Here is a 57,671-nt window from a genome sequence, read left to right as displayed (position 1 = left end):
TAATAATGTTAATGCTACAGACGCGGAAGGAAATTTTCTTTCACGTACAAATAAAGAGGGCTTAGGCATCGCTAAATGCACTCTTGCATCATCCACACTACTAATAATTGAAATGGTTCTTGACAGTTCACCTTCTAATGCGCGTTGATAATTAATCTGTTCATTAAATTGACTCATACCAAAGCTGTCTTTGTCGAGTAATTCAAAACCAACAGCACCACCTTTAGGTAAGCCTTGCTGGGCAATACGTAAGCGCGTGTCATAAACTTTATCAGCAGGAATTAAGATAGTCGATCCTGAAGATGAAAACTGATAAGGAATATTCATCTTATCGAGTTGGCTAATAATTTCGCCGCCATCTTTATCGCTCAACTGGCTAAACAAAACCCCATAATTATCGTCTTTTAGCCATAAATAGGCGATACTACTAATAGCAAGCACAACCACGCCAGCAACAAGCAGCAGCATTTTACGATTTTGTTTAAATTGATTGATAAATGGTAACTTGCTCAATATTGATTCGCCTTTGTTACCGACAGTTTGGCTATCCATAAAAACCCTAATGCTAAACTAATTAGATTTGTTCTAGAGTTTATTATCAATCCATTTAAAAAAATCAATAGCTAAAAAAGCAAATGCTTTACCCCTTACTTGTGGCATTTAGATTTAAGGTTGTATGTTAAATTCAATCACATATTGAGCAAGTTAAGAAGAGATGACTTTTAACGCCATGAACACGCTAAATACAATTAATAACACCTTTCTAGTTGATTTTAATCAAACCAACGCCACAATAAACAACCAAGCAAAGAGCGCACAATCTGATTTTACTGCGGCATTAAAAATGGCACTCGATCACATTAGCCAAACACAAATTCAGGCCCATAATCAAGCACAAGCTTTTGAACAAGGAAAGCCCAACATCACGTTAAATGAAGTGATGGTTAATATGCAAAAATCTTCGGTTTCACTTCAATTTGGTATTCAAGTACGTAATAAACTCGTTGCTGCCTATCAAGAAATCATGAACATGAATGTTTAAATACTGTTATTGTCTATGCTATCTTCAATTTGCAGGTTTAGCATTACTCACAGCTTGTCATATTGCTATAAACGGTTGTAAGCAGTGCTAAACAAGATTCAAACATCTGATAAGTGATTGCGATACCACTTATCATAACCAAAAATCACTAGCCAACAATATAACTATTTTGCTCAACATAGTTATATTTAACCGTATTTTATTAATAAAACTAAAGCTAATAAGACAAATTAGATTAAACTTGCAATTTTTTGATAGCTATCAAGCTTTGTTTGATAATCGACTTGTTCGCCAATTAACTCTTTTAATTGAGCATGACGATAAATAATTAATTGGCTAATTTGCTGTTGATAGCTATGAATATTTTTAATATACATACTAAATATATCTTGCTGTTTTAAAGGTATTTTATCAACAGCAGTGAGATCATCGACTTGCATAATCGCTTTCGTTAATTGGTGATATTTAGCTTGCCAAGTTAACAATAAATCCCAATTTTCATCACGCGCATTGATAAGCATTTGTTCAGTGACATAATTAAGTTGTTCATATTGTTCTAATAAAGATGTTTTCACATTCCATTCCTTTTTATCTCGCAATTTCGCGCCAAGATTCAGCAATATTATTAAGCAAATCAAAGCAAGTTTGTAATTTTTGCCTATCATTATGTAAATTTGCTAGCACCAATTGTTGAGTCATATAGTGATATAAACGATCTAAATTTTCAGCAATTTCGCCACCTTGTTCTAGGTCTAAACAACTTTTCAACCCATTATCAATTATATTAATGGCTTTTGAAATTGCTGCGCCTTTACCCGCAATATTGCCTCGTTCAATGTGTAAACTGGCCAAGCGAATAGCATTAAGTGCACCATCAAACAGTAATACAATCAATTGATGTGGGGACGCCTGGCTAACTTTTGTTTCTAAACTAACTTGCTGATAAGCATCAGAACCAACTTTATACATCGGGTATTCCTATTTTTTTAAATTGGCCATCATGTCAAATTGAGTAGATAAATAGTTACTCATGCTATCTAACGAGCTGATTAAAACATCCAACTTAGTAAATTGCACTCGATAGCGTTCAACAGTTTGTTCAATTGAGTTATTCACTTGTTCATAACGCTTATCTAATGATTTTAATGTCGAATTTAAACCATTCGTTGCTGAATCAATCATACCGTCATTATCAATAAATCCACTAATCTTAGCGAAAACCTCATTAGCGATACCGCTATTTTGACCATCACCAATAAACAACTCAGCAACAGCTTCACTATTCTCACTCAGTACTTTTTGTAATTGATTTTGGTTAATCGTTAATGAACCATTATTATCCATATTCACACCAATTTGTGCTAAAACCGAAAACTCCCCAGCCTGCCCTTTTGCAAAAATTGAACGAATACTTTGATCGATATTACGTAAAGTAGAATCACCAATAAGCGGTCCATTATTACTATCTAACTCTTCGGAATTGGCCTCTTTTGCGGTAAATTTAGTCAAGCTCGATATAGTTGATTGTAATTGGTTAAATGCTTCAACCCACTGTTTAATAGCTTCTTCAGCTTTTTCGTTATCAGCCGTTATGGTTAAATTTTCGCTAGTTGTAGTCGTTGCCTTTAACGTAATATCAATACCCGCAACCACATCTTTAACGGTATTTGAAGCACTGGTAATGGCAATACCATTAAAAGTAAACTTAGCATCTTGCGCTTGACAAACTTCAGTCATATTAGCATTATCTTTTTGATTATAGTCAAAGCCAATTATGTTATTTAACTGCTCATCATCTGACGAAATGGACGTAATAGTCTGTTGTTCACCGGTCTCTTTAGCGGTGATAACTAACTGATAACTTCCTGTACCTGAACGAACAACGGCTGCATTCATCGTCGATTCACTCGTGCTACCATCAGCATTCGTTACTTTGGCGTGATTAATTGCATTAGCAATTGACTCAAGCGAGGTTTCATCTTTAGATAACACAATATTGAGTTCACTACCATTAGCTTGCTTAATGGTCATTGTGCGGCTTTCACTATCACTTCCTAGACTCATATTTTTATCATTAATTGACGTTGTTGCAACGCTATGCGAAGTCGCTAATTGCTCAACGCTCACAGCATAATTACCCGATTGTGCCTGACTATTTACTTTAGCTGTAAAATAACTATCATTGCCAGTTGCGAGTTTGCTTTGAAATAAATCTTTTTTCTGCAATTTTTCGGTGGCTGAATTAAATGCCGTTAACGCACTTTTTAACTTACCAAATCCACTAATTTTGGCATTAACCGCTTTTTGTTGTGATTTAATTGGAGTTAAACGTGTTTTTTCAACAGACTCTAATTGATTTAAAACTTCATTAAGATCGATTCCTGAACCGATACCTAACACACTCATTGCCATTATCTGATCAACCTATAACAATTATTCGATAAGTTTTATATCGGCTAACTTACTAAAAAGTTTAATCAGGTTTGAAATTTTATCGCGACATAATAAAAACGGTGCGTTTTTATAAAACATAAAAAATAATTTAATTAAATGATTTATATCAATTTACCTAACAAAAATCGCCATTAAAACTGAGTAAAATCACCCATAATGTAGAAAAAAATTAAAGTTTCTTTTTTTACTACCGATACATTATCTGTCAGCAAGAATATTGAATTAATAATCAGTATCACGTTGATTTTACTAATAATATTAAAGGAGATAAAAATGGCACAAGTAATTAATACTAATACGATGTCTTTAATGGCAAAAAATAACCTTAACAATTCACAAAGTGTGCTTGGCACAGCTATTGAACGTCTTTCATCTGGTATGCGTATTAACAGCGCTAAAGATGACGCAGCAGGTCAAGCTATCGCTAACCGTTTTTCTTCAAACATTAAAGGTTTAACTCAAGCTGCACGTAATGCAAATGATGGTATCTCACTTGCGCAAACAACTGAAGGTGCATTAAACGAAATTAATAACAACGTACAACGTATTCGTGAATTAACCGTTCAAGCAGCAAACGGCACTAACTCTCAAAGCGATTTAGAGTCAATCCAAAACGAAATCGATCAACGTTTAGAAGAGATCGACCGTGTATCTAAACAAACTGATTTCAATGGTTCTAAAGTATTGTCAGCAGATAAATCACTAAAAATCCAAGTTGGCGCAAATGACGGCGAAACCATTGAAATCAATTTGAAAAAAATTGATAGTACAGAATTAGGTCTAGCCGCTTTCAATGTATCAAACACACCAACAGCAGATCCATTAAAAACACTTGATGCAGCATTATCAAAAATTGATGCATTACGTGGTGAGCTTGGTGCGGTACAAAACCGTTTTGAATCAACTGTAAATAACATCAATAACACAGTAAATAACTTAAGTTCTGCACGTAGCCGAATTGAAGATGCTGATTATGCAACCGAAGTATCTAATATGACGCGCGGTCAAATTTTACAACAAGCAGGTACATCTGTATTAGCACAAGCTAACCAAGTACCACAATCAGTACTATCTTTATTACAATAAGTTTTTTATCTAAATTTTTCTGGTTACTCTAATTTTGAACTTAGCAATAACGGTTTAATTTCCGTTATTGCTAATAATGCCAAATACCTATTATTTATTACGCTATTCTCGCCATTAAATTAACCGATTATCACCATAATACCATCAGGCATTTTTTACATTGGTTCATAAAATGAATGATAAGCTTTATAACTCACAAGGTGTAATGAATGAAGCTGATTGGCAAAAATATACTCATTTGGTTCGTAATGAAGCACTAAAATTAGCAGTACGTTTACCTACAACAGTAGAGCTTGATGATTTATTACAAGTTGGTTATATCGGTTTATTAGACACAATAAAACGTTATGATGCATCACAAGGTAATACGTTTACAACCTTCGCCATCCCGCGAATCAAAGGCGCCATGTTAGATGAGTTACGTAGTCGAGATTGGCTACCTAGACAAACACGCAAAAAAATTAAAGATGTCACTCAGGCAATTCATCAACTTGAACAGCAGTTAGGTGTTGCACCAACTGATCAACAAATTGCCAATTACTTACAATTATCTCTAAGCGAATATCGAAAAATATTATTAGATTCCAATTATAGCCAACTATATTCTTACGACGAAATACAAAAAAAACTTGGTGACAGTTTGGATGCGATGATTGATTATCAAGATGATAACACGCCTTTTTCCAACATCATTAACGATGAAATGCGTAATATCATTATTGAACAAATAGAAAAACTGCCAGAAAAAGAAAAAATGGTGTTGGCGCTTTACTATCAGGAAGAGCTCAATTTAAAAGAGATTGGTAAAATTATGGATATTAGTGAGTCACGAGTCAGCCAATTACACAGCCAAGCAATAAAAAGAATACAAAGTAAAATTAGCTTATAAAAAAGAGCTAAATAAAATTTAATTAATCGAAAATAAATTGAAATTATTTTTTTATTGATTTTTTTCGTTTAAAAATGTAATTTTAAGCATAAAAAAATATTTCTAATAAAAATTTATTTATTTCGCACTTTTTAATGCGAATTTTACTGAATAGGGATTGGTGATTAAATTGGGTAATATATTAGATGACGATATTCTTAAATGCATACATCATTTGAATCTTTCAACATTACTACTAAGTCAACGCATGCTTGAAAAAGATAAAGTAATGGCGATGTATCGACTAGGTATTGATGAAGAAACAGCAGACATGCTTAGTAATCTCAGTGCTTCTCAAATGTTAGTGTTGTCTGAAACCAACCAATTAACATTTAAATTACGTTTTGAAAATTCAGAAATGATGAAAAAACTAACCGAAGAATCTCGTGTGAGTGACATTAAGCAGATGCATACGGGAATTCTTTTATCTAGTTTACTATTAGATTCAATCAATAAGTAATAGGAAATTAGGATGAGATGCACAAGTATTATTCAAAAATATAAGGAAGTTCAACTGGCCATTCGACTAATTTCGTTAGGTGCTAGAATTCAAATGCTGGAAAGCGAAACCAACTTAAGTCGTGGTAAATTAATCAAATTATATAAAGAGATCCAAGGTTGTCCACCACCTAAAGGATTATTACCCTTTTCGACCACCTGGTTTATGACATGGGAACCCAATATTCACTCTAGTATTTTTTATAATGCTTATCACTTTTTGGTGAAACATGGTACCAAACCCGGCATTCAATCAATTCTAAAAGCCTACCAACTGTATTTAGAGCAATGTCCGTCTTATAATGAAGAGCCAGTTTTAGGACTTACCAGAGCGTGGATCTTAGTCAAATTTGTTGAAAGCAATGTAATGCAACAATCATGCTGCAAAGCATGTAAAGGGCGATTTATTACCCATGCTTATCAACCGCATAATAGTTTTATTTGTAGTTTATGCCAACCACCGTCAAGGGCAGAAAAAAATAACAAAACACAGAAAGAAAACCATGCAAAATGCTTACAAGTATTATCAATACCCAATGGTTTTAATTCGATTATTGCAAAACAAATGACAGCTTAAATCAACATTATAAAAAAATAAGCATAGTTAATCACGATCAGTTTATGGAGAAAAAGGAAAGCCAATGCTCATCATTGTAGGATATATCGTTGTTATCGCTTCTGCCCTAGTTGGGTATGTACTTAGTGGAGGGTATTTAGCCGTACTTTTTCAACCGTTAGAATTTCTAATTATCGGCGGAACCGCTATCGGCGCGTTTATTGTCAGTAACGAAAAAAAAATCATTATCGCTACACTTAAATCGTTAGGTCAATTATTTAAGACATCAAAATATAATAAAACATTGTACTTAACTCTGATTAATTTAATGTACACCATTTTAACTAAAGTTCGCCAAAATGGCGGATTATCTATTGAGGCTGATATTGATAACCCGAAAGAAAGTGAACTATTTAAAGCTTATCCACTTATTTTAGCAAATCCTCAAATCTGTGATTTTATAACAGATTATTTGCGATTAATGATTAGTGGCAACATGGAAGTATACGAAATTGAAGCATTAATGAATGAAGAAATTGAAACCAAGTTACATGAATTAGAAAAACCAGTCGATGCCATTTCAAGTGTAGGCGATGGCTTACCCGCATTTGGTATCGTTGCAGCCGTTATGGGGGTTATTAATACGTTAGCACAAGCTGACAGACCGGCAAGCGAATTAGGAGAATTAATTGCTCACGCGATGGTAGGAACGTTTTTAGGTATATTACTCGCCTACGGTTTTGTTTCACCTTTAGCTGCACTTTTAAGACAAAAAAACGCCGACAGTGTAAAAATCTTGGAATGTGTCAAAGTGATATTAATTGCAAGTATGCATGACTATGCCCCTCAAATTTGTATTGAATTTGGACGTAAAACCATATTTTCTCATGAAAGACCTTCTTTCTTTGAATTAGAAAAATACCTACAAGAAATCAAAGAAAAAAATACTCAGCAAACAGAAAACAGTGAACAATGAAAAACAACTCAGTAAAAATAATTATCTCTAAAAAAAAATCTGGGCATAGTGGTGGGCATCATGGTGGTTCTTGGAAAATCGCCTATGCCGACTTTATGACCGCTATGATGGCACTATTTTTAGTCATGTGGTTAATTGCTAAAGCTAGCCCTCAAGAATTACAAGGCATTGCTGAATATTTTAGAACCCCTTTAATACTGGGGCAAAATGGCGGAAAAAACCTCAGTGATAGTGAAAGTCCAATACCTGGCGGTGGCGATGATTTTCACAAAAAAATAGGGGAAGAAAACAATACCACCTTGCATCAAGACCTGACTGATTCTGAGAAAAAACAGGTTGAAAAATTACAGTTAATCGAAACCGCACGCAAAATTAATGAAGTATTTGAACTCGATCCACGACTTAAAAAATTAGCGGCAAATTTAATTATAGAATTGACTGAAATGGGGTTACGAATCCAAATTTTGGCTAGCGATGATAAGCCCATGTTTGATGTCGGCAGTGCTGTGATTCACCCTAATATGCAAGAAATTTTAAATGCATTAGCACCAATCATTAATTCACTACCTAACAAAATTACGCTATCGGGTCATACCGATGAACGCCAGTATATCACAGGTGATCGGGGTTATAGTAATTGGGAGTTATCAGCTGACAGAGCAAACTCATCAAGAAGAGAACTGATTGCTGGTGGCTTAGATTCAAACAAAATTATTCGTATTATTGGATTGGCTGATACCGTAAGCTTAAATAAACCCAATTACAGTAATGATGCCAATCGTCGTATCAGTATTTTAATCTTAAATAAATCAGCACAACAATATATTGAAGATGAAAATAATATGACTGGCATTGATTTTTTAAAACAATCACAAAAAATTCAATCCGAATAATGCAGCATAAAAAGTTTTACCAAAAATCAGCGTTGTTTAATTTTGCAAAAAATAATTAAAGTTTTTAGCAATTAATCCGATATAGACAATATTCGTTTAGTTAATTATTGCGTGACTAACTAACACTATATTTGGGAGTTTTTATGTCAAATTCATTGATGAATACTGGTATTAGTGGATTAAATGCAGCACAAAATATGCTTAATGTTATAAGCAATAATATCAGTAATGCACATACTACGGGTTATAATCGTCAACAACAAATTTTAAGCCAAGCAAATAGTACTAAATATGGTTTTGGTTTTGTTGGTAATGGTGTGTGCGTCAGTGCTGTTAATCGAGCCTTTAATGGATTTGTTGTTGGACAATTACGCCAAGCACAGTCACAAAATGGTTCAATAAAAGCGTATTACAATGAATTATCTAAAGTGGATAATTTATTAGCTGAAAATGAAAATAGTATTGCATCACAACTCAATAATTTATTTTCTAGCTTAAATAAACTTTCATCAAATGCCGCTGACGCTGCAACTAAGCAAACGGTGATTAGCGATCTCACTTCACTAGTAAATCAATTTAATAAAACCGAATTAAATTTAAAAAATCAAATTGCCAATATTAATACTGAACTAAGCAATAACGTTAATCAAATCAACGCTTATACCAAACAAATTGCAGAACTAAATCAAAAAATTTCAAAACTACAGGCTGTGGGTGAAGCAAACCAACCTAATACGCTGCTTGATGAACGCGATCAGCTAGTCAATGAATTAAGTGAAATTATCGGCATCACTGTCACCGAACAAAATGGTCAATATAATATTTCGCTTAGTAATGGCTTAAATTTAGTACAAGGTGCATCAGTTAATCAACTATCAGTACAACCTTCAACAGATGACCCTTCTTTAAATACAATTATTTACACTCATCCTTCTGGTGCGACTCAAGAACTCACAAGTCAACATATCACATCAGGCCGATTAAATGGATTATTAACTTCTCGTGATGGACCACTCCTAGAAGCACGTAATCAATTAGGTTTAATTGCATTAAATTTGGCTGAAAGATTTAATCAAGTCCATATGTCAGGTGTTGATATCAATGGTAATGCTGGCGAAAAATTATTTGATTACAATGCGCCTAGCAGTATCGCCAATATTAAAAATCAAGGAAATGCCGCGGTAACCATTGATTATCAATCAGTTAAGGATATTAAAGCGTCTGATTATAAAATCGAATTTAATGGTAGTGATTGGATAGTAACGCGATTATCTGACAATCAGCAAATCACGCCTCAAGTTGAGAATGGTGCATTAAACTTTGATGGTTTATCAATAAAAATCACAGGTACACCAGTTAATGGCGATTCGTTTATGCTTAAACCAGTTGCTAATATTGCTTCGTCATTACAATTGTTGGTAAAAGATGTTAATCAACTTGCTACTGGGCTTGCCGATGACGAAAACGGTACTGGTGACAATCGTAATGTGGCAAAATTTTTAGAGATACAAAATGAAAAATTAATTAATGGCACCAAAACATTAAACAGTGCTTACAACACCTTAGTAAGTTATATTGGCAGTGAAACGCATACCGCCAAAATTTCTCTGCAATCCAACCAAAATATTACAGATCAGATTTATGAGCAAAATCAATCTATATCAGGGGTTAATATTGAAGAAGAGTATATTTCGATGCAGGTTTATATGCAGTATTATCAAGCTAATGCAAAAGTAATTGATGCTGCAACAACACTATTCGATACCATCTTAGGTTTGGCTAATTGATAAAAGGGTTTAATAATGCGAATTAGTACTAATTCAATGTATCAAAAAAATTTAAATAGTATCTTAAATACTAACAATAAATGGCAAAAATCTGGATTACATTTAGCAACAGGTAAGAAAATTTTAACACCTTCAGATGATCCGATGGGGGCATCACAAGCACTGATCCTTAAACAAGCACAGTCGAAGAACGATCAATTCCAAGCAGCACGCGAAAGTGTTGATAAATCATTAAGCCGACAAGATACGATTTTAAAAGAAGTTAATACCGTCATTCAAACTATTCAAGAAACGTTAGTTTATGCCGGAAACGAAACATTAAATGACGAAAACCGCCAAGATCTTGCCAATAAATTACAAGGTTTAAAAGATCAACTTATTTCATTAGCCAATGCTAAAGATACCAATGGTAATTATTTATTTGCCGGTAACAAAAACGACACACCACCATTTGTTGTTGATGAAGCAGGTAAAGTCAATTATGTGGGTGGAACATCACAAATTAACGTTTTGATTGATGACACGCGCGAAGTTTCACTTAGTTTTACCGGTGCACAAACCTTTATGAGTGGCGCCAATCCAAACCAACCTGATGCACCAAGCGACATCTTTGCCAGCCTAGATTATGCGCTTGATGCGTTAAATATGAAATTAGACAATAACGATGAAGATGCCATTAAGCAATTTCGAGCAGGATTAACTCAAGCAAGTTTAGGGATTGATAATGCTTTTGATAACATATCAACTTTAAGAGCGGCTGGCGGAACAGTATTAGCAGAAGTAGAAAGATTATCGGCTTTAGGTGACAGCTTAGATATTGAATTTGAAACCCAAATCAGTCAAATTGAAGATGTCGACTGGTATGAAGCAATTTCAGATTATGTAATGTTACAGGCAAATTTACAAGCTGCGCAATATACTTTTATGAATATGCAAAGTATGTCTTTATTTCAAATGAAGTAATTAACTATTTTTAATAGTTGTACTTTTGTTGCAATCATCATCAGTAAGACATCTCTAAAAATTAAAGGCGGGTTTACCCGCCTTTTTGATTATAGCAACTCGCGCCAACAACCAAAGTGCGCTTAGTTAAAAGCAATTTGTTTAAAACCACGGGTGGATATTGATGGTATTGTTGCTGCAATTTGCTCAATACGACCAATAATTTGAATTAGTTTATTGCGATGATACTTATTGCAATCATCATCAGTAAGATCTATCTCAAAAAATTAAAGGCGGGTTTACCCGCCTTTTTGATTATAGCAACTCGCGTCAATAACTAAGGTGCGCTTAGTTAAAAGCAATTTGTTTAAAACCACGGGTGGATATTGATGGTATTGTTGCTGCAATTTGCTCAATACGACTAATGATTTGAATTAGTTTATCGCGATGATACTTATTGCAATCATCATCAGTAAGATCTATCTCAAAAATTAAAGGCGGGTTTATCCGCCTTTTTGATTATAGCAACTCGCGTCAATAACCAAAGTGCGCTTAGTTAAAAGCAATTTGTTTAAAACCACGGGTGGATATCGATGGTATTGTTGCTGCAATTTGCTCAATACGACCAATAATTTGAATTAGTTTATCACTATAGTTTGGATCGGTAGCATAATTTGCCGCTTGTAATGCTTTGGCAGCCGAGCGAGCATCAGGCGCATTAACCACAGCACGATAACGAGGACTTTTGGTTAATAAATTGAGATAATCAGTCAATGCATGTTGTTTACTGTTATAAACTTTAAATTCATCCTGAATTTTTATCATCCGATTATTCACAAATTCTTGAGTGGTTAAGCGCGTTGAACTACCTTTCCAGGCAGGCGTCGCTTTAATCCCAAAGTAATTGTGACTGGTGAGATTATCTGCTGTTTTAATTTCCTTTTGCCCCCAGCCCGTTTCTAATGCTGCTTGTGCAATTATAACTTCATAAGGAATACCAGAAATCCCCGATGCTTGCTTAGCGGGTTTAAGCCACTGTTGCACGAAGGTTGTAACATGATCAGCATCAAGATCTTGGCGCGTAGTGTCAAAAGCTAACTCATTTGACTTAAGTTGTGATGCATTGTCTGCCTTATGTTGATGATACAGCATTTGCCCTAATGCTTGAGGTGAAAGATGCGAAGTATTTTTAGAAAATAAAGATTGAGCCAATTTTAAATTAGGATGTTTATTATTGCTATTAGACTGCATGTTAATCTTGGCTGCATCAGGTGAAGACTTGGTTAATTGTTGAGTGAGCATATTGGCTAATCCCAATCCTTTACCTGCAGATTGTTGTGCTATTTGCTGATCAAACATCGAGGTAAACAGCTGAGTGGCTGCACTAGTAAATAATCCCCCTTCTGGTACAGCCTTACGCATTGATTGCATCATCATATTAATAAAAAGTGTTTCAAATTGTTCGGCAACTTGTTTGATACTATCATTTGCACCGGTTGTCACATTTCGTTTTAAATGATGCAAACTCGATAAATCATAAGCAAAACGGTTAAAACTCTGGCCAATTTTATTATTCATCTTCAATTTTCAAATTTAAATTGTTTCTAATGCTGCATGCAAACAGCCTGCGGTTTTTAATGCTTCAAGTATTGACATCAATTCGGTTGGGGTGGCGCCTAATACATTTAGCGAATTAATCACATGTTTCAAATCTGTACCTGAAGCGAGATTATGTAGTGCCCCACCATCTTGCGTTATACTGACTTGATCATCAGGGATAATAGCAGTTGCACCGCCTGCTAATGGCGTGTTGGGTTGACTGACTTTTAGTTTATTATTGACCACAACAGATAAGTTACCATGTGCGACTGCACAATTATCTAATTTTACTTTTTGATTCATCACCACAACACCGGTTCGCGTATTTATCACCACTTTAGCTGAGATTGGCGTCACACCAATTTCTAAATTTTGAATTTGTGATAAAAATTTCACCCTTGCTTGGCTGTCTTTGGGCATAGATAGGCTAACAGTAGTCCCATCTAAAGCGACTGCTGTATTTTTTTGTAACTTATTAATCGCATCAGCAATTTTCAACGCTTGGGTAAAATCAAAATGGTTTAGATGCAAATACATTGTATTTTGTTCATCTAATCGCGTTGCCAATTCGCGTTCAATTGTCGCACCATTTGGAATGGTTGCGCCTGACATTTGATTAATACTCACACTGCTATTTTTACTGTTTGCGCCCATGCCGCCAACAAAAAGATTGCCCTGTGCAATGGCATAAACTTGATTATCTGCCCCTTTTAACGGCGTCATAATCAATGTTCCGCCTCGTAAGCTTTTAGCATTACCCAGTGAGGACACCACCACATCAATTTGCTGTCCCACTCGGGCGTAAGAAGGCAATTTTGCTGTTACCATCACCGCAGCCACATTTTTAAGCTGCATGTTGCTGCCCGATGGCACCGTAATACCGAGTTGAGAAAGCATGTTAGTGATACTTTGAATAGTAAATGGAGTTTGCGATGTTTGGTCGCCAGTACCATCAAGCCCCACAACCAAACCATAACCCACTAAAGCATTTTCTCTGACACCTTGAATAGAGACTAAATCACGTATACGCTCAGCATGACTCAGTGGCATACCTGCGATCATTGTCAAACTAAAACAGAGAATAAAACGCAAATTTTTCAGCATAACACTACTCATTAAAATGGAGAAAAATTAAAAAATAGACGCTGCAACCAACCCATGGTTTGTGCCTCGTCAATGTAACCATTACCGACATACTCAATACGCGCATCAGCAACTTGTGTTGAAATAACCGTATTGTTGCCACTAATAGTTCTTGGATTAACCACACCTGAAAATCGAATAAACTCGGTGCCTTGATTTATAGCTATTTGTTTTTCACCAATGACTTTTAAATTACCATTGACCATGACATCTTGAACCGTCACTGTAATCGTGCCGCTAAAGGTGTTTTTTGCATTCGCGCCACCAGACCCTTTAAAATCATTTGCACCAGAAATATCAGTATCAACTTTGCCACGTCCAATTAGACCATCAAGAAATTGCGGCACAGCTTTGACACTTAAATCAGTTGAACCGTTTCGTCCCGCATTGATTGATGAACTTTTACTGGCGCTTACATTTTCTTGTAACACTATAGTTAACACATCACCAATGTTACGAGGACGACGATCTTCAAACATCGGTTGATAACCAAAACTAGTGGGTTGTGAAGACTGATAAATCGAACCGGTTGAATTACCTATTACGGGCAGCATTGGTTCAATGCTTGTTTCGCCTTCAACTAAAGGTTTTTTAGGTAATTGGGCACAACCCAACAAAAGAAATACGGTTAAAATACCAAGATATCGCATTATGTTCATCGCATGATTACTGTTTAGAGTTGATTTAATCGTTGTAGCATTTGGTCCGAAGCCGAAATAGCTTTACTATTAATTTCATAAGCTCGTTGTACTTGAATCATGTTAACTAATTCTTCAGCAACGTTGACATTCGATGTTTCTATATAACCTTGATATAACAAACCTACGCCATTTAACCCTGGTGTGTTTTCAGTTGGTGCACCAGAACTTTCGGTTTCGAGGTAAAGGTTTTCACCAACACTTTCAAGCCCAGTATCATTAATAAAAGTATGTAATGTTAACTGCCCGACTTGTACTTGTGTTGATTGATTAGCTAACGTGACATTGACAACGCCATCACGACCTACGGTCATTTTAATTGCGTTTGATGGAATATTAATTGTTGGCTGAATTTCATAACCGGCTGCGGTCACTAGCTGCCCATTTTGATTGACTTGAAAAGCACCACTGCGCGTATAAGCTTGCGTGCCATCGGGCATTAAAACTTGAAAGAAACCTTGCCCATTAATAGCAATATCACTGCTATTGTCAGTTAATTCTAAATTACCTTGACTATGAATACGTTCAGTTGCAACCGGTCTTACTCCTGTACCAATTTGTAATCCAGAAGGTAAGGTGGTTTGCTCTGAAGATTGTGCACCTGGCTGGCGAATAGTTTGATAAAGCAAATCTTCAAAAACAGCCCGTTGCCGTTTGAATCCACCGGTACTAACGTTAGCCAAATTATTAGAAATAATATCCATATTCATTTGCTGGGCAGTTAAGCCTGTTTTGGCTATCCATAATGATTTAATCATGGTTGTTTTTCCTATTCCATTTAAGTTAATGATAAAATTTGATTGGCTTTTTGTGCATTTTCGTCAGCAGTCATAATCTCTTTCATCTGCATTTCAAATTGACGCGAGTGGCTAATTAAATTAACCATAGCAGCAACCGGATTAACATTACTGCCCTCTAAAACCCCTAACATCAATTTAGTATTAGGGTTATCTTGCATAACCGCGCCTCGGGTATCGCGTGTTGCTTGTGTTAATTGGAACAAGCCATTATCACCCCGTACAATTTCATTACGTTCAAGCTGTACTTTTTTTATTTTACCCACTTGCGCAATTGTCGTTGGCTGGTCACCCGCCCCCAAAGCCGATAAGGTTCCATCAGAACTAATAGTAACTTGTGAACCTTGGGGCACAGTTAATACATCATTATCACCGAGTAATGGATAACCTTGCACATTAAGCGTGCCATTTTCATCAATCTCGATAGCGCCATTGCGCGTGTATGCTTCGCTACCATCAGGTAGTTGCACGGCCAACCAATGATCTTTTGCCAATGCAACATCTAAATCACGTCCGGTATAATTAAATGTACCCATTTGCGAATCAAAGGTTGGTGTTGTCGCGGTAACCATAGTCCTTGTTGGTCTATCATTGCCAATGATAGGAACAGCTTTCATCGCTGTTAGCTGCGCTCGAAATCCTACTGTCGATACATTAGCAAGATTATTGGCAGTAATAGACTGCTGATGAAGTGTCTGACTCGCTGCTGACATAGCAGTATAAATAACGCGATCCATAAATAACCTTTATATCAACGAAGATTCACTAGTGTATTTAAGATCTGATCTTGAGTCTTAATTGTTTGTGAATTAGATTGGTAGTTACGTTGAGCAACAATCATATTGACCAATTCTTGACTCATATCGACATTCGATGACTCAACAGCGCCACTGGTTAATGCACCTAAAGTCCCCGAATTTGCAATACCGAGCACTTCAGCACCAGAATTAATGGTTGAGCGCCAGTTATTGTTGCCGGCTGATTCCAATCCATTGACATTGGCAAAATCAGCCATCGCAATTTGACCCAGTAACATCGTTTGTTGATTAGAATAGATACCATAAATCGAACCATCATCACTAATACTGTAACCGACTAAATCCCCCGGTGCATAACCATCGACCACAGGTGTTTTGATGCTGCCAACTTCCTTACCCATATTTTGTTGCGAGCTATTGGCTAATGATAAAGTAAAGGTATTATCAGCCGATCCGTTAAGTCCTTTAATATTAATCGTCATTTCAGGATTGCTAATGAGTTTTCCCGAGGAATCAAACTCCATCTGCCCAATTTTTTGTAAATTACTGCTCGGATCACTACCATCGATATAATGCACATCCCATTGATTGTCGGCAGTTTTGACATAAAAAAGCTGAACATTACGTTGATTACCCAATGAATCATAAGTAGTAACAGTTGTGGAATAATTGAACGTATCAGCATCAAGCGCATTGACAGGTTGTTTTTCAGGTATTTTGCTGTTTGAATTTAAATTGGTTTGTAACGATGCCTTGGTTGTCGCTGATGCATTTAACATTTCTTGCGAAATTTTAAGAGGTCCAGGCGCACTACCTTGTTGTACTTTGGGCGGTGTACCTGATGCCAGATAACCCGTTAATTGCAAACCATCAGCAGAAATAATATTGCGCTCAGCATCTAATTGAAATTGCCCATTACGGGTATAGTAAACTTGACCACTACTATCCACTAAACGAAAAAAACCATTCCCCGAGATAGCAACATCTAAACTATTATTGGTTGAAGTTGCGGTGCCATCATTAAAATTTTGCATAACAGCCGCCACTTTCACGCCCATACCGACTTTTGAGCCAGCATAAATATCGGCAAATGAAATACTCGCACTTTTAAAGCCTACTGTTGCAGAGTTAGCAATATTATTACCAATAACATCTAACTGTTTTGATGCGGCATTCATACCGCTAATTGCTTGAGAAAATCCCATATAAACTTTATCTCCCTAAAGAATTTGACGAACTTCGTCAATACTAATTGAACCAAGTATGCCTAAATCAAGTAAGACTTTATTATTCACTTGACTATTTATAACGCCATAAACGACAGAATAAGATAGTGACGTTGACGATACACTTTGCCCATCGCTTGTCGCCTTAACGGTAAAGGTATAACTGCCATCCGGGGCTGTTGTTCCATCATTAAGTTCACCATCCCAAGTAAAAGAGCTCACCCCAGCGGAAATCGAACCTAAATCAACTTCACGTACCACATTTCCATTTTCATCTTTAATGGTAATAACAACAGAATCCGCATCACGGGCTAATTCAAAACCAAATGGGGTAGTAATGGTTTCGCGCTCACCACCGCTCTCATCTTGTTCTGAGGTAGCAACCAAAATTTTATTACCTGGTACCATCACACCTTTACCAATCAGGTTACTGGCATTAACAGAAAGGCTGTCGTCAATTTGACCAGATACTACCCCTAATGTTGTGTTTAACCTTTCAATGCCAGCTAAGGTATTAATTTGAGCCAGCTGCGAAGTTAATTGGCTGTTATCCATTGGATTAGTTGGATCTTGATTCTTCATTTGAGCAATAAGCAGCGTTAAAAAGTTATCTTGCAACTCTTTACTTGAATTTGCTTCCGCTGCACTTTTTTGCATGGATTGTGGGCTTTTTATCGTTGATGATTCCGAAACCGGTACGTTAGACACTCCCATAAATGACTCCTTACTACTGTCCTAAGGTCAGTGTTTTTAACATTAAACTTTTTACCGTATTAATGACTTCTACATTTGCCTGATAACTGCGCGAAGCCGAAATCGTGTTAACCATTTCACCGACAATATCAACATTAGGTTTTTGAATATAACCTTGCTCATCAGCCAGTGGATGATGGGGTTCGTAAACTAAATTCATCGGAGTTGGATCATCAATAACTTGGGTAACTTTTACACCAGCAATGTGATTTTGATAGCCCTGATGATCAACACTAAACACCACCTGTTTAGCGCGATAAGCTTGACCTGAAGTACTGGTCACACTGTCAGCATTAGCAAGGTTACTGGCACTGACATTCATCCGCTGCGTTTGCGCCATTAAGGCTGAAGCTGAAATTGAAAAAATAGAGAAACTCATATCTATTGTTATCCTTGCTGTAATACTGACATTACATTCTTAAATTGTTCACCTAAAAAGGTTAAATTGCTTTGATAATGAATCGTGTTGTCGATAAATTCCGTGCGCTCTTGATCCATTTCGACAGTATTCCCATCAGCCGAAGCTTGATAAGCAATACGATAAAGAAGATTGGTATTCGTTGTTATAGGTGATTGAATTGCAATATGATTTTTGTTAGTCACTTGCAGTTTTACGCCATTAATATTATTTTGATTATTCAGTGCTTTGTTTAATTCAGCATTAAAATCAATATCTCTAGCCTGATAATGCGGCGTATCACTGTTAGCAATATTTGCAGCTAAAATCTGTTGACGTGTTTCACGTATATTTAATGCTTGTTGATGAAAATTCACAAATGTATCTAATTTATTCAGCATAAAAATCATCTCACCTTTATTGATGTTTTGAATTTTAAGTGAATCAAAAAAAAATCATCGTACAAATAACACCAAAAATTGTCCTTATTTCAACATTCAAACCATTTACGCATACAGTAAAATTCGACCATAAATAATTTTAAAAACAAGTAACTATGACATTTTTTATTAGATTGATATTTTGCATTTTTATACTATTAGGCTGGAAAACATCGTTTGCTGATGTACTTGATAATCAGATCCATCATTTTATTTTGGAACAATTGCAAGATAAAAAAATCGATCATATTGCGATTCGTTATCTAGCCGCTCAACCTGATTTAAACTGCCGTAAACCAACATTAAAATTACTAAGTAAAAATAAACTATGGGGCAACCTTACCCTGAGTGCAAAATGTAAAAATCAAACCAAATATATCCAACTCTATGTCGATGTGGTTGGCAGTTATATTGTTGCCAATCAAGCAATAAATGCCGACACCAAAATTACAGAACAACACATAACAGAGCAATCAGGTCAATTAGACAAACTCCCGGCCACAATCATTTTAGATAAAAGCCAAATTATTAACCATATTGCAATACGGCATATCGATCCACAAGAACCCATAAAAACTTCAATGATTAAAAGACACTGGCAGGTTAAAGCCGGACAACAGGTTAAAGTGATCATCAATGGAGATGGTTATTTAGTGGCAACTAAAGGTAAAACGTTGGCTAATGGTGCCTCGGGAGATTATATTCACGTTAAACTCAATACAGGCACGATTGTTGAAGGTATTGTCAGTGAGCAAGGTATAATAATTAATCAATAAATAAAATTAATGATTTTCAAATTTTTGCCGATAATACCATTAAACAAATCATTTAAATTTGAACTTCAATTAAAGGTATTTTATGAGTATAGATGCAACTAAATTGGTGACAACAATATCGGGACTACTCAGCCGTGAGGTAATCAATGAACAACAAAAAAATCCAAAGGCATCTGTACCAGAAAAAAATGATTCAACCACTTGCACTGACTTAAGGTTAAGTCAACATGTTATGGCACAATTGCAGTGCAGTGAGAACGATATTGATATCGAAAAAATAAAGACAATAAAGCAGGCAATTAGCAACGGTAGTTTAGTGATTAATCCAAGTAAAATTGCAGATGCGTTAATTCAACAAACTATTGAAGATATTAAAAGCTAATTCAAAACTGAAGGGAAATAAAAATGTTAGAATTAGACAACATTTTAGATAACGTCATCATTATGTTGCAAACATTATCCGACGTTCTTAACAATGAACAGCAAATATTGATTGAAAATAGTGCTATCAATCAACTCAATGCAGTTATTAACCAAAAAAACCAACTACTCATTGAGTTAAAATTACTCGACGAAAAGCGCATAAAATTTAGCAAACAGCATAATATCCAATCACCTTATAGTGAAAAAGCAAAGCTTGCTGATAAATGGCAATTTATTGTCAATACCACACAACAATTAGCGCTAATTAATCGTGAAAATGGCATGATTATTCAAAAACGTATGAACTTAACACAACAATCAATTGATTATCTAAAAAGCATTAATAATCCGGTTGTTTATACTAATCACGGTTATCAACAGACCGAAATTATTTCATCAAAACGTGCCAAAGTTTAGTGATAAAAGATATTATATGTTAGTAAACGCGATAAATACCCCGTAATTTAGGGTCTTTTCTAGCCAATAACTTTTTCGAGTTGAGTTCATACTGTCACTATTCTTATCCCCTAAATTTTATTTAAGCTCAATATGGCTGACGACAGTGATTTAGATAAAAGCGAACAACCCACAGATAGTAAAGTCAAAAAAGCTAAAGAAAAGGGGCAGATTCCACGATCGCGTGAACTAACTTCGTTAATCATATTACTGGTAGGTATTACACTATTTTCGATGATCGGTGCCAATTTAGTTGGCAATTTGATCGTTATTATCAAAACAGCAATGAAAGTGTCTAATCATGTTTTGGATGATAAGCTAGTCATTTTTAATTTGGTTAATTTATTCACAGCCGGTTTTTGGTCTATTTTGCCAATTTTTTTAGGTTTAGTGATTGTAGCTATCCTAGCGCCGCTTTGTGTTGGCGGCTTACTATTTAGTTTGCAATCAATTAAACCTAATTTTAAAAAACTCAATCCAATTGCCGGATTCGGTCGATTATTTAGTACGAAAATTTTTTCTGAACTACTCAAATCTATCCTTAAAGTCGTGTTAATTTCTGCTGCATGCGCACTTTTTTTATTACACCAATTTTCTACCATACTCTCATTGCCCAACATGTATTTAAGCAATGCGTTAGCAAAAGCCGCACAATTAATTATGATTTGTGGGTTATTTGCCGTCATATCTTTAATTCCAATGGTGGGGTTTGATATTTTTTATCAAATATGGAGCAATTTAAAAAAATTGCGCATGTCGAAACAAGAGATTAAAGATGAGTTTAAAGAGCAAGAGGGCAATCCGCAAATCAAAGGGCGCATTCGTCAAGTGCAACAAGCGATGGCAAGGCGCCGAATGATGAACGATGTAAGTAAGGCAAATGTGATTATCACCAATCCAACCCATTATGCGGTGGCTTTACACTATGATGAAAAAACTATGGCGGCCCCTAAATTACTTGCCAAAGGCACCGATAACACGGCTTTACGGATTAAAGAAATCGCCAGCGAACATGATATTCCACAATTAGAAGCACCACCACTTGCTCGCGCGTTATATCGTCACGGTGAAATTGGTCAAACCATTCCGACTGAACTTTATACCGCTGTCGCGCAAATTTTAGCTTGGGTGTATCAATTAAAACATTGGCGTAAACATGGTGGCAACAAACCAGCAAAACCCAATAACTTACCCATACCCGATTTTTTATCTGAAAATAAATAAAGGCAACCACTATTTTTATGATTAAATCTAAATTACTCAATATATTATCAATAAACGCATTAAAAACTGGTCATTATCAAATATTAGCCGGTCCATTACTGATTTTATTAATACTATCGATGATGGTATTGCCCTTACCGGCATTTGTATTAGATCTGTTTTTTACCTTTAACATTGCTTTGTCGATTATTATTTTAATTGTTGCATTATTTACTAAGCGAGTACTTGATTTTGCTGCCTTTCCAACTGTTTTACTTTTTGCCACCTTATTGCGATTATCGTTGAATGTTGCGTCAACGCGCGTCGTGTTATTAAAAGGTCATACAGGTAGTGCTGCCGCAGGGCGAGTTATTGAAGCTTTTGGCCATTTCTTGGTTGGTGGTAATTTTGCAATAGGCATTGTGGTGTTTATTATTTTGGTGATTATTAACTTTATGGTTATCACCAAAGGGGCTGGGCGTATAGCCGAAGTGGGTGCGCGCTTTGCGCTTGATGGTATGCCAGGTAAACAAATGGCGATTGATGCTGATCTTAATGCTGGATTAATTGGTGAAGACGAAGCCAAAGCGCGCCGAGCCGAAGTCACGCAAGAAGCTGATTTTTATGGTTCGATGGATGGTGCCAGTAAATTTGTCCGTGGCGATGCCATTGCCGGCTTATTAATCATGGCCATTACCATTATTGGTGGTTTAATGGTTGGTATTATGCAACATGATATGACACTTGCTGATGCCAGTAAAACTTATGTCTTACTAACCATTGGTGATGGTTTAGTCGCTCAAATTCCCTCACTGATTATTTCAACCGCCGCAGGCGTGATTGTAACTAGAGTCAGCTCGCAAGAAAATATTAGTGAGCAGATGCTCAACCAGTTATTTAAAAATCCACAAGTATTAATTTTAACAGCGGCTGTGATAGGGCTACTTGGTTTGATTCCTGGTATGCCAAATTTAGTGTTTTTATTGTTTACCGGTCTATTATTGGCTATTGCTTGGTGGTTAGCTAAATATAAAAAAAATGAGGTTAAACAACAAACCAAACAAGTCAATGTCGATGCCACTACACCAAGTAATATTGAAGCATCTTGGTCGGATGTCAATATTGAAGATACTTTAGCGATGGAAGTCGGATATGGGTTAATTCCAATGGTTGATCAATCACAAAATGGCGAATTACTTGGTCGAATACGCAGTTTACGTAAAAAATTTGCACAAACTTTTGGATTTTTACCACCACAAGTACATATTCGTGACAATTTGTCCTTAGCCCCTTACCAATACAAATTATTTATAAAAGGTGGTGAAATTGGGCAAGGTGAAATTATGAATAATAAATGGTTGGCAATCAATCCAGGTAAAGTGGTAGAAACCATTGAGGGTATTGCAACAACCGAGCCGGCTTTTGGATTACCGGCAATCTGGATAGATGAAAGCAATAAAGAAAATGCACAAATATTAGGTTATACCGTTGTCGATACCAGCACCATGATTGCCACACATTTTAACCACTTACTACAACAATTTGCCAGCGAATTATTAGGCAGATTAGAAACCCAAGAACTGCTTGACCGCCTGAAACAAGAGGTACCTAAGTTAGTTGAAGATTTTATTCCAGAGGTTGTAACGTTAACAACCTTTCATAAAATACTACAAAATTTAATAGCGGAAAAAGTGTCTATTCGTGATATGCGCACTATTATTGAAACCATTTGTGAAAACGCACCAAATCAAAATGATGTTTATCAATTATTGAGTATAGTCAGGATTGCTTTAGGTAGAGTCATCACTCAACAATGGTTTGCAGGTAACAATCCAATCGAGGTGATTGGCTTAGATATCAATTTAGAACGTTTATTACTGCAAGCCATGCAAAATACCAGTCATGTTGAACCGGGGCTTGCCGAGCAGATCATTGAACAACTTAAACAAGCACTTCATCAACAAGAAGCAATCGGCGCGCCACCAGTATTATTAGTTAACCACTCACTAAGGCTGATGCTATCACAGTTTTTGCGACCTAATTTTCCACAATTGGCGGTATTATCTAATCTTGAAATTACTGATAATCGTGAAATTAAGGTGACATGCCAAATTGGCAATACCTAATAGAACATAACATAAATAAGCATTAAAATTGGTTGACTAGCGAAAGTCGCTAAAGCATAACTGAGTTAACAAAGATGATCATTATCAGTGATGATCATCATTCCTATTCACTTATGACTCTTTTTTTCAAAAATAGTACCTTTTCTAAATGGGGATTGTTTAAAGGCATATTTTGTTAATAGAACATAACTCAATCCACCAACAAAAAAGCCAATTAGCCACGATAAACTCACTTCACAAAACGCGGCAGCCGAGCCAATAAACATTGCTAAAATAGCAGCTTTATTAAAGCCTGCAAATTGACCATTTTTATTATAGAGTTCATTAATATCGACTTGTTGGCGCCTTAATAGATAATACTCTACAAGTAAAATTGCCACAATTGGCCCTAAGAACGCAGAATAGATCAAAATAAATAGGCCTAAGCCCTTGGCTGATGAGTCTTGCACTAAGATCCAAGGAAAAGAAGCAATGGCGAGTAACCCCGTGATCGTTACCGCTGATTTATATTTGACTTTAGTTAATAAACTAATCACATATGCCGGTGGAATAATATTTGCCACCATGTTAACTGCAATCGCCCCAAGTACAATAAATGACGATACCGCAACAGTAATATAAGAATTATCAACAACAATTGCAAAAGCTTTAACTGGGTTACTGTTGCCTGTCACCGATGCTAACATAGCACCAATTGTGATAACAAATCCATAGGCAATGGTGATAGGTACAAAATATAACAATCCGCGTTTACCGTTACTAATACCTGATTTGAGTTCGCGTGAATAATCCGCCGCACTCAAAAATATTGCAGCATAATTACCTAAAAACATCATAATAAAACCAAAAAAAGGTAATCCCCAAGTTCCTTGAGTATTAATCCATTTTTCAATAATGACAGTTTGATGATTGCGAAGTAATAAAATAAAAGCATAGACAAGTGCGGATAGAATAACTAATGATATTAATATCTCAACCCATTTAATCGCATGAAAGCCATACAGTGATAACCCAATTTGTATAAATTGTAAAACCACAAAACAGATAAAGACATTATCAAAACTCTCATTGGATAGAATTTTGATAATTTCATTAAGTGCCGTGCCACCTATCCAACTTTGAAAGCCATACCAGACAATACCTGGAATACCACGAAGCAGTGAAGAGATTATCGAACCTTTTATACCAAATGACATTCTAAGTTGGACAACATAAGGAATGCCAGTACGGTAACCTAAGCGATCATTAAGTACAAAAATACTGGTAATAATTAAAATAGCAATCAAAGCCGCCATAAAAGTTTGCACAATATTCATAGTGGCAAAACCGGCAACCACTAAACTGGCGCCTAAGGTCATATTGCCAAGATTCACGCCATCACCAATCCACATAAAAGCATATGCCAAAGGATTAACCGTACGCTGTTGTGGTGTTTTGGGTAATAGTGATTTATCAATATTTAATTGGTTATTAGATAATTGAGGGCGATTATTATTCATTACCTATTCCTTTCGTACTTAACTTTTTAACGCCGCTATATTTAAACTAACGACGAATAAATGATCCTTTTGGTGTCGATTCAATACCCGTAGTCAAATTGTAAACTGTTTCGCCACGTAATAACGTACGTACCACTTGTGCGTTAATTTGTCGTCCAACATAAGGACTAAATTTATTACGATATTCAAGATCTTCTGCCCTTACCACATAACTTGATTGCGGTTTGATAAAGATAATATCCGCATCTTTACCAATCTGAATTGAACCTTTAGTTGGTAAGTTATAACGCTCAGCAGGATTTTTAGCGATGATATCGGCAAACTGTTTTAATGACATACCGCGTTTTTGCACCGCTTCATCAAAGAAAATATCGACATTATTTTGTACACCCGAAATTCCACCCCATGCATCAAATGCATTAGTTTTATTTTTCATTTCATAAGTACAAGGAGAATGGTCAGATACGGCGGTAATAATGTGACCAGAAAATAGATATTTCCATAATCCATCTTGGGCTTGTTTATCACGAATAGGGGGTGAACATTTTGCTAAAGGTCCGATAGCATCAAGTTCATCGGTGGTAAAATAGAGATAATGAATACAGGTTTCGCAAGTGACATCAATCCCTTCTTGACGCGCTTTTATCACCTCTTCAACGCCTTCTGGGCACGCCACATGACAAATATGAATACGGCACCCCGTTTGTTTAGCAAAAAAGATTGCCCGGCGAATTGCTTCTACTTCTGTAAAAATAGGACGGGTTGCCACATACTGTGAAACGCGCGTTTCACCTCGATCTTTGGCTTGTTTACCTAACATGTCGGTAATGGCGGCATTCTCAGCATGAATAGCCAGTAACTTACCGGTTTTAGCAATTTGACGCATGCCCTCCCAAAGTGCATAGTCATTAACGTTTGCAAAATCGCCCTCTAAAGTAGGATCGCCACACGTTGCCATAAAACATTTAAATGCGGTTACCCCCTCTTTAACTTGTGCTTCAATGCCACCATTAGTGAGGTTATAAGGAACTAAACCGCCAAATGAAGCAACATCAACATAGAGTTTGCCCTCACCGGCAGCGTATTTTTGTCGAAGTGTATCACCACAAGTGGTTGCTGGCAGTTGATTAAGTGGCATTTCAACAAAGGTTGTCACGCCACCTTTAGCGCAAGCTTTGGTACCAGTGACATAACCTTCCCACTCACAACGAATACCGCCAGGTTCGCTTATATGTACATGTACATCAACCATACCTGGGCTAACAATTAAACCTTGAGCATCAATAACTTCATGTGCACCATTTAGATCTGGAGCAATGGCTGCAATTTTGCCATTTTTAATGGCAACATCAGTACGGACTTCACCTGATTCTAAAATGACAATACCATTTTTTATAATTCGATCATACTGCATAATAATTTTCCAAAAATGATTAGTAAAAAATATACTTGTAATAACGCTTATTGTTCATCTTATTCATTATTACTGTTCATTACTACATTTTTGTGCAAAAAACATACCAAGGCAAAAACCACGTATCATTGCTACTTATTTGATCTTTACGCACCAAAATGATCCATATGCTCAATTATTGCAGATTAGTTTTAATCATTATGGAGCATTAAAGTTAAGCAATACCAAAACGTATCAGCAACGTCATATCAAATAATTTAAATGGTGATGTACTTTAATTATCAATATCAGCCTAAAACCAGGTTCTATTTGTTATTTATGTAAAGTGTTACTGACATAAATAAGAACGACGTTTTAATCTATCGAAAATACTTTTTATAAAGTTTTAATATACTTTATTTTTATATAGATTTTCTCTTTCAAAAAATCAATCTGTTAAATCTTTAATGGATTTTATTATGGCATTAACTCCAATTTCTACTTTACTGCGGGCACAACCTACATTTAATCTTAAAAATCCTAGTCCAGCATCTCCATAGGTGGATCCAGGCATAATGGCAACTTTTTCTTTAAAGATGAGTTGATGTTGTAATTTCTCATCATTTAAATGAAAAGATCTTAAATCAATCCAAGCTAAATAAGTTGAATCTGGAGGTGTGCAATTTAATTGGGGAAACGCTTTATTTAGTTCATCTGCAACAAAATTTAAATTAGCTTGTAAATAAGTTTTTAACTGAGAAAGCCAAGGTAAACCCTCCTGATAGGCAGCAATTGTTGCAACTAATGACAAAACCGCGGGTGATGAGAGTCCATCACAAGATTTAAGTTGTTGTAGATAATCATTTCTAGTCTCTTCACTTTGGATGATACCGTAAGCACCGGTTAAAGCAGGAATGTTGAAGCTTTTAGAAGCAGAAGAAACTATAGCCCAGTTATTTTTACCATATTGGCTCCATGGAATATGCTTGCCAACCCATACCATATCCATATGAATTTCATCACTAATGACTTTCACATTATATTTATCACATAAACTCGATATAACCTTTAACTCTTCGTGATTCCAGACCTTACCGGTAGGGTTATGAGGATTGCATAACAATAGTATTTTGACATCTTTTTTAGATAAGATTGTTTCAAGATAATTGAGGTCACATTCCCAATTATTATTTTGTTTAATTAAAGGACATGATTGTACTTTTCTTTTATTACCTAAAATGGTTTTATAAAAAGCATCATATGCCGGAGTATGCAATACGACACTATCCCCTTCGTCACTCCATAAAGAAATTAATTTTGATATTATATAAATAACTGATGGGCCATAGACAATCATTTCAGGATCAATTGAGGTATCAAATTGAGATGAAAACCAATATTTAATAGCACCTAGATATTCTTCATTCTTCCAACGACTATAACCTAAAACCCCATGTTCAATTCTTTTTTCCAGTGCTTTTTTGATACAAGGTGCTATTTTAAAATCCATATCTGAAATGGTAAAAGGTGTTAAATTAGCAACGCCAAAACGATCTTGAACATAATCCCACTGTGTACACCATGTCCCTAATCGATTAACAGGTTGGTCAAAATCAAAAATGTCGTTTGATAACGTCATGTCCATATTCCTTGCAAACAAAAGGGAGAGTATAAGTACTCTTCCTTTAGGGTATATAATTAATTATTCAAATATTTTTGTAAATCATCTTTTACAACTTGAACTTGGGGGCCTATCACCACTTGTAAATTATGATCATTAAGTCTAACCACGCCAATAGCTTTGTTAGCTTTTAATTTAGCATCATCGACAAGATTAATATCTTTTACAGACAATCTTAATCTAGTAATGCAATTGTCCAAAGAGATGATATTGTCCACACCACCTAATGCTTCAAGAATTTCAATAGTGTTATAACCAGAATTAGTCGCTAAATTATTCTTAGCTTGAGGAGTACTATCGGTATCAAATTCGTTATCACTTTCTCTGCCTGGAGTTTTTATATTGAATTTCAGTATGAAAAATCTAAAAATAAAGAAGTAAATAACAAACCAAAAAGCAGCAACAACGGGTACTAAATACCATTTAGTGGCAGTACCATGTAAAATACCAAAGACCACAAGATCGATAATATTACCGTCAGTATTACCAATTGTTACACCGAGCAGTGACATTACCATAAAACCAAGTCCAGTTAAAACAGCATGGATAACATATAAAACTGGGGATACAAATAAGAACAAAAATTCTAATGGTTCAGTTATTCCACCAATAGTACAAGCTACAATACCTGAAATTAGCAATCCTTTGATTTTGTGTCTATTTTCTGGCTTAGCACAGACATACATAGCCAATGCCGCTCCAGGTAATCCCCCTAAAAATGATGGCATTTTACCTTGAGATAAAAATCGCGTTGCGCTTTCTGAGAATTCAGTCGTTGTAGGACAAGATAATTGTGCTTGGAATATGGTTAATGCCCCACTAACTGTTTCATTACAAACTTCCATTGTGCCACCAGCATCAGTAAAACGCACCAAAGCAACTAAAATATGGTGTAATCCAAAAGGTAATAACAGTCGTTCGCCAGTACCAAAAATAAATGGACCAAAATCACCAGTACTATTGACAATATAACCTAATCCACTAATACCTTTGGCAAAAAATGGCCAAATTAAAGGTACTAATAATCCCAAAATACCGAAAGTAACAGTTGTAATAATTGGCACAAAACGATTACCACCAAAAAAAGCTAATGCATTTGGCAAACGAATTGCTCGGAATCGTTCATGTAATATATAAACCAAAATACCAACAAAAATAGCGCCTAAAATACCAGTATTAATTGATTGAATACCAAATATCGACTGAATATCATTAGCTCTTAAGACCGCTGGGTCTGTAGTCGGTAAAATACCAGAAATAGTCAAATAAAAGTTAATACTTAGGTTAAGTACAATGTAACCAACAAAACCAGAAAAAGCAGCAACGCCTTTATCTTCTCTAGCTAAACCTAAAGGAATAGCGATTGCAAACATTACCGGAAGAAAGCTAAATGCAAAAGAACCAACTTTACTCATCCATGTGAAAATGGTAATACAAAAGGCATTATCTAAGAAAGGAAGTAAATCCCGCACATCCTGGCTAGCTAATGAACTCCCAATTCCAAGCATAATCCCACAAAATGAGAGCAAAGCTACAGGTAGCATAAATGTCTTACCTAAACTCTGAAAAAATTCCCAAAATGTTACTTTATTTGTTGTTTTATTTTCCATAATTTCATCCATTTTTATAAAAACACATTTAATTTAGCTCAATACTCTATTTTTTACCATAGATGAAATGAGGGAATTATCTCAATAATAATAATAAAATATAATGTGTATGATAACTATATGAAAAAAAATAACATTAATAGAATCTGACCAGATTAAGCAGCATGATTAGTTTGCCTATTTTTACCTAAAGTTTAATTTATAGCTGAATTTTTCCTATGCAAACAATAAATATGCTTACCGTGTTTATTGTTTGGCAATTTTAGATTATAAATTAACACTCGTTTAAGCGCTGATGGCCTTAATCAAAAACTTGCAACACTAGTTCGGCTAAAGTGAGCTGAATCGGCAAACCTCATATCATTAGCTAAAGTTGTTAATGTATGACACAACATTTATCATATAAATCATATAAAGTACTAAACGAATTCGAGTTTTCATTTATCCTATTTTCCTAAATTTATCTGTAAATGATTAATAAACAGCTACTCAACCAAATACGATAAAAATGGTTATTAATAGTTGATAAATAGAGTGGTTTATTGGGGGAAAGGTGATCGGTTTTAACTACCTTACATTAATCACAACGACTTAATGTAAGGTAATGTCTAAAGATTACTCAGTAACAATAGTAAAACGTTGTTTAATATGTTTAGCATGTTCAGCTTCGTCGATCATAGCAATTGCATAATCGGCATAGCTAACGTGGCTTTTACCGTTACTATTGAATAAAACTTGCTCACCGCCAGAAGTGTAATGACCGGTTCTTGGTCCATCAGCGATAAACTCAATAGCTGGGCTTAAATAGGTCCATTGTACGTCATCGCATTTTTTCAATTGATCAAGGCCTTTAGCCATATTATTGGCTAGCGGTTTAAACTCGTCAGGGAATTGAGGTGTATCAACTAAACGAACTGTTTGTTCTGGATTAACGTACAAGCTTCCCGCTCCACCAACAACTAACAAGCGATTAGGTTTACCACTTAAAATATCAGTTAAATGTTTTAAGCTAGTTTGATGTTGTGGAAGGGTGTCGGGCGTCCACGCCGCGAAAGCATCAATGATGACATCAAAAGGTTTCAAATCGTCATATGTAAGTTGAAAAAGATCTTTAACTAGCACGTTTGCTTTAGGATCAACTTTCGCATCAGCTTTACGTACAATGGCGGTAACATCATGTCCACGCGATAGCGCTTCTTTAACAATCAAACTACCTGATTTACCATTAGCACCAATAACTGCAATTTTCATTATCCACTCCTTTTGTCTTATCTAAATAAAATATTTTAAATTTTGGTTAATGCCTAATTTACTGAGCATCTACGACCCAAACACGATATTTAGATTAATATTCAAAGTTTCTATTGTAAAGTAGGTACTAAGTAGTAATATAGTATCCAATTTGGAACCATTGTTGAATTTAAAGGAATTATTGATATGTTAACCATTGACAACTTACCACCTTGCCCTGTTGAAACTACATTAATGCTAATGGGTGATAAATGGAAAGTTCTGATTATCCGTGACTTACTGACCGGCACTAAACGTTTTGGCGAATTAAAAAAATCACTAAATGGCATATCACAAAAAGTGTTAACTCAACATTTAAGAGCAATGGAAAAAAGTGGTCTTATTCATCGTAAAGTCTATGCTGAGGTTCCCCCTAAAGTTGAATATACTCTTACCGAAGTCGGGCAAAGTTTAAAACAAGTACATGATGCGATGTTAGATTGGGGACAAGCGTATAAATCAAGAAAGAATCAGCAATAATAATTACAAATCAATCATGTAAATATAACTAAAAACGCATAACTAAAACCCCAAAGAGTGGTAAACAACTTACCATTCTTCAATCAAATACAGTTAGTTATCTACTTCCAGACAACCAAAATAAAATTCACCGGTTTTAGTATCTTGATCGCGACCAATAAGCACTGTCTTTGGATAAGGATTATCAGTAGTCACAGGTGCAGTATATTTATAATATTGATTGATATTACCCCAAGAAAGCGTTTGTTTTAGCTCATTAGGAATTGGTTTTGCGCCAATCGATTGAACAAAATTATTCATATCCCCTTTAGCGATAGCAAAAAAATAAGACCCACTATCACCAAGATAACGCACAACAGATACTGTAACATTATCAATGTTAAACGGTGTGGCAAAATGAAATTCCTGATTAATCAGTCCATCTTCTTCCAAATTTTTAACTTTAATATTGTGTTCACGTAGTCGCGCTACTGTTTTGGCATCGCGCGCATCAAAAGCCTCGGTTTGGCAAAATAAAGCAGCTTTAAATTCATCTTCAACGGTGGCTGCTTTTGGATTAGCCAATGCCACCCATTGTAAGCCCAACATAAGCACTATACCACTGAAAATCTTATAGCGTGTTTTCATATGTTCCTTATAAAATCCTAAACCATACATGTAAATATTCAGCTAATTAAATTTATTTAACCGACCAAACAACATATTGCTGGCTTTTGATAAAAGTCTTTTTTGTCTAAACATTGAAGTTTTTCATAAACGCTATTATGACTTTTTTTGTATCAAAAGATACTATTTTTTCTCAAAGCAAAAGTGAGCCATGCAATATGAATATCGCAATTTCCCTTAAACTATATTACTATGATTTAACTGATTTTCATTCACTGAACTAACTATGCGCGAGTCTTCCAATAACTTAACCATTAAAGATATTGCCAAACTTTGTGGGGTAAGTAAGTCCACTGTTTCAAGAGTAATAAATCACGATCCTATGGTGAAGGAAGTGACGCGTAATAAAGTCATGGCGATAATTGAGCAGTATCAATTTACCCCATCAAAATCAGCCAGGGCAATGCGTGGTTATGGTAATAAAGTGATTGGTATTATTGTAACTCGCCTTGATTCGATGTCTGAAAATCAAGCAGTTCGCTCAATGTTACCTATTTTTTACCAGCGTGGTTACGATCCTATCATTATGGAAAGCCAATTTAACATTGATAAGGTGCAAGAACACCTAGCAATGCTAAAAGAGAAACAAGCAGATGCGGTAGTAATATTTGCGTTTACCGGGCTTGATAAATCTTTATTATCTGACTGGAAAAATAGGTGTGTGATATTGGCAAGATCGTTTTCCGAATATACTTGTGTTTGTTATGATGATGTTGGAGCGGTAACAAATTTATTTAACTATCTACACCAAAATAAAAAACATCAAAATATTGCTTATATTGGTGTAGATAAGCAAGATCAAACAACTGGCGCACTGCGATATCAAGCCTATCAAGATTGTTGCTTAGCACATCACACCATACCTAATGCTTACTTAGGCAAATTAAGTTACCGTTCTGGCTATAACCTTGCTCAATCAGTTTTAAAGCATTCACCTTCGGCTATCATTTGTGCTACCGATGCTATCGCATTAGGACTAAATAAATATTTAAGTGAAAAAAAACGCAATCATATCGTTGTGGCTAGCGTTGGTCATAGTGAACTGCTTACTTTTTTGTTTCCACAAACTGTCGTTATAGAACTAGGTTTTGATAGAGCCGGCATTTATGCTGCTCAAGAGTTACTTAATATGTTACAAGGTAAAATTACCGGTAAAACTATCACGGTTCCTTGCCAATTAACGAATCAATAATCAATCTGATTCGAATTATACGCTAAAAAATTGTGAATTGAATCACAATTTGGGAACGTTCCCATTTATTATTTATTGAATTCAATTTATGATAACTATTGATATAAAATAGCCAAATTATTGATGTAATAAAACAGCGAAAGTACTAATTGAAAGGAGACTTGCGATGGCTAAAGATTCGAAAATATCAACAGAATCGATCATGCAATTAATTGAATTTGTTGGCGGCAAACAAAACATTGCGAGTGTAAGCCACTGTTTGACTCGATTAAGGTTTGCTTTGGTTGATCCTAAAACCGCCAATATCCAAGCTATCGAAGCATTACCTTTTGTCAAAGGATGCTTTAACAATGCTGGGCAATTTCAAGTGATTATTGGCACGAATGTGGATGATTATTACAAAGTACTAATCCAGCAGTTAAATTTAACTGAAGCAACCAAAGAACAAACAAAAGCTGCATCTAAACAAAATATGTCTGTTTTTGAAAGATTAATTTCGAACTTAGCTGAAATTTTTGTACCCTTGCTGCCTGCTTTAATTGCAGGTGGTTTGTTATTGGGATTACGCAACATTATTGGTGATATGCCCACCATAGATGATAAGCCATTAATTGAAACTTATCATTGGTTAGCACCTATTTACAATATACTTTGGCTACCTTGTGAAGCAATTTTCCATTTTCTACCGGTGGCAATTTGTTGGTCAACGGTGAAAAAAATGGGTGGGTCGCCTGTGTTAGGGATTGTTCTAGGCATAACATTGGTTTCACCACAATTGATGAACGCTTACGATCTTGGCAGTAAAATACCTGAAGTGTGGGATTTTGGCTGGTTCACTATCCAAAAAGTCGGCTATCAAGCACAAGTGATTCCATCGATTTTTGCCGGTTTAGCACTAGGATGGATCGAAACGCGATTACGTAAAATTATCCCTGATTATCTTACGTTAGTGATTGTTCCGATTGTATCACTGCTACTTGCTGTTTTTTTAGCGCATTTTTTATTAGGTCCTTTAGGGCGTATGTTAGGTAATGGTATTGCCTATGGGGTTAGATATTTGATGACGGGTGATTATGCCTTTATTGGTTCAGCCATTTTTGGTTTTTTATACTCACCGTTGGTGATCACCGGTATTCACCATACAACGTTGGCCATTGATATGCAGATGACCCAAAATATGGGGGGCACACCGATTTGGCCAATTATTGCCCTATCCAATATTGCTCAAGCCTCGGCGGTTGTTGGCATTATTTTAGTTAGTAAAAAACATAACGAACGTGAAGTGTCGGTTCCGGCTGCCATATCAGCTTATCTGGGCGTGACTGAACCAGCTATGTACGGGATCAATTTACGTTATAAATTCCCGATGCTATGTGCCATGATCGGTGCTGCGTTTGCTGGCTTAGTTTGTGGTCTATTTGGTGTGTTATCTAATGGTATTGGAGTCGGCGGATTACCAGGCATCTTATCGATTCAACCCGTTTATTGGGGAATTTATGCCTTAGCTATGTTGGTGGCAATAGTTGTGCCAATTGTTTTAACAGCAGCTGTTTATAAATTAAAATTGAAAAAAGGCACATTAGATATTCGCTAAACACGAATTAATATCCGTTAACCATTCGATTACTGAATGGTTAATTCATGTCAGATTAAAAAATAAAGAGTAAGCAATGAATAAAATAGATATCCCGTGGTGGCAAAATGGTACTATCTATCAAATCTATCCCAAAAGCTTTCAAGCCAGTGGCGCGGGTTCAACGGGGGATTTATTAGGCATTATTAGTCGATTAGATTATCTGAAAAATTTGGGCATTAGTGCGATTTGGTTAACGCCAATTTATCCCTCTCCGCAAGTTGATAATGGTTATGATGTATCGGATTATTATGATATTGATCCGGCTTATGGCACGATGGACGACTTTGAATTATTGGTTAAGCAGGCGCATGAACGTGATATCCGGATTATGATGGATATGGTATTTAACCATACTTCAACAGAGCATCCATGGTTTAAATCCGCCTTAGATAAAACCAGCCCATTTCGATCGTTTTATATTTGGAAAGATGCCAAAGCTGACGGATCAGAACCCAACAATTGGCGATCTAAATTTGGCGGCAAAGCCTGGCAGTGGCATGAGCAATCAGGACAATACTATTTACACCTGTTTGCAAAGCAGCAAGCCGATCTCAATTGGGAAAATCCAACTGTCCGCCAAGAGATTAAACATGTCTGTCAATTTTGGGCGGATAAAGGGGTTGATGCATTAAGGCTTGATGTGATTAATTTGGTCTCTAAACAGCAAGACTTTCCGGATGACATGAATGGTGACGGACGAAGATATTATACGGACGGCCCGAAAATACACGAATTTTTACAAGAGTTAAGTCGAGATGTTTTTCAACCTAATGGTTTAAAAACCGTGGGTGAAATGTCGTCCACTACGCTTGAAAACTGTCAAAAATATGCCGCATTGGATGGCAAAGAGTTGACCATGACGTTTAATTTTCATCATTTAAAGATTGATTATCCAAATGGGGAAAAATGGACGCTGGCTAAGCCTGATTTACTTGAACTCAAAAAAATACTTGGCTATTGGCAAATGGGTATGCACGGTAAGGCATGGAATGCGATTTTCTGGTGTAATCACGATCAACCTCGCATTGTGTCACGTTTAGGTAACGAAGACCAATACCACAACGAATCAGCCAAAATGCTAGCGATGATTCTTTATGGACTACAAGGCACGCCATACCTTTATCAAGGTGAAGAGATCGGGATGACCAATCCCCATTTTACTCATATTTCGCAATATAAAGATGTGGAAAGTCTTAACATCTACCAAGAAAAAATTGCCGAAGGTGTGTCAGAGTCTGATATGTTAGCGATTCTTGCCAGTAAATCACGGGACAATAGCCGAACGCCAATGCAATGGGACAACACCGTCAACGCCGGATTTAGTCAAGGTAAACCTTGGATTGAGGTGGCAAACAATTACCCAAAAATCAATGTGAAGGCAGCACTTGACGATCCTAATTCCATTTTTTATTGCTATCAAACCTTAATCAAATTACGCAAAACATATCCGATCTTTATTTTCGGCGACTATCAAGATCTAACGCCTGATGTTGCTAATTGCTGGTGCTATGTCAGACATTGGAATAATCAAACATTACTTGTGATAGCCAATCTGACCGAAAATACGGTTAAATGGCAATTGCCTAAAGCATTGGAAAATAGTTCTTGGCAAAACTTGTTAAGTAATTACTCAAATCAAACAGAGTTTGAAGGTGAAATGGTATTACAACCTTATGAGGCTATGTATTTGTTGCACGAAAATAATTAGCAATTTTTAACATACTAAAATTAACGCAGAATTGAATGGTTCAGCTGGGTATAGTGAGTTACTTTTCTGCTGGCTTATGCAAACAATAAATATGTTTACCATGTTTATTGTTTGGCATTTTTTGATTATAAATTAACGCTCGTTTCAGCTCTGAGGGCCTTAATCCGAAACTTGCAACACAAGTTCGGCTAAAGTGAGCTGAATCGGCAAAGCCCATATTATTAGCTAACGTTGTTAAAGTTGCCGATGCGTCAAGCGTATTAATAACATCACGCAATCTTTTCCATAACAGATAGCCTCGGAAATTAATACCTAGATTTTCTCGAAATAAATGTAAAAAACGACTTTCGGATAAATAAATTTTATCAGCAATGTCTTTTGAGGATATCTGTTTTACCGGCAATAACGAAATTATTGAAATTGCTTTAACTATTCGACTATCTTGCCGACAAAGACAACTTGTATTAGGGCGATATAATAAATTAACAATATGCTCGACATCGAATACCTGTTTATTTTCAATAGTATGTATAAAATATTGTGCCAGTGTTGAAGCTTCTTCACGCGATAAACGATAAATAGGATCGTTTTCAGTAAAATGTGACAACAAATGAAAATAAGGCGCGTCGGGTTCGAGTAAAAAATTGATAGCGCAAGTTGTATTTAATTTATGTGGCAGATTTGAACGAATAATAAAACCAAATTCACGATACTTTTTATCTTCTGTTTCTAAACTTAAAAAAATATCGTGCAGTGATATCGTTAATTGTAAACAAGGATGGCGATGAAATTCGGTATTAACGTTATGGAGAAAGTACAAAGTTGCTGACTCTTGTTCATCTAATTTAATCACCGAATCAATATGCAAAATGCGCTCTCCTGCTTATTTTATATCTGAATACTATACCACTGATTGATTCTTTACTCCTGTCATAAAAATCACGTTGATTTAATTAGCCAAGTATCAATTAACCTTCACCGAAGATTTTGCTAACCATACTATACCAATTAAACCTAAAAATATCATACCATATAGCCAAAATATCTCATTAATACCAATTAATAATCCTTGATTGGTAATCTGTTGAGCCAACATAGCTGATACTTGCATATTAGATAGGTCTTGTTGATTGAATTGTTGATAAGTGTAATTTAATGCCTGAGAATTTTGATAAATTATATCAGTCAATTGACTGTGATGAATTACTTCACGACGCTCCCATAAAGTAGCGGTTAACGAGGTACCAACTGATGTCGATAACGTTCTAAAAAAGTTAAAGATACTGCCGGCAATTGCTAATTTATGAATGGGAATATCAGATAAAATAATGATATTTAATGGCATAATAAAACACGCTATCGCAAAACCTTGATAAAACTGCGGCCATGCTGCATCAGCAAAAGTCATGTTTGATTCAAATGTATATGCTCGCCAAAAAAAACAGAGTGCAAACACAATAAAGCTAAACGTCACCACTTTTCGCATATCAACATTTGAAGCAAATCGGCCAATTATTGGCGCAAGAAAAATAGGAACCAAACCAATTGGCGCCAACACTAAACCGGCGTAAGTTGCAGTATAACCAAACACACGTTGTAATAATTGTGGTTGAATAACCAGCGTGCCAATATGGAGTAAAAATGCCAAACTGATACAAATTGTGCCAATGGTAAAATTTCGGGATTTAAAAACGGATAAATCAATAATTGGATAATCTGTTGTTTGTTCCCAAATAATAAAATAACTAATAAAAACAACAGCTAATACAGAAAGAATAATAATCTGATTAGAATTAAACCAATCAAGCTCTTTTCCTCTATCTAATACCAGTTGTAAACACCCCACGCCAGCTATAAATAAAACTAATCCAATTCTATCAATGGGTAATTTGCTGGTAGCCGTTTCACGATCTTTTAATAAAAGGTGAACACCAAACCAAATGATGATCCCGAAAGGAATATTGATTAAAAAGATCCATCCCCAAAAATAATTATCACTAATCCAACCACCTAGAATTGGACCACAGATTGGCGCAATAATAATTGTCATTGACCATATGGCTAATGACATATTTTTTTTGGCCGGCGGGCAATACGCTAATAGCAAGCTTTGCGATAGAGGGATGATTGGTCCAGAAACCATACCTTGCAATAATCTTGAAAAAATCAGCATGGCTAAACTATTTGAAATACCACAAAGCCAAGAAGTGACTACGAAAAATAAGATAGAATAAGTAAATAATTTCACTTCACCAAAACGCTGAGCTAACCATCCCGTTAAGGGGATCGAAATAGCATTAGCAACGGCAAAAGAGGTGATAACCCACGTTCCTTGCGAGTTTGAAGCACCAAGATTACCCGTAATGGTTGATAACGCCACATTAGTAATTGTTAAATCCAAAATCTGTAAAAACGCGATTACCGCTAATAAAATAATTAGTAAGATAAATCTGATGCCAGTTAAAGGCAATGAGGACGCTTTACTTTGATTCATTGAATAATCTGCGTAGCGTAGAAATTGGTTTTTACAATATCCTCAACGAGCTGCTCAAATTCACTTTCATCAAAAGAAAGTGAATCCGTTTGATATTTTATCGTCTTCGCTGGAATATCGGTTAAAAGCTTACCTGACGTATCATGCGTATCCACATTCACATTCATTGATAAGCCTATACGTAATGGAAATTGTTTAAGTTGCGCTTTGTCTAATTCAATCCGTACCGGTAAACGTTGAATCACTTTGATCCAATTTCCTGTCGCATTTTGTGCAGGTAGCAAAGAAAAAGCACCGCCAGTACCCATCGCAATACCACTTATCTTTCCTTTATACTCAACTTTTTCACCATAGTAATCACTTTCTAAGGTAACTGGCTGACCGATACGAATATCGTTTAACTGTACCTCTTTAAAATTTGCTTCTACCCATACTTGATCTAACGGAACAATAACCATTAAACGCTCACCTTTAGTCACTTGTGTACCAACTTGGACACTTCGCCTCGCGACATACCCAGTTACAGGCGCGGTGATTTTGGTTCGCTTTAAGTTAAGCCAAGCTTGTTTTAATTTAAAAATTGCTTGCTGAATACTTGGTTGTTCTAATAATGGCGTTTTCATTAGTAGCGCATTATTAATGGCTAATTCATGCTTAGATATCTTTAAATCATTAATAGCAAAATCGACATCTTGCCTTGCATGAATAATCTCTTCTTTTGAAATGACCTTTCGTGACCAAAGATTCTCCCGGCGTACAAGATCTTGCTTAAGTTTGTCTAAGGTGACTTGTTTTAACTGAATGCTGGCTAAAAGTTTTTCATTTGTGATCTGAATTTGATGCAACTCTCTAATCGCTTTGATTAACGCATTTTTGGCATAACCAAATTCATTTTCTGCATCAACTGCATCAATCGTTGCTATCACATCATTTTGTTGAATAAAATCGTTATTATCGACATTAATCTCTACTATTCCACCATTTACTTGCGCATCAACCGGGACCTGATTACCCATAACATAGGCATTATCAGTTGATTGATTAAATCGACTAAACATAAACCAATAAACGCCATAAGCCAAAGCAAAAAAAAGAAATAATAGCGTTAATATAATCAGCTTCTTTTTACGTTTAATTGGGGGCGGTGGCGAATCTATCTCTTTATCCATACTTTTGTCCGTCTAACTACCTTGAGATTGATTAAAAAAAAATTTATAAGTAGTATTCAAAAGAAAAATGATTTTGTCTTGAATAAAGTAGCTAACTTGCTTTTAATTGAAGTGATGAAAAGATTGAAAACAACAAAAGGACGGCCTAATGAAATTAATTAATTTATTAATTATCATCTTATTTAATTTTATCGGCGCCTATCTAAGTTACCAATGGTGTTATCGAATAATTATCGCAAAACATCGCACACCAGAATTATATTATTTAATATTTTATGGTTTGTGTTATTTCTGTTTTATTCTGATTTCAATCTTTCTTTTAAATAAAATAAAACGACCACTTGGATTAGTCATTTTAGGCGTGCCAATTGGTATTATAATTCCCGCAATGCCGCCTATTGTCCCAATGTTAGTAATGGAAGATACTGATAAATTGGCTTTTAATCTAGATTTTATTATGGGGATGTTAGGTATCACATCAATGATAACCCTTAATTTTATAATCTATCCGGCAATTTTATTATGCTGTCATTATTCGATTATTGGGTTGCAAAAAGTAAGAAGTAAGAAGTAAGAAGTAAGAAGTAAGAAGTAAGAAGTAAGAAGTAAGCTTGCATTGAAGCAATAATCAATTGCAATAACTAGCCAAAAAATTGTCCAACTATTTTATACTGTCGAACTTATTAGATTGGATTGTTGATATTGAATTATCTGCTGTTATTTTAGGCGTTTTATAATAAAAATTAGGAGAATTATAATCCAATCTAAATACTAAATGAATGTTATTGCAGTTTACGATGAACCTATCAGGTAAACATAAAATATGCCAGCACAGGTATAACAAAGATTAATTAACTTCTGCTAAGCCTAAGAAAAATATGCTATATTATTTTTTAATTGATTTTACAAGGTGATACGATGGATATTAAACTGACTAAGCATGATAAACGCTATATTGAAAGCACGGATGATGTGTACAGCATTATGCAACGTGTGTTATTGCGTGATAACCAAATCGACCAAGAAAAAGAACATCTTTGGATGATTGGCATGAATCAAGCTGGTTATATCCTGTATATCGAACTGATTGCGCTTGGCAGTTATAAATCGGTCGACGTTGAACCGATGAATGTATTTCGTGTTGCAGTGATGAAAAACGCCTCACGGGTGATACTAGTTCATAATCACCCGTCAGGATCACTGACGCCGTCGGATGCCGATAAAGATATCACCGATCGCCTAATTCAAGTCGGCCGTATTTTAAATATCGACCTAATCGACCACCTAATCATCACCCCTAAATCCTATATCAGCTTCCGCAGTACTAAACTTATGGACGAGTTAGAACAAAGCCTAAAATACGTACCGACTTATCAAGTAGTTGAACGCATCCGTAAGGAAGAAAAGTTGATTGCTAAAGAGAAGTTGGCGGTTGAAAAGGATAAGACAAAAACAGCTCAACAAAAAGCAAAAGAAATAAAAGAAAAAGCTGAGACTGAAAAGAAAATATTGATTAATGCATTGTTGGAAAAAGGTGTTTCGGTTGATGATATCGCTAAAATTTTGGGGATAACGGTGAAGGCGGTTGAAAAAATAATAGATAAAAAATAAATAACAGGATAAGCGAGATGATTGATTTAAAAGCAGAATTACCTAAATTAAATAATTTAGCCAAGCGCCATAAAAATAATTCATTACTGTTTAATTTTTTCTTTAATGAACTCAAAATTAAATGTATCTTTTTTTCACAACCACAAACGTTAATGATTGGAGTTACAGATAAAAATGTAGCGTGGCAAAGTGAAATATCAAATGGAATGTTAAGTGAAAAAATTCCCAATGAAGCCTATCAAGTAATTCGTGACTTTTTAAAATTTGATGATCAATATTCAAATAGGGCTTTTTTTGAAAAATTAAAACAGCAACTCAATCTTCTCAATGAAAATACAAATTCCCCAAAAAGTGATGAGATAAACCAATTAATAAGGCAGTGTATAACAGCCGACAAAAAATATGATTCAGAAGGTGATCGCCCGTTTTTTGACCACTGGAGACGCTCAAGACCAAGTCCCGATTCATTAAATAAAATTCAACGTTATTTTGGTAAAGAGATCAAAGACTATTGCAGTGAACAAAGCATTACCGCTGTTTGGTCAGAGACACCGAAAAGAGATAGTTTAACCTTTGCTGATCCTAAAGATAAAATCATTCAGTCAATGCCAACAAATATTAATAAAAAAGGTTATATACAAAGGATTCAAACGGTAATCCCAAATTCAAAAAAAGAAGTCGACATTAATTTAGAGGGCAAAAATTTAATTCTAACTGGTAAAAATGGTTGCGGAAAAACTCAGCTCATCAATCTACTCCATGAGTATCTTGTAAAACGGATTGTTGAAAAGAATAATCCAGATATAGAAACGTTAATCAAAACTCAAGAGAATCTTAAAGATTGGTTTTCGAAAACTAAAAAATCAGACTCAATGTATGATATTCGTCTTGGTCAAATCAAATTAAATGACATGCAAATTAAAGAAGCATTGAATCAGATCATAAACCCAACAGAACTTGAGCAATTAACCGCTAATTATACCGATGGCAAAGTGGTGTGTTTAAAATTTGAGGCAACTCGCCAAGCTAAAATAGCAAAAACAGAATCCGTTGTAAGTGTTGAAAGCTTAAAACATAAAGAAATTAAAAATAATAGGGGATCAGCTGCTGATTACTTTGAACAATATTTAGTAAGTTATAAAACTCAACAAGCTTTTGCTGATTCAAAAAATATTGGTAATAATCCGCAAGAAGCCCAAAATATTCAACATTGGTTTAACAAACTGGAAGATGATTTTAGAGAGTTATTTGAAGATAATCAGCTATCAATAAATTTTGATCACCAAAATCACCGATTTTTGATTCAACAAGTAGATAAAGAACCTTATGGTTTTCAGCAATTATCTTCAGGATTTTCATCTATTTTAGCGGTTTATGCTGACTTGTTAATGAAAGTGAGATTAAGAGATCTTACACCCGATGAGCTAGAAGGAATTGTTTTAATCGATGAAATTGATGCACATTTACATGTATCCTTACAACGAAAAATCTTTTCGTTTTTAACCAATGCTTTCCCTAATATTCAATTTATTATCACGACTCATTCACCCTTTGTTGTCTCTTCGGTAAACGATGCAGTCATTTATGATTTATCGGCTCTTCAAGCTGTTAATGAAAATTTAGCTATGTACTCCTATGAAGCGATCCTTGAAGGCTTATTTGGCGTGTTGCCTATTTCAGATATGTTAAGCGACAAGATTGAGCAATTAGGAAAGTATATCAGTAATAATAATTGCGAAATTAATGAACTAAAAAACTTAGTCAACGAAATTGAACCGCATCAAGCAAAGCTAGATCCTGAATCTCTTTCCTTTCTAAAAAGAGCGCAGTTATTGATTAACAAATGTAGTAGGAATAGCTAAATGTTTAATGTTGATAGAACAAAAGTTGATGTGCCAGTTTCTTTGCAGAATGGAAAAAAATACGATGAAGAAGATGTGTATGAAGCATTAAAAACGATTTTTTTCGAAAAATGTTACTTGTGCGAGACTAAAAAACCGCTATCAATAAATATTGAGCATTTGGATGCTCATCAAGGAGATCAAGATAAAAAATTTGATTGGAATAATCTTTATTATGTTTGCGGACGGTGTAATAACGTTAAACTTGCAAAGTATAATGATATTTTAGATTGTTGTGACGAAAAAACAGATGTATTTAGAGCTATTAAACTGAGTGTTCCTACGTCACCAAAAGCCAAAAGAGTTGATATCCAAGCGATGAATGCTGATCCGAAAACAATTAAGACAGTAGAGCTATTAAAAGAAATATTTAACAATAATAATACCATCAATAAACACATAACAGCTGCCTATCTACGAGAATTAGTTTTTAAACGGTACAATGATTTATTAACCCAACTAAATAGATATTACGATCAAGATTCCAATGAAGAAGAAAGACAAGACTCATTAGAAAAAATGAAAGAGATAATCAAACGCAATAAACCTTATTCTGCATTTGTTAGATGGTGCATTTTAGAGGATGAGGAATTAGCACCACTGCTTGAACCATTGATGGATTGATTCATACTTTTTTAAGATATCTCACAAAAATTTATCTTACTTGAGCTTTATGTATAGCGATATCATTAATTAGCTTATAAAACAACTAATCGCCCATTAATTTTTCAAATATCCGCCATTACACCCCACGCTAGTGGAACGGGGAGCCGGAGGGTTTCGTTGGAAACCTTCGTTCGCCTGAACACCTGAACTTCAATATTGCACGGCGGCTTTCAAGGCGAACCCCATTGCAATAACCTAAAGGGAGGATCTGTAAGAATCTTATTGAAGAGAAAACTAATGCAATTACGACGCTTAGTAAGTTTGGCAATTTAATGTTGATAGTAGTAAAGATTAAATAAATATTGAGGATCGCGCCTCGATAATTTTTACCTCTTCACACACACCAGTACCTTAATTGATTGCACTATCTCAACTAATTCATTTTGTGCGGTCATCACTGCATCAATATCTTTGTTTGCCATTGGGATTTCATTAATCACATTAGCATCTTTTCGACATTCAACATGTGCCGTTGCTTTGATTTGATATTTAATGGTAAATCTGTTTCTCGTCGCTGTTGGTCTTATCACTCACTACACAATGTGAACAGGAGCAGAAACAATCTGCTTTGACCAGCCCTTGTAAAATAGAGCTTTTTGCGATTTCGAGAACCAAAAAACAGAAGAGTAATGATGCCGACAGGCTAAAAAAATATTTGGTGGGCTGAGTTGGGATGAGATTAACAGCCCCTAGAGCAAATTAGAGATCATGCATTAAAGACCAAATAATTGCTTCACCATTTGTTGATTGTATTTATCCTGACCACGCCAATAAGTGGCATATACCCAATCGTGTTTTCCCCTTGTTGGGCGCTCATAAGAAGCGGGTTGTAAAATCCCCACACAAGCCAAAATCTCAATAATGGTGTTACGTTCATCCTGATTGGATTTAAAGTTAGGTACATCCGTCAGTTTATCACTCAGTGAACCCGGGTAATCATCTTGCTGACAGGATGCAATAATGGCTAATATCCCTTTTAAAATAGCTATATCATCTTTGGTCGGTTCAGAGATTGCCTGTTTAGTGAATTGCATGAGATCAAAGTAGGTATAAAGTAAATCACCATGACGCACTCCTCCCCACTTTATTCGTTCAAAGTTTAAGATATTTAAATCTGCTTTGACGTAGTTTTCATTACCAATCATGCCATATTTGAGATCACGGCAGATTTGACACGTATAGGATGAATGACTCATTTGGCCATCTTGATAAGATTGACCAGACACGACTGGCGTATATTGATGCGCTGTCATTAATTTGGCGATAAAGTATGACGCAATACCTGAGCGCCAATCAAGTCGCCGCGTTGATAAGCTGCTCAAAAATGCTTTGGCAACGTGTTCAAGTGTGATTGTGGAGACGATGTTTATGATTTTATTGACACAATCATCGTGTGATATGGTAATGGGATCAAACATTAATCCTTTTTCTTTCGCATACGCGAAGTCGTTCGGCTCTGTTTTTATCTCTTTTCTGTCCTTCCAGCCATTTTTCCAATAGGTTTGAAACAGAATCTTTTTTGCTTTTTTGTCCATTTAATCACCGTATATTATCTATTTTATATTGAATTAGCACGAGTAAGCCCTCTAGCCATTGAGTTTAACTCATTGCGATAAATGATCAGATTCAGCAGTGATGTGATGTTTTTCTTTTACTGCAATTAGCTTCGATCCGTCATTCAAAGTCACGTGATAATCTTTAGCAAGCAAATAGTGTGTTAACACTTGCCTAAGCCCAAAACAAAGTTTCGGAAGCATAGGAAAACCTTCCCAATATTTGGATTGAAAAATACAAATCATCACCCAAAATGATCGGCTGTTTTTGCATATCAATCTGCCAAGGTTGACCATCAATAACACCTTTTAAGATTTAAATAAACTTCATCAATTTATCGGTGAGTTTGCTATTTTAAAGCAAATGAGCAAGTCATAAAAATAAATTTATCAGACTTACTATATCAATTTTATCCTTTACAAATAAATAATCAGCGTATAAAATTCACCCGCTTTCCTGAATAGTGCTGCTGCAGGAAAACAGTAATTATCTTCTCAATTTGAGGAGACGCTTTTTTATTGTTTTCTAGGTGGCTATTATGTCTACATTTTCCCGTTTACAAAAACGTTTGTCCCGTCTTGGGATTGAAAGTCATTTTAATAATGATATTTATACTTTAAATAAAGAAAATACTTCTGCTCAGATTTTGTTACCGAGTCCATTGCCATTAGAGCAAAAAGCGGTAGAACAGCTACTGAACTTTGCATCTGTGAGCGTTCCTAATAGTGTAGGGAAAGTTTGCATGGCTCGTGCTACACCTGATTTTCATCCGGGTGCGGTTGCGCCTGTTGGTAGTATTGTTGCAACTACACAGGATTTAGTTATTCCGGCAGCAATTGGTACCGATATTAATTGCGGTATGCGGCTTTTTACCACCGGTTTAAGCTTTAATCAGGTGTGTGAACAAAAATCGACAATTATTGCACAATTAAAACGTGTGTTATTGCAAGATGAGCGTGATGTACCTGTTACGCCGCAATCTTTTGAAGCATTATTCGATCAAGGTCTTTCAGCATGGTTATCGGCGTTACCGCAGCAAGGTTTGTGGAATTCAGTTAATTATGAACGGTTACACGCAGAGCTTAATAAAATATCGGGTAATCACTTAATTAAGGCAGATAGTCAGTATGCGCCTGAAGCCTTTTTTGAAAAGCGCGATATTATTCGCCCAGCGAGTTTAGGTACAGTCGGATCTGGCAACCATTTTGTCGAGTTACAAATTGTTGATGATATTATCGATCGGCATTTAGCTTATCAATTAGGTCTTGAAAAAAATAGTATCGTCGTCATGATTCACACCGGATCGCGTGATGTTGGTTTTTACATTGGTCAGCGTTGGCAAGATAGAGCAAAAGCTTTATGGCCGACTAATGAAAAACAACCAAAATCAGGATTGTTTGGTTTAACAGATAGTCATGCACAAGCCTATTTACACGCTATGGGCGTTGCCGCGCGTTATGCTTGGATTAATCGAATTGTGATTACCGAATTGATACGTAAATCACTTGCAACTATTTTTCATCAAGATGATAGTCAACTTGTGGTCGATATTTCGCACAATATCATTTTGCCTGAACAAGAGATGAATATTCATCGTAAAGGGGCAACGCCGGCTTATGCTGGTCAGATAGCTTTAATCCCAGGTTCGATGGGTGATCACTCTTATGTGGCAGTAGGTAAAGGTAATGCAGATTGGTTATGGTCTTGTTCACACGGTGCAGGTCGAGCAGAAAGACGACAAGCTATGCGTAGCAAAAAAGTTGAATATGATAAGGTTAATTTGCCATGGCAATGTATTACCTTAAAAGAAGAACGCCTACGTGAAGAGGCTCCTACAGCCTACAAACCGATCACACCGGTGATTGACGCACAACAAAACGCCGGTTTGATTCAAACAGTGGTTAAACTTAAGCCGTGGATTACGTTTAAGGTGTAATTTTTATACAACAACCGCATTGACTTGGCTTGATGCGGTTTTAAAAAATATAATCCTTTTAGTTCTTTGGTTTTAGCGTTGTAGATTAACCAAAAGTTATCGCCACCAATGGTATTCATTTGAGGATAAACAACAGCAAGCGTTGAGGCTACGGCAATCGCTGCATCAACCGCATTGCCTCCTTTACGTAATACATCAATTCCAGCTTGAGTCGCTAAATAATTGGGGGACGTTACCATGACATTGGTCGTTATCGGGTTAAGACAACGCGAAGGGGTATCACAGTACTTTCCTGTCTCTAATAGCGGTATATCAACAGCGCCAGATAAATGACTAATAAGCAATAAACTTAATAGTATTTGCCGTAGTGTTTGTTTTCCATTTTATATGCTCCTCATTTATTGATAGTAATTATTTGAAGAATGCATTTTTTTTGCCAATATACTGGTGTTTATCTTTTACAAAATAAGCTAGCTATAGCGATAATTAAATATAAAAATTGAATCATATAATTACATTGAACAAACATCTTTATAGAAAACAGCGAGTAACGTCAAATTGATATATGAAAACCATGAAACAATAATACTTATCGTAAAAATACTTAGTTAAACTTAGATTCAAGAATAATACTTTGTGGAAAAGAAATGTATCAGTAAAATCGATGTGATAAATACAAAGATTTTACTGATAAGTATTTTATCCATTTAAACTGGTTATACGTGAATGTTCATCAAATTCAGCAACAATTTTTTGTTCGCCTTTTGAGGCTGTAAGTTGAGAATGAGTGTTTAAATCATCTGTGTCTATTCGGTAATCTTTAGCAATAAGATAGTATTTAAGCGCCCTATAATGGTTAACATCAAAGTTTGAAATAAATTCAGAGAAATTTGCAAAAATATCAGTTTGATTCTGTTTTTGCTGATCACCGTAACTAATATCATTACCTTGAGATGAAGAAGAATTAAACAATCCTCCTATAAATTTTGGTAAGATTTTAAACAATCCACTTTGAGTATTATTTTTTACATCAATGAGAGCTTTTTTAACTGTCACTAATACTATTCCTTCTCCAAAGTCAGCAAGATAATATCCATCAGTGTTAAGCATTCCTGCTGCAATTACGCCTATTTTATATAAATCTTCTTGCGTAGCAGCAAATTGACCAACAGTGAATAAATCAATACCATTTTGTTCACCATACTGTTTTAAACTTAAGGCTTGCTCAATAACGGATGAAGGTAACTGTGATGTATCATTATTCCAAGACCAAAGCCAAGTTTCGGAAGATAACGAAAAACTACCTAATAGTTGAATTGAAAAGGTTATATTATTACCAAAATGAATAACACCTTGATTGATGTCAATTTGCCAATCATTATCACCGATTGTCTGATAAAAATCAGATTGTTTTTCAAAACCATAACAGCCAAAATGTTCTAATAACTCTTGTTCAGACTTGCAGGGTGTTAGCATAACTTGTTCAAGCGCCATAACCATTCCTTATATTTGGAGTATTAATTTTTATGTTTTTTACTATAACATTAATATAAAAAATAGGATATTAACTGTTTTAATTATCAGATATTAATGAATATAAATTCTATACGCCAATATTATTCATATCGAACAGCTAATTCGCCTTCAAACTAGCTGTTATGTCCATTAATAGTGATGATTTGAAGAAAAACTTTAAATACTCATGATACAGTGCGTTACCTTGCACTAAAGTAATGAATCAATGCCTACTAGTTAGCTCTTACAAACTATCTATTATTAACTAAAATCCTGCTATACCGATAATGAGTACGGGCAATACAGTTTTATAGCGCCAATGATGTTGCTCGATACTTCAAATCCGGCTGTTTAATCCAGTGCTGAGCATCGATAATCGCCAGCTCTTGGACATTTTTTTGTTTGGTGATGTCGAGAACGTGATTGGCGGCATTGGCAGCGAGTTCAAAGGCGGTTAATTGGGATTGTCCATTGACTAAATGGGCAGTAAACAGACTACAAATTAAATCGCCCACTCCTAATGGACGGTGTGGAAAATCATATAATGGTCGAGCCAGATGATAGCTTTGCGATGGTGTGGCTAAAATCATTTCAAATAATTCCGTCGTTTTACCGGCATGTAGCAGATTTTTAACCAATATGGCTTGAATCGGCTTATTTTGCAGTGTTTTTATGGCGTTAAGCACATCGTTAAAGGTTTTAATTTCCAGATTCGATAATATCTGTAATTCCAATAAATTTGGTGTGATATAGTCAGCGTATTTGATTGCTTGCTTAGTGAAGAAATCAATAATATTTTGTGGCAGAGAACTGCCTTTATTGATGTCGCCCCCCATAACCGGATCGCAAACATAAATCGCATTAGGATTATAAAATTTTATCTTTTTTACGGCTTCAAGGATCTCTTCACCTTGTTCGGCAAGCCCAATATAGCCCGAAATAATGGCGTCAATGGATGACAATACGCCAATTTTTTCTAAACTATTGACGATTCGAGTGATTTGCTGAGCGCCCAGCACAATGCCGTCATAATGTGGATAAACCGTATTACTGGATAACTGAACGGTGTGTATTGGCATCACTTCGACACCTTGTAATTGCATCGCTAGCGTCGCCACTTTATTACCGGCATAACCATAAACAACATTGGACTGAATTGATAAAACGGTTTTCATATATTGACCTTATTATTCATCATAATAACGATATTTGCTTAACAAGTAGATGCAGATAATGGATATCAGTGCTAAACCGCAATAAAACAAGGCTAAGGGTAACCAAAAACTTTTGAAGGTATAAATAACATAACCACCTATCATCGGAATTAAGCTACCAAAAATAGCCGCACACCCTTGATAACTCATTGATAACCCAGTATAGCGCATTCTGGCAGGGAAAATACGACTTAAATACCCAGCTATTACACCATAAAAGCCGCTGTAACAAATCACATTTAGCGAAATCCCAATAATAAAACTGGTTTTTGTACCTGAATTTATAATCGGGAATAACAAGAATACCGATGCCATTGCCAACATTGCTGTACAAATCAAAAAGCGTGTTGCCGAGAATTTTTCTGACCAATAAGAGATAAACGGTTGAGCAACAAAATGGACAATAGCGATCCAAAACAGTGCATCAACTATCACTGATTTTTCGACACCAAGTACCAAAGTAGTATAACCAATCATTAAGGTATTGGAAAAGATGCCACTAAATGACAGCACATTAGCACCAATCGCTAATAGTAATAATGGCAATGCTTTTTTAAATACTTCAATAATCGGTGCTGACTCTTGCTTTAAGTCTGCTTGTTTTTTAGATGCTTCAACAAAAACTGGCGATTCGGTTAACGTCACTCTGGCAATAATGCCAATAATTAACAAAATAGCACTGGCTAAAAAAGGAATACGCCAATAACCACTATCAATCAGTTCATTAACAGGTAAACGAATAATATAAGAAAAAACCAGTAATGCTAAAATATTGCCTGCTGGGCTTCCCCACTGAGCAAAGGATGAAAAGAAGTTTTTCAACCCTTTCGGCGCATGTTCATTCGTCATCAATACGGCACCACCCCACTCACCACCAACAGCAACACCTTGTAAAATTCGCAACGCAACCAATAACGTTGGTGCCAAAATACCTGCTTGTTGATAAGACGGTAATAACCCAACAAAAGTGGTCGCCGTCCCCATTAAAAGCAAAGTGATAATAAGTGATTTTTTACGCCCTAAACGGTCACCAATATGCCCAAATAACATCGCACCTAAAGGACGGGATAAAAAACCTACTGCAAAGGTAGCAAATGCCCCTAAAATTTGTACAAACTCGTTATCAGACGGAAAAAATAGCTGACCAAAAATCAATACCGATGCTAACGCATAGATATAAAAATCATACCATTCAATAGTAGTACCAATAAAAGCAGCAAAAGCCACTTTTTTTGCAGAAGAATTTGACATAAGTAAACCTTGGATAAACCAATATTTTATGTAAGTGATGAGTATGAAACTAACACAAAACCATAAATATCACAATTTGTTATCTAAGGATAGGGAAATTATTTAAAAAATTTAAACTTATAGTTTACGTTCTGAGCGGATAAAGAAGTTATTAATATATAATCTAGAAAATAGATTTAATTATTATCTTTAATTCTGTAAATATGATTAATGATAAATATGAGTTGTTACAACTTAACTATTTACAGTGCCATTAACTTTTCAAATTAATGACATCATAAGAGCTACTTTTGCTATTACCTATTTCTTTCTTTGCGCTTTATTGCCATATTAATCAAATCAATATATTGAGAAAGTCGTCTATTTTCTAATAAAAGACTATATCCCCCTAAATAAATCCCTAGTACAAGAGAAAATAAGATCAATGTTAATAAATTCCCAAAATGATAATTGTAACTAAATATTTGCGAAAAAATAGTTATAAGATCTAATTTATTAATTTCAGATGAATAAATTAATCCTAACAAAAATATAATAGTAACATTCTTACCAATGAAAAGATTATTTTTTAATGTATTGCTATTTATTTTTATTTGAAAATGTTCTTTTCCATCTAATAAAGTATCTTTATCATATTTACTTAATACCTTAACTGCCTCTTCATTATGTTCAACATATTTTAAAAAAAGTTTTTGTGATTCATTTCTAAAATTTTTAATGAAAATTAGTGCTGGAATTAATTGAATTAATAAGGATAAAATAAAACAAATCTCTGCTACTATAATTATCAATTTTGCACACGTTTTCAATATTTCAGGAGAATAGATAAATTTATAAATAAATCCCATAATAAATGTTAGAAAAAATAATCCTAAACCAATCTTTATTAAAATATCTGAATACTTTTCTAAATGGCTTTTTACAGTTTTTCTGTTTTTTAATTTTCTTTGTGAATTACTTTTTTCCAAATAGTTAAACAGTTGAATAATATTTTGCATTTTATTTTCTCATAGTAATAAACATCAATTAGGTTCTAAGAATTACTTAAAATAAAAGTAATAAATAATTTAATTTTGAAAAACTATAGGAGTTCCATTTGCGTTTATCTTAAATCCAACGCAAGTAACAATAGGCAAATCCGCCTCAGCCCAATCAAGATTTACCATCTCATCATTTTTTAACCAACGTATTTCATTATGTTCTAAACATAGTGGCTGTTCATCTATGAGTTCACACACAAAAGCATCAATTTTTACTGTGCCAAAATCATAGTTATGTGAAATGGTTAATAAATGACTTTTAATTGATATTCTACAATCAAGCTCTTCTTTAATTTCACGCATTAGAGCTGCTTCTAATTGCTCACCTGATTCAACTTTACCACCTGGGAATTCCCATTTATAAGCTTGATATTTCGTATTACCTCGTTGTGCACAAAGAAATCTTCCATCCTTGATAATTACAGCCGCAACAACATGAACGAATTTATTCATCTTTTTGAGAAACCTCTTTAGCTCTTAAATTTGCAATTGCCTTCAATTTATTTATGTCTTTCTCATCTTTAACAAAATGCATTTTACGATGACAATTTGGACATAATGCAACCGTATTTTCTATAGAATCCTCTCCGCCCTCAGACAACCAAATAATATGATGACATTCTAAATAAGGAATATTTCCTATGGTGAAAAAAGGAGCGGGATTTTTACATAGATCGCATTTCCCCTCAGCTAGGCGTTTTATAAACTCAGCTAACTCAGCACTTCTTATATATTGAGGCGTAGCAATGTCTCGTTTACCTGGTTTTTTATTTTGCTTTATTATTTTATTGAGTAATTTATCTACTTTGTACTTATGGACTTGTTCTTCTTGCGCTTTTTTATAATCAATAAAAACACTATTGGGTAACTTATTATCAATAAGTTTTAATGGAAAAACCCAAACTTTACGTAATAATTGATTAGCATCGTATTGCTGTGTTTGATAGGGAGAAGCTGCTTTAATTAAACGCCCTGAATATGTATATTCTTTGTCCTTAAACACTTCAAAGTAATGTACACTAATACCATTAAACTCAATCTCATTAAGTGTTTTATTTTGCATAAATTCCAAACTTTGATCACCTCTTTGCCCCATTCCAGTATAATGTAGTACATCATCATCCCAAACATCAGAATAAACTGACTCTACATGATTTGTTATTAGAACTAGAGTATGAGTGGTATTAGATTTTCGCATTCCACCTTGTGGACTACACTTAAAAATATCACATAATTGTTGATTATTTAAAACTGCACCAGGTATTAATTGTTTAATTTTATTGTCAACTGGAGTCGTCATATGCATTTCCTAAACGCTTATCCCAATCGCCCCAAAAGCATATTAGAATTGTGATATTTACACTGGGGGGTTAAACGTTTTAATAAATTAAGCAATGATTGCTCAACCGCAGTCTTATAATTAAATAAACGCGTATGATCATGTTTATATTTTGATAATACATACAAAAAAGACTCATGTTGTACTGGTTGTTCACCTTTTTTCCAAATGATGATATCGATGATTTTATGTTGTAATTGTTTGATAGCCATTATTTTCATTAACCTAATGTAAAAATCGGGACATTATTACAAATATAGGAATATTTTTGTGATCTAGCTCACAAAAATTTGAAGCATACTGCAAAAAATAATTTTATTATAGAAAAAATGAGAGTATTTACTTCCAAATTGCATTTGATAAAAAGCCAGCAATCTTTGGCTTTATTTTTGGATACTAAATTAGATTACAGAGTATTTTAATTTCATATTATTCATACAGAACGTTTATATAACGTGTCGAAAAATATTATTTCTTGAAACAACATATTTATAAATTTTTCAATTCCTGCATTCCTCTTTTATTGCTTATTCCTCAATCTCTTTTACAGGATATTCTAAACCATTGTAATACATATAAAACGTTTTATTAGGTAAGTCAATTTCTTGCGCAATACATTCGCCATAATCATCTACTACAGCTATTTGATTTACATTTTTTTCAAAAACAATTAGGTCGAAAGAACCATTAGTCATACTACTTCCCAATGTTATATTATGATCATAGATAATGTGCACATCTTTGATTATTCTCACCTAAAAGTTCAAACATAGGGAGATTATTAACAACGGGGTTTAATTTATCATTTTGTTTAACGTAGAGATTAATATATTCTCCGCTATAAGGAGAGGAAATTGATCTGATTCTATATTGAATACGTACATCAAAAGCCAAAGTTTCAAGATTAAGTTGATAATTATCTTTATCAATTTCAAAACCAATTAATTCTTCAGCATCACTTTCAAGTGCATCAGGTTGCCAACTAATAGCAATGATTTGACCTGATTGATTATTAATTAATAAAACATCAAGGTCATATGTGTCAACTATACCGTCTTTTTGTAGTAAGGGTAAAACGACAATAGATTTGCTTTCATCTGCTGACCAAACTTTGCAAACACGAGAATGGTGTTGATGATTGAGCAATATATCAAACCATTTTTTACAATCCGCATGACTAACAACTGGTAAGCATAATAGTGTTAATAACAACGAATTTTTTAAACCAATCATTTGATTATACCTTTCAAGGCTATTCTATTGGAATTGAGATTTATATATTATTTACATGGCTGCTTTTTATTCAAATGTGAAGGTTGTTTTAATTTTCAGGTTAATAAACATATTGATATACCTATATTAATGACGATTTTATATAGTTTTTAATTTGGAATAATTACAGACACAAAAAAACAACTTTAATCGGTGTTCTTTTTTTGAATTGGTTCTCGGACGCGGAATTGAAGATACTGTTTAAAGACTCGGAGGGGGAGAAATTTAAGTTATATACGCATCTGGGATTGTATACTGAACTGAATACGTATATTTAGTTAGCTTTAATAATGCTAAAGAAAAACTCACTATAGACAATCATACATTTATTAAAGAAATTTACAGCCAATTATCGTAGTTCAACGGTAATCCATTCAGCAATGCTTTACGTTCTAGCCAATCAGGAAGTAACTTATCCATATGAGCTTTAAAGCGGTCATTATGATTACGCTCAAGTAGGTGTACTAACTCATGAACCAGAATGTATTCTAAACATTCTGGAGGCTTCTTTGCCAGTTCTAAATTCAACCAAATACGTTTTGCTTGTGTATTGCAACTTCCCCATTTGGTTTTCATTTTTTTTACACCCCAAGCAGCGACAGCTACACCTATTTTATTTTCCCAAATAGGTAATAAGTCTGATATTCGCTTTTTTAGTACATTCCGGTAATAAGTCGTCAAAACTAATATTTTTTGCTCAGCAGTTACCATAGGGTTTACATATAAATGCAATCGTCCTCGATTTAGTTTAGCTTCATGCTTACCGATATGCGCCACTACATTGAGGCGATAGCGTCTTCCCCATAGGTAATGACATTCGCCATTGACCATTTCGCGTTCTGATTGCCGAGGTTGTTTTATAAAGTTGTTCTGTTGTTTTTTAATCCAAGGGATACGCCGTATCACAGCCATCCGCATAGCCGCGTCTGTCATATATTCAGGTACAGATGCACGTACTCGTCCATCCGGTGGTAACACGCTGATGTGTAAATTTTTGATTGCCTTACGATTCAACTGTATAGTTATTGAACCAATTTCAATTATCGTCATTATTGATACTCTTTTTGCGCTTTTGCAAGTTCCATTAAAGCCTGAATATCCACTTCATAACCCGCTGTTTCATCTCGAAGAGCATTGGCAATCTCGCGTTCTTTAAAACGATCACCAACCCAATCCGCTTTTTTCGTGTAGCGAATTGTACTATCAATTTTTGTTGCAAGTCCTTCATCTTTTCCAAAGTTATCGTAAAAAGCTCGTTTAGGATTAGTATCCATAGATTTCGGATAGTTGGATGCAGTCTGTTCAGGGCGAACGACCTTACGCGATAATTCTTGAATTTTTTTCAGATAATCTTGATATTCAATCGCTTTTTGTCGGCGAAGTTCAATTAGCTCATTTAATAAAACTGACATTTGTTCGTAATATTTAGGATTAACAGGATTTTCATCAACAATAATTTTTCGAACGTTATTCTCAATAGCCTCAGCCATTGCTTCCGGATTATTACGTAGATTTTCAGGCAGGATATCAATCGCACCGGCACCTTTTTCGACGATTAACTCAATTAATCCTATTTCTTCAAAGTCCATAAGCGCTT

At 35.1% G+C, this 57,671-nt stretch carries 58 protein-coding genes and 2 pseudogenes (2 of these 60 cut by a window edge); 23 read left to right on the top strand and 37 right to left on the bottom strand.

Going from position 1 to position 57,671, the window contains the following annotated elements; all coding sequences use genetic code 11:
- Positions 1 to 552: the 5' portion of a flagellar basal-body MS-ring/collar protein FliF gene (fliF, locus tag J3U66_RS08135; RefSeq protein WP_267344712.1), read on the bottom strand. The gene continues 1,158 nt to the left of window position 1, outside the view; the window shows 552 of its 1,710 coding nt (coding positions 1-552); it begins with the start codon at positions 550 to 552; the stop codon falls past the left edge of the window.
- 163 nt (positions 553 to 715) lie between these two features.
- Between fliF and fliE the strand changes: the two genes are divergently transcribed.
- Positions 716 to 1,042, top strand: coding sequence for a flagellar hook-basal body complex protein FliE (gene fliE, locus J3U66_RS08130; RefSeq protein WP_267334086.1), 327 nt, complete (start codon positions 716 to 718; stop codon positions 1,040 to 1,042).
- A 230-nt stretch (positions 1,043 to 1,272) separates the two neighbouring features.
- Here fliE and J3U66_RS08125 read toward each other — a convergent pair whose 3' ends face one another.
- The 3 genes from J3U66_RS08125 to fliD are packed head-to-tail and all read right to left on the bottom strand — an operon-like array spanning position 1,273 to position 3,454.
- Entirely contained in the window at positions 1,273 to 1,617 is a 345-nt protein-coding gene (locus J3U66_RS08125) for a hypothetical protein (RefSeq protein WP_267334085.1), read from the bottom strand.
- Between the two features lie 13 nt (positions 1,618 to 1,630).
- On the bottom strand, positions 1,631 to 2,011 hold the full coding sequence (gene fliS / locus J3U66_RS08120) for a flagellar export chaperone FliS (protein ID WP_267334084.1): 381 nt from the start codon (positions 2,009 to 2,011) through the stop codon (positions 1,631 to 1,633).
- Positions 2,012 to 2,020: 9 nt separating this feature from the next.
- A complete protein-coding gene (fliD, locus tag J3U66_RS08115; RefSeq protein WP_267334083.1) occupies positions 2,021 to 3,454 on the bottom strand; it encodes a flagellar filament capping protein FliD in 1,434 nt (477 codons plus the stop codon).
- A gap of 315 nt (positions 3,455 to 3,769) precedes the next feature.
- Here fliD and J3U66_RS08110 point away from each other — a divergent pair, with 315 nt between their 5' ends.
- The 8 genes from J3U66_RS08110 (at position 3,770) to flgL (ending at position 11,183) form a co-directional block, all read left to right on the top strand.
- Positions 3,770 to 4,582 carry a flagellin gene (locus J3U66_RS08110; RefSeq protein WP_267334082.1) on the top strand — a complete coding sequence of 271 codons (813 nt, stop codon included), beginning with the start codon at positions 3,770 to 3,772 and terminating at the stop codon, positions 4,580 to 4,582.
- Positions 4,583 to 4,754: 172 nt separating this feature from the next.
- Complete coding sequence (locus tag J3U66_RS08105) at positions 4,755 to 5,471, top strand: RNA polymerase sigma factor FliA (RefSeq protein WP_267334081.1); 717 nt, start codon at positions 4,755 to 4,757, stop codon at positions 5,469 to 5,471.
- A 178-nt stretch (positions 5,472 to 5,649) separates the two neighbouring features.
- Positions 5,650 to 5,970: a flagellar transcriptional regulator FlhD gene (flhD, locus tag J3U66_RS08100; protein ID WP_141671490.1), complete on the top strand. Its 321-nt coding sequence runs from the start codon at positions 5,650 to 5,652 to the stop codon at positions 5,968 to 5,970.
- A 12-nt stretch (positions 5,971 to 5,982) separates the two neighbouring features.
- A complete protein-coding gene (gene flhC / locus J3U66_RS08095) occupies positions 5,983 to 6,585 on the top strand; it encodes a flagellar transcriptional regulator FlhC (protein WP_267334080.1) in 603 nt (200 codons plus the stop codon).
- Positions 6,586 to 6,649: 64 nt separating this feature from the next.
- A complete protein-coding gene (gene motA, locus J3U66_RS08090; protein WP_267334079.1) occupies positions 6,650 to 7,540 on the top strand; it encodes a flagellar motor stator protein MotA in 891 nt (296 codons plus the stop codon).
- Positions 7,537 to 8,433 carry a flagellar motor protein MotB gene (gene motB, locus J3U66_RS08085; protein ID WP_267334078.1) on the top strand — a complete coding sequence of 299 codons (897 nt, stop codon included), beginning with the start codon at positions 7,537 to 7,539 and terminating at the stop codon, positions 8,431 to 8,433. The genes motA and motB overlap by 4 nt, the downstream gene beginning before the upstream one ends.
- A 143-nt stretch (positions 8,434 to 8,576) precedes the next feature.
- The gene (gene flgK, locus J3U66_RS08080; protein WP_267348679.1) at positions 8,577 to 10,220 is read left to right on the top strand and encodes a flagellar hook-associated protein FlgK; all 1,644 of its coding nucleotides are present in this window, start codon (positions 8,577 to 8,579) and stop codon (positions 10,218 to 10,220) included.
- Positions 10,221 to 10,235: 15 nt separating this feature from the next.
- Entirely contained in the window at positions 10,236 to 11,183 is a 948-nt protein-coding gene (gene flgL / locus J3U66_RS08075; protein WP_267334076.1) for a flagellar hook-associated protein FlgL, read from the top strand.
- A 531-nt stretch (positions 11,184 to 11,714) separates the two neighbouring features.
- On the opposite strand, the gene flgJ is transcribed toward flgL, so the two are convergent.
- Genes flgJ through flgB form a run of 9 tightly spaced genes read right to left on the bottom strand, consistent with a single transcriptional unit; the run spans position 11,715 to position 18,934 of the window.
- Complete coding sequence (gene flgJ / locus J3U66_RS08070) at positions 11,715 to 12,740, bottom strand: flagellar assembly peptidoglycan hydrolase FlgJ (protein WP_267344719.1); 1,026 nt, start codon at positions 12,738 to 12,740, stop codon at positions 11,715 to 11,717.
- 15 nt (positions 12,741 to 12,755) lie between these two features.
- Positions 12,756 to 13,865, bottom strand: coding sequence for a flagellar basal body P-ring protein FlgI (locus J3U66_RS08065; RefSeq protein WP_323849470.1), 1,110 nt, complete (start codon positions 13,863 to 13,865; stop codon positions 12,756 to 12,758).
- An 11-nt stretch (positions 13,866 to 13,876) separates the two neighbouring features.
- Positions 13,877 to 14,563, bottom strand: coding sequence for a flagellar basal body L-ring protein FlgH (locus J3U66_RS08060; RefSeq protein ID WP_065799319.1), 687 nt, complete (start codon positions 14,561 to 14,563; stop codon positions 13,877 to 13,879).
- 14 nt (positions 14,564 to 14,577) lie between these two features.
- Entirely contained in the window at positions 14,578 to 15,360 is a 783-nt protein-coding gene (gene flgG / locus J3U66_RS08055) for a flagellar basal-body rod protein FlgG (protein ID WP_267348677.1), read from the bottom strand.
- Positions 15,361 to 15,380: 20 nt separating this feature from the next.
- Complete coding sequence (locus J3U66_RS08050) at positions 15,381 to 16,136, bottom strand: flagellar basal body rod protein FlgF (protein WP_267334074.1); 756 nt, start codon at positions 16,134 to 16,136, stop codon at positions 15,381 to 15,383.
- Between the two features lie 14 nt (positions 16,137 to 16,150).
- Positions 16,151 to 17,362, bottom strand: coding sequence for a flagellar hook protein FlgE (gene flgE, locus J3U66_RS08045; protein ID WP_267334073.1), 1,212 nt, complete (start codon positions 17,360 to 17,362; stop codon positions 16,151 to 16,153).
- Between the two features lie 15 nt (positions 17,363 to 17,377).
- Positions 17,378 to 18,097 (bottom strand): flagellar hook assembly protein FlgD, encoded by a 720-nt coding sequence (gene flgD, locus J3U66_RS08040; RefSeq protein WP_081297424.1) that lies wholly within the window; start codon positions 18,095 to 18,097, stop codon positions 17,378 to 17,380.
- A gap of 13 nt (positions 18,098 to 18,110) precedes the next feature.
- Positions 18,111 to 18,515, bottom strand: coding sequence for a flagellar basal body rod protein FlgC (gene flgC, locus J3U66_RS08035; protein WP_065633067.1), 405 nt, complete (start codon positions 18,513 to 18,515; stop codon positions 18,111 to 18,113).
- Positions 18,516 to 18,523: 8 nt separating this feature from the next.
- The gene (flgB, locus tag J3U66_RS08030) at positions 18,524 to 18,934 is read right to left on the bottom strand and encodes a flagellar basal body rod protein FlgB (RefSeq protein WP_065633081.1); all 411 of its coding nucleotides are present in this window, start codon (positions 18,932 to 18,934) and stop codon (positions 18,524 to 18,526) included.
- A 155-nt stretch (positions 18,935 to 19,089) separates the two neighbouring features.
- Here flgB and flgA point away from each other — a divergent pair, with 155 nt between their 5' ends.
- The 5 genes from flgA (at position 19,090) to flhA (ending at position 23,957) form a co-directional block, all read left to right on the top strand.
- Positions 19,090 to 19,749, top strand: coding sequence for a flagellar basal body P-ring formation chaperone FlgA (gene flgA, locus J3U66_RS08025; protein ID WP_267334072.1), 660 nt, complete (start codon positions 19,090 to 19,092; stop codon positions 19,747 to 19,749).
- Between the two features lie 82 nt (positions 19,750 to 19,831).
- Positions 19,832 to 20,131 (top strand): flagellar biosynthesis anti-sigma factor FlgM, encoded by a 300-nt coding sequence (gene flgM / locus J3U66_RS08020; RefSeq protein ID WP_267334071.1) that lies wholly within the window; start codon positions 19,832 to 19,834, stop codon positions 20,129 to 20,131.
- A gap of 23 nt (positions 20,132 to 20,154) precedes the next feature.
- On the top strand, positions 20,155 to 20,589 hold the full coding sequence (locus J3U66_RS08015; RefSeq protein WP_267348675.1) for a flagella synthesis protein FlgN: 435 nt from the start codon (positions 20,155 to 20,157) through the stop codon (positions 20,587 to 20,589).
- 132 nt (positions 20,590 to 20,721) lie between these two features.
- Positions 20,722 to 21,852, top strand: coding sequence for a flagellar biosynthesis protein FlhB (gene flhB, locus J3U66_RS08010; protein ID WP_267348673.1), 1,131 nt, complete (start codon positions 20,722 to 20,724; stop codon positions 21,850 to 21,852).
- A 17-nt stretch (positions 21,853 to 21,869) separates the two neighbouring features.
- Positions 21,870 to 23,957 carry a flagellar biosynthesis protein FlhA gene (flhA, locus tag J3U66_RS08005; protein ID WP_267334068.1) on the top strand — a complete coding sequence of 696 codons (2,088 nt, stop codon included), beginning with the start codon at positions 21,870 to 21,872 and terminating at the stop codon, positions 23,955 to 23,957.
- 107 nt (positions 23,958 to 24,064) lie between these two features.
- Here flhA and J3U66_RS08000 read toward each other — a convergent pair whose 3' ends face one another.
- The 5 genes from J3U66_RS08000 to J3U66_RS07980 all read right to left on the bottom strand — a co-directional run bounded on the left by J3U66_RS08000 (position 24,065) and on the right by J3U66_RS07980 (position 31,391).
- A complete protein-coding gene (locus tag J3U66_RS08000) occupies positions 24,065 to 25,456 on the bottom strand; it encodes an NCS1 family transporter (protein ID WP_267348671.1) in 1,392 nt (463 codons plus the stop codon).
- A gap of 46 nt (positions 25,457 to 25,502) precedes the next feature.
- The gene (allB, locus tag J3U66_RS07995; RefSeq protein WP_267348669.1) at positions 25,503 to 26,870 is read right to left on the bottom strand and encodes an allantoinase AllB; all 1,368 of its coding nucleotides are present in this window, start codon (positions 26,868 to 26,870) and stop codon (positions 25,503 to 25,505) included.
- 427 nt (positions 26,871 to 27,297) lie between these two features.
- Entirely contained in the window at positions 27,298 to 28,470 is a 1,173-nt protein-coding gene (locus J3U66_RS07990) for a MalY/PatB family protein (protein WP_267348691.1), read from the bottom strand.
- A gap of 77 nt (positions 28,471 to 28,547) precedes the next feature.
- Positions 28,548 to 30,140, bottom strand: coding sequence for a maltose/glucose-specific PTS transporter subunit IIBC (gene malX / locus J3U66_RS07985; protein ID WP_267334065.1), 1,593 nt, complete (start codon positions 30,138 to 30,140; stop codon positions 28,548 to 28,550).
- A gap of 615 nt (positions 30,141 to 30,755) precedes the next feature.
- On the bottom strand, positions 30,756 to 31,391 hold the full coding sequence (locus tag J3U66_RS07980; RefSeq protein ID WP_267344732.1) for an NAD(P)-dependent oxidoreductase: 636 nt from the start codon (positions 31,389 to 31,391) through the stop codon (positions 30,756 to 30,758).
- 186 nt (positions 31,392 to 31,577) lie between these two features.
- Here J3U66_RS07980 and J3U66_RS07975 point away from each other — a divergent pair, with 186 nt between their 5' ends.
- Positions 31,578 to 31,910, top strand: coding sequence for a winged helix-turn-helix transcriptional regulator (locus tag J3U66_RS07975; RefSeq protein WP_267334063.1), 333 nt, complete (start codon positions 31,578 to 31,580; stop codon positions 31,908 to 31,910).
- 93 nt (positions 31,911 to 32,003) lie between these two features.
- On the opposite strand, the gene J3U66_RS07970 is transcribed toward J3U66_RS07975, so the two are convergent.
- Positions 32,004 to 32,537: a hypothetical protein gene (locus tag J3U66_RS07970; protein ID WP_267348667.1), complete on the bottom strand. Its 534-nt coding sequence runs from the start codon at positions 32,535 to 32,537 to the stop codon at positions 32,004 to 32,006.
- A gap of 265 nt (positions 32,538 to 32,802) precedes the next feature.
- Here J3U66_RS07970 and treR point away from each other — a divergent pair, with 265 nt between their 5' ends.
- From treR to treC, 3 genes are all read left to right on the top strand, one after another.
- The gene (gene treR, locus J3U66_RS07965) at positions 32,803 to 33,768 is read left to right on the top strand and encodes a trehalose operon repressor TreR (RefSeq protein WP_267334061.1); all 966 of its coding nucleotides are present in this window, start codon (positions 32,803 to 32,805) and stop codon (positions 33,766 to 33,768) included.
- Between the two features lie 166 nt (positions 33,769 to 33,934).
- A complete protein-coding gene (gene treB / locus J3U66_RS07960) occupies positions 33,935 to 35,362 on the top strand; it encodes a PTS trehalose transporter subunit IIBC (RefSeq protein WP_267344734.1) in 1,428 nt (475 codons plus the stop codon).
- Positions 35,363 to 35,438: 76 nt separating this feature from the next.
- Positions 35,439 to 37,112: an alpha,alpha-phosphotrehalase gene (treC, locus tag J3U66_RS07955; protein WP_267348665.1), complete on the top strand. Its 1,674-nt coding sequence runs from the start codon at positions 35,439 to 35,441 to the stop codon at positions 37,110 to 37,112.
- A 58-nt stretch (positions 37,113 to 37,170) separates the two neighbouring features.
- Here the strand turns inward: treC and J3U66_RS07950 are convergent, their stop codons facing one another.
- From J3U66_RS07950 to J3U66_RS07940, 3 genes are all read right to left on the bottom strand, one after another.
- Positions 37,171 to 37,980: a helix-turn-helix domain-containing protein gene (locus tag J3U66_RS07950; protein WP_267348663.1), complete on the bottom strand. Its 810-nt coding sequence runs from the start codon at positions 37,978 to 37,980 to the stop codon at positions 37,171 to 37,173.
- A gap of 96 nt (positions 37,981 to 38,076) precedes the next feature.
- Complete coding sequence (locus J3U66_RS07945; RefSeq protein ID WP_267348661.1) at positions 38,077 to 39,606, bottom strand: DHA2 family efflux MFS transporter permease subunit; 1,530 nt, start codon at positions 39,604 to 39,606, stop codon at positions 38,077 to 38,079.
- On the bottom strand, positions 39,603 to 40,775 hold the full coding sequence (locus J3U66_RS07940; protein ID WP_267348659.1) for an HlyD family efflux transporter periplasmic adaptor subunit: 1,173 nt from the start codon (positions 40,773 to 40,775) through the stop codon (positions 39,603 to 39,605). Before J3U66_RS07940 ends, J3U66_RS07945 begins: the two co-directional genes overlap by 4 nt.
- Positions 40,776 to 40,923: 148 nt before the next feature.
- Here J3U66_RS07940 and J3U66_RS07935 point away from each other — a divergent pair, with 148 nt between their 5' ends.
- The 4 genes from J3U66_RS07935 (at position 40,924) to J3U66_RS07920 (ending at position 44,911) form a co-directional block, all read left to right on the top strand.
- Complete coding sequence (locus tag J3U66_RS07935; RefSeq protein ID WP_267344738.1) at positions 40,924 to 41,349, top strand: hypothetical protein; 426 nt, start codon at positions 40,924 to 40,926, stop codon at positions 41,347 to 41,349.
- Positions 41,350 to 41,693: 344 nt separating this feature from the next.
- The gene (locus J3U66_RS07930; RefSeq protein WP_267344739.1) at positions 41,694 to 42,386 is read left to right on the top strand and encodes a JAB domain-containing protein; all 693 of its coding nucleotides are present in this window, start codon (positions 41,694 to 41,696) and stop codon (positions 42,384 to 42,386) included.
- A gap of 17 nt (positions 42,387 to 42,403) precedes the next feature.
- Positions 42,404 to 44,248 carry an AAA family ATPase gene (locus J3U66_RS07925; protein WP_267344740.1) on the top strand — a complete coding sequence of 615 codons (1,845 nt, stop codon included), beginning with the start codon at positions 42,404 to 42,406 and terminating at the stop codon, positions 44,246 to 44,248.
- Positions 44,249 to 44,911, top strand: coding sequence for a hypothetical protein (locus J3U66_RS07920; RefSeq protein WP_267344741.1), 663 nt, complete (start codon positions 44,249 to 44,251; stop codon positions 44,909 to 44,911). It begins immediately after the preceding gene.
- Positions 44,912 to 45,279: 368 nt separating this feature from the next.
- Here J3U66_RS07920 and J3U66_RS07915 read toward each other — a convergent pair.
- The 3 genes and pseudogenes from J3U66_RS07915 to J3U66_RS07905 form a co-directional block, all read right to left on the bottom strand.
- Positions 45,280 to 45,553: pseudogene (locus J3U66_RS07915) on the bottom strand (RtcB family protein); the annotation flags it as partial.
- Positions 45,554 to 45,666: 113 nt separating this feature from the next.
- On the bottom strand, positions 45,667 to 46,488 hold the full coding sequence (locus J3U66_RS07910; RefSeq protein WP_267344743.1) for a hypothetical protein: 822 nt from the start codon (positions 46,486 to 46,488) through the stop codon (positions 45,667 to 45,669).
- 69 nt (positions 46,489 to 46,557) lie between these two features.
- Positions 46,558 to 46,710 carry a hypothetical protein gene (locus J3U66_RS07905; RefSeq protein WP_267344744.1) on the bottom strand — a complete coding sequence of 51 codons (153 nt, stop codon included), beginning with the start codon at positions 46,708 to 46,710 and terminating at the stop codon, positions 46,558 to 46,560.
- A gap of 335 nt (positions 46,711 to 47,045) precedes the next feature.
- Here J3U66_RS07905 and J3U66_RS07900 point away from each other — a divergent pair, with 335 nt between their 5' ends.
- A complete protein-coding gene (locus J3U66_RS07900; RefSeq protein ID WP_267348657.1) occupies positions 47,046 to 48,443 on the top strand; it encodes an RtcB family protein in 1,398 nt (465 codons plus the stop codon).
- A 50-nt stretch (positions 48,444 to 48,493) separates the two neighbouring features.
- Here J3U66_RS07900 and J3U66_RS12925 read toward each other — a convergent pair.
- The 12 genes and pseudogenes from J3U66_RS12925 to J3U66_RS07840 form a co-directional block, all read right to left on the bottom strand.
- Positions 48,494 to 48,787, bottom strand: a pseudogene (locus J3U66_RS12925) (gamma-glutamyltransferase); the annotation flags it as partial.
- A gap of 355 nt (positions 48,788 to 49,142) precedes the next feature.
- The gene (locus tag J3U66_RS07890) at positions 49,143 to 49,937 is read right to left on the bottom strand and encodes a DUF6882 domain-containing protein (RefSeq protein ID WP_267348653.1); all 795 of its coding nucleotides are present in this window, start codon (positions 49,935 to 49,937) and stop codon (positions 49,143 to 49,145) included.
- A gap of 329 nt (positions 49,938 to 50,266) precedes the next feature.
- A complete protein-coding gene (pdxY, locus tag J3U66_RS07885) occupies positions 50,267 to 51,133 on the bottom strand; it encodes a pyridoxal kinase PdxY (protein WP_267348651.1) in 867 nt (288 codons plus the stop codon).
- A 12-nt stretch (positions 51,134 to 51,145) separates the two neighbouring features.
- Positions 51,146 to 52,423, bottom strand: a complete 1,278-nt coding sequence (locus tag J3U66_RS07880) for an MFS transporter (RefSeq protein ID WP_267348649.1) — start codon at positions 52,421 to 52,423, stop codon at positions 51,146 to 51,148.
- Positions 52,424 to 52,719: 296 nt separating this feature from the next.
- Positions 52,720 to 53,421 carry a hypothetical protein gene (locus J3U66_RS07875; RefSeq protein ID WP_267348647.1) on the bottom strand — a complete coding sequence of 234 codons (702 nt, stop codon included), beginning with the start codon at positions 53,419 to 53,421 and terminating at the stop codon, positions 52,720 to 52,722.
- Between the two features lie 69 nt (positions 53,422 to 53,490).
- Positions 53,491 to 53,916, bottom strand: coding sequence for a (deoxy)nucleoside triphosphate pyrophosphohydrolase (locus tag J3U66_RS07870; protein WP_267348645.1), 426 nt, complete (start codon positions 53,914 to 53,916; stop codon positions 53,491 to 53,493).
- A complete protein-coding gene (locus tag J3U66_RS07865) occupies positions 53,909 to 54,763 on the bottom strand; it encodes an HNH endonuclease (protein ID WP_267348643.1) in 855 nt (284 codons plus the stop codon). The genes J3U66_RS07870 and J3U66_RS07865 overlap by 8 nt, the downstream gene beginning before the upstream one ends.
- A 17-nt stretch (positions 54,764 to 54,780) precedes the next feature.
- A complete protein-coding gene (locus tag J3U66_RS07860) occupies positions 54,781 to 55,014 on the bottom strand; it encodes a hypothetical protein (RefSeq protein ID WP_267348641.1) in 234 nt (77 codons plus the stop codon).
- A gap of 315 nt (positions 55,015 to 55,329) precedes the next feature.
- Positions 55,330 to 55,497, bottom strand: a complete 168-nt coding sequence (locus J3U66_RS07855) for a hypothetical protein (RefSeq protein ID WP_267348639.1) — start codon at positions 55,495 to 55,497, stop codon at positions 55,330 to 55,332.
- Between the two features lie 25 nt (positions 55,498 to 55,522).
- Positions 55,523 to 56,035, bottom strand: a complete 513-nt coding sequence (locus tag J3U66_RS07850) for a hypothetical protein (RefSeq protein WP_267348637.1) — start codon at positions 56,033 to 56,035, stop codon at positions 55,523 to 55,525.
- A gap of 378 nt (positions 56,036 to 56,413) precedes the next feature.
- The gene (locus J3U66_RS07845) at positions 56,414 to 57,124 is read right to left on the bottom strand and encodes a M48 family metallopeptidase (protein ID WP_267348635.1); all 711 of its coding nucleotides are present in this window, start codon (positions 57,122 to 57,124) and stop codon (positions 56,414 to 56,416) included.
- Positions 57,124 to 57,671: the final stretch of a type I restriction endonuclease subunit R gene (locus tag J3U66_RS07840; RefSeq protein ID WP_267348633.1), read on the bottom strand. Its footprint extends 2,545 nt past the window's final position; only the last 548 of its 3,093 coding nucleotides appear in the window; its start codon lies off the right edge, out of view; its stop codon occupies positions 57,124 to 57,126. The genes J3U66_RS07845 and J3U66_RS07840 overlap by 1 nt, the downstream gene beginning before the upstream one ends.

The organism is Gilliamella sp. B2969 (assembly GCF_026536195.1).
Lineage (GTDB): Bacteria > Pseudomonadota > Gammaproteobacteria > Enterobacterales > Orbaceae > Gilliamella.
Note: the sequence above shows the minus strand (reverse complement) of the source record. Positions and strands in the feature narration are given on the sequence as shown.

Bases quoted from the DNA above. Each gene is read 5' to 3' on its own strand.
- fliE (WP_267334086.1), top strand. From the start codon at position 716: ATGACTTTTAACGCCATGAACACGCTAAATACAATTAATAACACCTTT.
- fliS (WP_267334084.1), bottom strand. From the start codon at position 2,011: ATGTATAAAGTTGGTTCTGATGCTTATCAGCAAGTTAGTTTAGAAACA.
- fliD (WP_267334083.1), bottom strand. From the start codon at position 3,454: ATGGCAATGAGTGTGTTAGGTATCGGTTCAGGAATCGATCTTAATGAA.
- J3U66_RS08110 (WP_267334082.1), top strand. From the start codon at position 3,770: ATGGCACAAGTAATTAATACTAATACGATGTCTTTAATGGCAAAAAAT.
- J3U66_RS08105 (WP_267334081.1), top strand. From the start codon at position 4,755: ATGAATGATAAGCTTTATAACTCACAAGGTGTAATGAATGAAGCTGAT.
- flhC (WP_267334080.1), top strand. From the start codon at position 5,983: ATGAGATGCACAAGTATTATTCAAAAATATAAGGAAGTTCAACTGGCC.
- motA (WP_267334079.1), top strand. From the start codon at position 6,650: ATGCTCATCATTGTAGGATATATCGTTGTTATCGCTTCTGCCCTAGTT.
- motB (WP_267334078.1), top strand. From the start codon at position 7,537: ATGAAAAACAACTCAGTAAAAATAATTATCTCTAAAAAAAAATCTGGG.
- flgK (WP_267348679.1), top strand. From the start codon at position 8,577: ATGTCAAATTCATTGATGAATACTGGTATTAGTGGATTAAATGCAGCA.
- flgL (WP_267334076.1), top strand. From the start codon at position 10,236: ATGCGAATTAGTACTAATTCAATGTATCAAAAAAATTTAAATAGTATC.
- flgJ (WP_267344719.1), bottom strand. From the start codon at position 12,740: ATGAATAATAAAATTGGCCAGAGTTTTAACCGTTTTGCTTATGATTTA.
- J3U66_RS08065 (WP_323849470.1), bottom strand. From the start codon at position 13,865: ATGCTGAAAAATTTGCGTTTTATTCTCTGTTTTAGTTTGACAATGATC.
- J3U66_RS08060 (WP_065799319.1), bottom strand. From the start codon at position 14,563: ATGAACATAATGCGATATCTTGGTATTTTAACCGTATTTCTTTTGTTG.
- flgG (WP_267348677.1), bottom strand. From the start codon at position 15,360: ATGATTAAATCATTATGGATAGCCAAAACAGGCTTAACTGCCCAGCAA.
- J3U66_RS08050 (WP_267334074.1), bottom strand. From the start codon at position 16,136: ATGGATCGCGTTATTTATACTGCTATGTCAGCAGCGAGTCAGACACTT.
- flgE (WP_267334073.1), bottom strand. From the start codon at position 17,362: ATGGGATTTTCTCAAGCAATTAGCGGTATGAATGCCGCATCAAAACAG.
- flgD (WP_081297424.1), bottom strand. From the start codon at position 18,097: ATGGGAGTGTCTAACGTACCGGTTTCGGAATCATCAACGATAAAAAGC.
- flgC (WP_065633067.1), bottom strand. From the start codon at position 18,515: ATGAGTTTCTCTATTTTTTCAATTTCAGCTTCAGCCTTAATGGCGCAA.
- flgB (WP_065633081.1), bottom strand. From the start codon at position 18,934: ATGCTGAATAAATTAGATACATTTGTGAATTTTCATCAACAAGCATTA.
- flgA (WP_267334072.1), top strand. From the start codon at position 19,090: ATGACATTTTTTATTAGATTGATATTTTGCATTTTTATACTATTAGGC.
- flgM (WP_267334071.1), top strand. From the start codon at position 19,832: ATGAGTATAGATGCAACTAAATTGGTGACAACAATATCGGGACTACTC.
- J3U66_RS08015 (WP_267348675.1), top strand. From the start codon at position 20,155: ATGTTAGAATTAGACAACATTTTAGATAACGTCATCATTATGTTGCAA.
- flhB (WP_267348673.1), top strand. From the start codon at position 20,722: ATGGCTGACGACAGTGATTTAGATAAAAGCGAACAACCCACAGATAGT.
- flhA (WP_267334068.1), top strand. From the start codon at position 21,870: ATGATTAAATCTAAATTACTCAATATATTATCAATAAACGCATTAAAA.
- J3U66_RS08000 (WP_267348671.1), bottom strand. From the start codon at position 25,456: ATGAATAATAATCGCCCTCAATTATCTAATAACCAATTAAATATTGAT.
- allB (WP_267348669.1), bottom strand. From the start codon at position 26,870: ATGCAGTATGATCGAATTATAAAAAATGGTATTGTCATTTTAGAATCA.
- malX (WP_267334065.1), bottom strand. From the start codon at position 30,140: ATGGAAAATAAAACAACAAATAAAGTAACATTTTGGGAATTTTTTCAG.
- J3U66_RS07980 (WP_267344732.1), bottom strand. From the start codon at position 31,391: ATGAAAATTGCAGTTATTGGTGCTAATGGTAAATCAGGTAGTTTGATT.
- J3U66_RS07975 (WP_267334063.1), top strand. From the start codon at position 31,578: ATGTTAACCATTGACAACTTACCACCTTGCCCTGTTGAAACTACATTA.
- J3U66_RS07970 (WP_267348667.1), bottom strand. From the start codon at position 32,537: ATGAAAACACGCTATAAGATTTTCAGTGGTATAGTGCTTATGTTGGGC.
- treR (WP_267334061.1), top strand. From the start codon at position 32,803: ATGCGCGAGTCTTCCAATAACTTAACCATTAAAGATATTGCCAAACTT.
- treB (WP_267344734.1), top strand. From the start codon at position 33,935: ATGGCTAAAGATTCGAAAATATCAACAGAATCGATCATGCAATTAATT.
- treC (WP_267348665.1), top strand. From the start codon at position 35,439: ATGAATAAAATAGATATCCCGTGGTGGCAAAATGGTACTATCTATCAA.
- J3U66_RS07945 (WP_267348661.1), bottom strand. From the start codon at position 39,606: ATGAATCAAAGTAAAGCGTCCTCATTGCCTTTAACTGGCATCAGATTT.
- J3U66_RS07940 (WP_267348659.1), bottom strand. From the start codon at position 40,775: ATGGATAAAGAGATAGATTCGCCACCGCCCCCAATTAAACGTAAAAAG.
- J3U66_RS07935 (WP_267344738.1), top strand. From the start codon at position 40,924: ATGAAATTAATTAATTTATTAATTATCATCTTATTTAATTTTATCGGC.
- J3U66_RS07930 (WP_267344739.1), top strand. From the start codon at position 41,694: ATGGATATTAAACTGACTAAGCATGATAAACGCTATATTGAAAGCACG.
- J3U66_RS07925 (WP_267344740.1), top strand. From the start codon at position 42,404: ATGATTGATTTAAAAGCAGAATTACCTAAATTAAATAATTTAGCCAAG.
- J3U66_RS07920 (WP_267344741.1), top strand. From the start codon at position 44,249: ATGTTTAATGTTGATAGAACAAAAGTTGATGTGCCAGTTTCTTTGCAG.
- J3U66_RS07910 (WP_267344743.1), bottom strand. From the start codon at position 46,488: ATGGACAAAAAAGCAAAAAAGATTCTGTTTCAAACCTATTGGAAAAAT.
- J3U66_RS07905 (WP_267344744.1), bottom strand. From the start codon at position 46,710: ATGCTTCCGAAACTTTGTTTTGGGCTTAGGCAAGTGTTAACACACTAT.
- J3U66_RS07900 (WP_267348657.1), top strand. From the start codon at position 47,046: ATGTCTACATTTTCCCGTTTACAAAAACGTTTGTCCCGTCTTGGGATT.
- J3U66_RS07890 (WP_267348653.1), bottom strand. From the start codon at position 49,937: ATGGCGCTTGAACAAGTTATGCTAACACCCTGCAAGTCTGAACAAGAG.
- pdxY (WP_267348651.1), bottom strand. From the start codon at position 51,133: ATGAAAACCGTTTTATCAATTCAGTCCAATGTTGTTTATGGTTATGCC.
- J3U66_RS07880 (WP_267348649.1), bottom strand. From the start codon at position 52,423: ATGTCAAATTCTTCTGCAAAAAAAGTGGCTTTTGCTGCTTTTATTGGT.
- J3U66_RS07875 (WP_267348647.1), bottom strand. From the start codon at position 53,421: ATGCAAAATATTATTCAACTGTTTAACTATTTGGAAAAAAGTAATTCA.
- J3U66_RS07870 (WP_267348645.1), bottom strand. From the start codon at position 53,916: ATGAATAAATTCGTTCATGTTGTTGCGGCTGTAATTATCAAGGATGGA.
- J3U66_RS07865 (WP_267348643.1), bottom strand. From the start codon at position 54,763: ATGACGACTCCAGTTGACAATAAAATTAAACAATTAATACCTGGTGCA.
- J3U66_RS07860 (WP_267348641.1), bottom strand. From the start codon at position 55,014: ATGGCTATCAAACAATTACAACATAAAATCATCGATATCATCATTTGG.
- J3U66_RS07855 (WP_267348639.1), bottom strand. From the start codon at position 55,497: ATGACTAATGGTTCTTTCGACCTAATTGTTTTTGAAAAAAATGTAAAT.
- J3U66_RS07850 (WP_267348637.1), bottom strand. From the start codon at position 56,035: ATGATTGGTTTAAAAAATTCGTTGTTATTAACACTATTATGCTTACCA.
- J3U66_RS07845 (WP_267348635.1), bottom strand. From the start codon at position 57,124: ATGACGATAATTGAAATTGGTTCAATAACTATACAGTTGAATCGTAAG.